This window comes from Nitrospirillum bahiense, assembly GCF_007828025.1.
Classification (GTDB): Bacteria; Pseudomonadota; Alphaproteobacteria; order Azospirillales; family Azospirillaceae; genus Nitrospirillum; species Nitrospirillum amazonense.
Genome location: NZ_VITO01000010.1, coordinates 1 through 57671, shown reverse-complemented (window position 1 = coordinate 57671; position 57671 = coordinate 1). Strand labels below are relative to the sequence as shown.

At 67.5% G+C, this 57671-nt stretch carries 43 protein-coding genes (1 of these 43 running past the window's edge); 19 read left to right on the top strand and 24 right to left on the bottom strand.

Annotated features, from left to right (window positions below; all coding sequences use genetic code 11):
- The 4 genes from FBZ88_RS15920 to FBZ88_RS15905 form a co-directional block, all read right to left on the bottom strand.
- Positions 1 to 733, bottom strand: partial view of a tetratricopeptide repeat protein gene (locus FBZ88_RS15920; protein WP_186464429.1) — the start only. 1214 nt of this gene lie to the left of the window's left edge; the window shows 733 of its 1947 coding nt (coding positions 1–733); its start codon is at positions 731 to 733; its stop codon lies off the left edge, out of view.
- A 160-nt stretch (positions 734 to 893) separates the two neighbouring features.
- Positions 894 to 1460 carry a hypothetical protein gene (locus FBZ88_RS15915; protein ID WP_145618211.1) on the bottom strand — a complete coding sequence of 189 codons (567 nt, stop codon included), beginning with the start codon at positions 1458 to 1460 and terminating at the stop codon, positions 894 to 896.
- Positions 1461 to 1808: 348 nt separating this feature from the next.
- The gene (locus FBZ88_RS15910; protein ID WP_145618210.1) at positions 1809 to 3896 is read right to left on the bottom strand and encodes a tetratricopeptide repeat protein; all 2088 of its coding nucleotides are present in this window, start codon (positions 3894 to 3896) and stop codon (positions 1809 to 1811) included.
- Between the two features lie 21 nt (positions 3897 to 3917).
- Entirely contained in the window at positions 3918 to 4634 is a 717-nt protein-coding gene (locus FBZ88_RS15905; protein WP_145618209.1) for an MBL fold metallo-hydrolase, read from the bottom strand.
- Positions 4635 to 4929: 295 nt separating this feature from the next.
- On the opposite strand from FBZ88_RS15905, the gene FBZ88_RS15900 reads away from it, so the two are divergent.
- The 3 genes from FBZ88_RS15900 to FBZ88_RS15890 all read left to right on the top strand — a co-directional run bounded on the left by FBZ88_RS15900 (position 4930) and on the right by FBZ88_RS15890 (position 7214).
- A complete protein-coding gene (locus FBZ88_RS15900) occupies positions 4930 to 5868 on the top strand; it encodes an HD-GYP domain-containing protein (protein WP_145618208.1) in 939 nt (312 codons plus the stop codon).
- Positions 5869 to 6571: 703 nt separating this feature from the next.
- Positions 6572 to 6793: a hypothetical protein gene (locus tag FBZ88_RS15895; protein WP_040842923.1), complete on the top strand. Its 222-nt coding sequence runs from the start codon at positions 6572 to 6574 to the stop codon at positions 6791 to 6793.
- The gene (locus FBZ88_RS15890) at positions 6783 to 7214 is read left to right on the top strand and encodes a helix-turn-helix domain-containing protein (RefSeq protein WP_145618207.1); all 432 of its coding nucleotides are present in this window, start codon (positions 6783 to 6785) and stop codon (positions 7212 to 7214) included. Before FBZ88_RS15895 ends, FBZ88_RS15890 begins: the two co-directional genes overlap by 11 nt.
- A gap of 60 nt (positions 7215 to 7274) precedes the next feature.
- Here FBZ88_RS15890 and FBZ88_RS15885 read toward each other — a convergent pair whose 3' ends face one another.
- Both FBZ88_RS15885 and FBZ88_RS15880 read right to left on the bottom strand, forming a co-directional pair.
- Positions 7275 to 8288, bottom strand: coding sequence for an NADP-dependent oxidoreductase (locus FBZ88_RS15885; protein WP_145618206.1), 1014 nt, complete (start codon positions 8286 to 8288; stop codon positions 7275 to 7277).
- Positions 8289 to 8488: 200 nt separating this feature from the next.
- Entirely contained in the window at positions 8489 to 11398 is a 2910-nt protein-coding gene (locus FBZ88_RS15880; protein WP_246138686.1) for a TonB-dependent receptor domain-containing protein, read from the bottom strand.
- Positions 11399 to 11871: 473 nt separating this feature from the next.
- On the opposite strand from FBZ88_RS15880, the gene FBZ88_RS15875 reads away from it, so the two are divergent.
- Positions 11872 to 13119, top strand: coding sequence for an aspartyl/asparaginyl beta-hydroxylase domain-containing protein (locus FBZ88_RS15875; RefSeq protein WP_211102684.1), 1248 nt, complete (start codon positions 11872 to 11874; stop codon positions 13117 to 13119).
- Positions 13120 to 13129: 10 nt separating this feature from the next.
- On the opposite strand, the gene FBZ88_RS15870 is transcribed toward FBZ88_RS15875, so the two are convergent.
- The gene (locus FBZ88_RS15870; protein ID WP_145618205.1) at positions 13130 to 13732 is read right to left on the bottom strand and encodes a TetR/AcrR family transcriptional regulator; all 603 of its coding nucleotides are present in this window, start codon (positions 13730 to 13732) and stop codon (positions 13130 to 13132) included.
- A 203-nt stretch (positions 13733 to 13935) separates the two neighbouring features.
- On the opposite strand from FBZ88_RS15870, the gene FBZ88_RS15865 reads away from it, so the two are divergent.
- From FBZ88_RS15865 to FBZ88_RS15855, 3 genes are read left to right on the top strand one after another with little or no spacing between them, the layout of a single operon-like run.
- Positions 13936 to 15429 (top strand): efflux transporter outer membrane subunit, encoded by a 1494-nt coding sequence (locus tag FBZ88_RS15865; protein WP_145618204.1) that lies wholly within the window; start codon positions 13936 to 13938, stop codon positions 15427 to 15429.
- A 27-nt stretch (positions 15430 to 15456) separates the two neighbouring features.
- Positions 15457 to 16644: an HlyD family secretion protein gene (locus FBZ88_RS15860; protein WP_145618203.1), complete on the top strand. Its 1188-nt coding sequence runs from the start codon at positions 15457 to 15459 to the stop codon at positions 16642 to 16644.
- An 11-nt stretch (positions 16645 to 16655) separates the two neighbouring features.
- Entirely contained in the window at positions 16656 to 18167 is a 1512-nt protein-coding gene (locus FBZ88_RS15855) for a DHA2 family efflux MFS transporter permease subunit (RefSeq protein ID WP_145618202.1), read from the top strand.
- Positions 18168 to 18294: 127 nt separating this feature from the next.
- Here FBZ88_RS15855 and FBZ88_RS15850 read toward each other — a convergent pair whose 3' ends face one another.
- The 4 genes from FBZ88_RS15850 to FBZ88_RS15830 all read right to left on the bottom strand — a co-directional run bounded on the left by FBZ88_RS15850 (position 18295) and on the right by FBZ88_RS15830 (position 27623).
- Complete coding sequence (locus FBZ88_RS15850) at positions 18295 to 20442, bottom strand: TonB-dependent receptor (RefSeq protein ID WP_186464428.1); 2148 nt, start codon at positions 20440 to 20442, stop codon at positions 18295 to 18297.
- Positions 20443 to 20960: 518 nt separating this feature from the next.
- Positions 20961 to 21503: a hypothetical protein gene (locus FBZ88_RS30305; RefSeq protein ID WP_186464427.1), complete on the bottom strand. Its 543-nt coding sequence runs from the start codon at positions 21501 to 21503 to the stop codon at positions 20961 to 20963.
- A gap of 180 nt (positions 21504 to 21683) precedes the next feature.
- The gene (locus tag FBZ88_RS15835; protein ID WP_246138685.1) at positions 21684 to 24617 is read right to left on the bottom strand and encodes a TonB-dependent receptor domain-containing protein; all 2934 of its coding nucleotides are present in this window, start codon (positions 24615 to 24617) and stop codon (positions 21684 to 21686) included.
- Positions 24618 to 25190: 573 nt separating this feature from the next.
- A complete protein-coding gene (locus FBZ88_RS15830; RefSeq protein WP_211102683.1) occupies positions 25191 to 27623 on the bottom strand; it encodes a TonB-dependent receptor in 2433 nt (810 codons plus the stop codon).
- A 602-nt stretch (positions 27624 to 28225) separates the two neighbouring features.
- On the opposite strand from FBZ88_RS15830, the gene FBZ88_RS15825 reads away from it, so the two are divergent.
- Positions 28226 to 31852, top strand: a complete 3627-nt coding sequence (locus FBZ88_RS15825) for an ATP-binding protein (protein ID WP_145618199.1) — start codon at positions 28226 to 28228, stop codon at positions 31850 to 31852.
- Positions 31853 to 31913: 61 nt separating this feature from the next.
- Here the strand turns inward: FBZ88_RS15825 and mbfA are convergent, their stop codons facing one another.
- Complete coding sequence (mbfA, locus tag FBZ88_RS15820) at positions 31914 to 32870, bottom strand: iron exporter MbfA (protein ID WP_145618198.1); 957 nt, start codon at positions 32868 to 32870, stop codon at positions 31914 to 31916.
- A gap of 240 nt (positions 32871 to 33110) precedes the next feature.
- Between mbfA and FBZ88_RS15815 the strand changes: the two genes are divergently transcribed.
- Both FBZ88_RS15815 and FBZ88_RS15810 read left to right on the top strand, forming a co-directional pair.
- Entirely contained in the window at positions 33111 to 33761 is a 651-nt protein-coding gene (locus tag FBZ88_RS15815) for a LysE family translocator (RefSeq protein WP_246138684.1), read from the top strand.
- 116 nt (positions 33762 to 33877) lie between these two features.
- Positions 33878 to 34936, top strand: a complete 1059-nt coding sequence (locus tag FBZ88_RS15810; RefSeq protein ID WP_145618197.1) for a tetratricopeptide repeat protein — start codon at positions 33878 to 33880, stop codon at positions 34934 to 34936.
- Between the two features lie 62 nt (positions 34937 to 34998).
- Here the strand turns inward: FBZ88_RS15810 and FBZ88_RS15805 are convergent, their stop codons facing one another.
- Positions 34999 to 36036 (bottom strand): hypothetical protein, encoded by a 1038-nt coding sequence (locus FBZ88_RS15805; RefSeq protein ID WP_211102682.1) that lies wholly within the window; start codon positions 36034 to 36036, stop codon positions 34999 to 35001.
- Between the two features lie 250 nt (positions 36037 to 36286).
- On the opposite strand from FBZ88_RS15805, the gene FBZ88_RS15800 reads away from it, so the two are divergent.
- On the top strand, positions 36287 to 37582 hold the full coding sequence (locus FBZ88_RS15800) for a hypothetical protein (RefSeq protein WP_145618196.1): 1296 nt from the start codon (positions 36287 to 36289) through the stop codon (positions 37580 to 37582).
- A gap of 120 nt (positions 37583 to 37702) precedes the next feature.
- Here the strand turns inward: FBZ88_RS15800 and aceB are convergent, their stop codons facing one another.
- Both aceB and aceA read right to left on the bottom strand, forming a co-directional pair.
- Positions 37703 to 39349, bottom strand: a complete 1647-nt coding sequence (gene aceB / locus FBZ88_RS15795; RefSeq protein ID WP_145618195.1) for a malate synthase A — start codon at positions 39347 to 39349, stop codon at positions 37703 to 37705.
- A 324-nt stretch (positions 39350 to 39673) separates the two neighbouring features.
- On the bottom strand, positions 39674 to 40963 hold the full coding sequence (gene aceA, locus FBZ88_RS15790) for an isocitrate lyase (RefSeq protein ID WP_145618194.1): 1290 nt from the start codon (positions 40961 to 40963) through the stop codon (positions 39674 to 39676).
- A 364-nt stretch (positions 40964 to 41327) separates the two neighbouring features.
- Here aceA and FBZ88_RS15785 point away from each other — a divergent pair, with 364 nt between their 5' ends.
- Positions 41328 to 42770 (top strand): helix-turn-helix domain-containing protein, encoded by a 1443-nt coding sequence (locus FBZ88_RS15785; RefSeq protein ID WP_145618193.1) that lies wholly within the window; start codon positions 41328 to 41330, stop codon positions 42768 to 42770.
- A 101-nt stretch (positions 42771 to 42871) separates the two neighbouring features.
- Positions 42872 to 43390 (top strand): hypothetical protein, encoded by a 519-nt coding sequence (locus FBZ88_RS15780; protein WP_145618192.1) that lies wholly within the window; start codon positions 42872 to 42874, stop codon positions 43388 to 43390.
- A gap of 16 nt (positions 43391 to 43406) precedes the next feature.
- Here FBZ88_RS15780 and FBZ88_RS30915 read toward each other — a convergent pair whose 3' ends face one another.
- Entirely contained in the window at positions 43407 to 44042 is a 636-nt protein-coding gene (locus FBZ88_RS30915; protein WP_145618191.1) for a hypothetical protein, read from the bottom strand.
- Positions 44043 to 44083: 41 nt separating this feature from the next.
- Complete coding sequence (locus FBZ88_RS15770) at positions 44084 to 44614, bottom strand: GNAT family N-acetyltransferase (RefSeq protein ID WP_145618190.1); 531 nt, start codon at positions 44612 to 44614, stop codon at positions 44084 to 44086.
- A gap of 189 nt (positions 44615 to 44803) precedes the next feature.
- On the opposite strand from FBZ88_RS15770, the gene FBZ88_RS15765 reads away from it, so the two are divergent.
- Together FBZ88_RS15765 and FBZ88_RS15760 are read left to right on the top strand one after the other, a co-directional pair.
- Entirely contained in the window at positions 44804 to 46120 is a 1317-nt protein-coding gene (locus FBZ88_RS15765; RefSeq protein ID WP_145618189.1) for a metal-dependent hydrolase family protein, read from the top strand.
- Between the two features lie 38 nt (positions 46121 to 46158).
- Complete coding sequence (locus tag FBZ88_RS15760) at positions 46159 to 47106, top strand: phytanoyl-CoA dioxygenase family protein (protein WP_145618188.1); 948 nt, start codon at positions 46159 to 46161, stop codon at positions 47104 to 47106.
- Between the two features lie 94 nt (positions 47107 to 47200).
- Here the strand turns inward: FBZ88_RS15760 and FBZ88_RS15755 are convergent, their stop codons facing one another.
- Complete coding sequence (locus FBZ88_RS15755; protein WP_145618187.1) at positions 47201 to 47563, bottom strand: VOC family protein; 363 nt, start codon at positions 47561 to 47563, stop codon at positions 47201 to 47203.
- Between the two features lie 138 nt (positions 47564 to 47701).
- Positions 47702 to 48181 carry a YchJ family protein gene (locus FBZ88_RS15750; protein WP_145618186.1) on the bottom strand — a complete coding sequence of 160 codons (480 nt, stop codon included), beginning with the start codon at positions 48179 to 48181 and terminating at the stop codon, positions 47702 to 47704.
- 315 nt (positions 48182 to 48496) lie between these two features.
- Here FBZ88_RS15750 and FBZ88_RS15745 point away from each other — a divergent pair, with 315 nt between their 5' ends.
- The 4 genes from FBZ88_RS15745 to FBZ88_RS15735 all read left to right on the top strand — a co-directional run bounded on the left by FBZ88_RS15745 (position 48497) and on the right by FBZ88_RS15735 (position 52614).
- Complete coding sequence (locus FBZ88_RS15745) at positions 48497 to 48886, top strand: hypothetical protein (protein ID WP_211102681.1); 390 nt, start codon at positions 48497 to 48499, stop codon at positions 48884 to 48886.
- Positions 48887 to 49134: 248 nt separating this feature from the next.
- A complete protein-coding gene (locus FBZ88_RS30290; protein ID WP_157999424.1) occupies positions 49135 to 49272 on the top strand; it encodes a hypothetical protein in 138 nt (45 codons plus the stop codon).
- 251 nt (positions 49273 to 49523) lie between these two features.
- Positions 49524 to 50804, top strand: coding sequence for a Bcr/CflA family multidrug efflux MFS transporter (locus FBZ88_RS15740; protein ID WP_246138683.1), 1281 nt, complete (start codon positions 49524 to 49526; stop codon positions 50802 to 50804).
- 256 nt (positions 50805 to 51060) lie between these two features.
- Positions 51061 to 52614: an efflux transporter outer membrane subunit gene (locus FBZ88_RS15735; RefSeq protein ID WP_186454546.1), complete on the top strand. Its 1554-nt coding sequence runs from the start codon at positions 51061 to 51063 to the stop codon at positions 52612 to 52614.
- Positions 52615 to 52678: 64 nt separating this feature from the next.
- On the opposite strand, the gene FBZ88_RS30555 is transcribed toward FBZ88_RS15735, so the two are convergent.
- From FBZ88_RS30555 to FBZ88_RS15710, 5 genes are all read right to left on the bottom strand, one after another.
- Positions 52679 to 53467, bottom strand: coding sequence for a MerR family transcriptional regulator (locus FBZ88_RS30555; RefSeq protein WP_211102680.1), 789 nt, complete (start codon positions 53465 to 53467; stop codon positions 52679 to 52681).
- Between the two features lie 141 nt (positions 53468 to 53608).
- Positions 53609 to 54394, bottom strand: a complete 786-nt coding sequence (locus FBZ88_RS15725; RefSeq protein ID WP_145618184.1) for an exodeoxyribonuclease III — start codon at positions 54392 to 54394, stop codon at positions 53609 to 53611.
- A 72-nt stretch (positions 54395 to 54466) separates the two neighbouring features.
- Entirely contained in the window at positions 54467 to 54667 is a 201-nt protein-coding gene (locus tag FBZ88_RS15720; RefSeq protein ID WP_040845606.1) for a YbdD/YjiX family protein, read from the bottom strand.
- The gene (locus tag FBZ88_RS15715; protein ID WP_145618183.1) at positions 54667 to 56736 is read right to left on the bottom strand and encodes a carbon starvation CstA family protein; all 2070 of its coding nucleotides are present in this window, start codon (positions 56734 to 56736) and stop codon (positions 54667 to 54669) included. Before FBZ88_RS15715 ends, FBZ88_RS15720 begins: the two co-directional genes overlap by 1 nt.
- 446 nt (positions 56737 to 57182) lie before the next feature.
- On the bottom strand, positions 57183 to 57671 hold a 489-nt coding region (locus FBZ88_RS15710; RefSeq protein ID WP_342780181.1), incomplete at its 5' end, for a spore coat protein U domain-containing protein.

Genomic DNA, 57671 nt, shown 5'->3' with positions numbered 1-57671 from the left:
CCTCGTAGGCGGCCAGGGCTTCGGCCGGCCGTTGCAGTTCGCCCAGCACGCTGCCCAGGTTGGTGTGCAACTCGGGTATCCGAGGGAACAGGGCCAGAGCCTGGCGGTAGCTGGCCACCGCCTCGTCCAGCCGCTTGGCCGCCTTCAGCGCGCCGCCCAGGTTGGACAGGGCCTCGCCGTATCGTGGATCCACCGCCACGGCCGCCTGGAAGGCGGAGATGGCTTCCGCGTTTCGCCCCGCCGCCAGCAAGCAGACGCCCAGACCATTCCATATTTCGGGACCCGGCGCCAAACCGCCGCCGTGCCGGGTGGCCACGGCCTGCTCGTAGAGGGGCAGCGCGTCGGTGGCATGCCCCTGTCCCAGCAGGGCGGCGGCGCGGCGCTCCTGCAATGTCGCCAGGGCATCGGCGGCCTGCGCATGGCCCGACTCCATCTCCAGCACGTGCCGATACAGCGCCTCAGCCGCCTCCGGTTGCCCCAGGACCTGGCGCACCGCGGCCAGCAGCAGGGCGATGGCGGGAATGTCCGGCGCCAGGTAATGGGCCCGTTCCAACCGCGCCAGCGCCACGTGGTCGTCGCCGCGATCGTGGGCCGCCTTGCCCCAGAGATACAGCGCCCGGGCATGGTCTGGCGCCACGGCCACCACGCGGCCATACAGCAGCTCCGCCTCCGCCAGGCGACCGGCCTCATGGTGGTCCAGCGCCAGCTTCAGCCTGTCTTCAACGGTAGCCATAGTGATCGTGCCGTCCCGGCCGGTGATCCACGCGATAGGTCCGCAGCATGGCCGCGAGCGGCATGCCGGTTCAAAACAAATCGCGGATGGGATCGGAAAAGCGGGCAGAACCACCATCTTCCAGATGGATCATGACCCTTCGATGTACGGGACGGAGTCGTCAGGCGACCACGTTGACGGCAGCAGCACCCAGGGTCACTGCCGCCACTGTGGGGCTGATCAAGGCACTGCCTGATCCGCCGCCCGTGCTGGTGGTCGACGCGCCGGTGGTGCCGCCGGAGGCGGCGGCGGTGCTGGTATTGGACGACGCGGTGGCGCCCGCTGCCGACTGGTCGTTGGAGGGGGCCGTCACTTCGGCCGGCAACAGCGGGTTGCCACCCTTGTAATGCGGGGCGCCGGTCGCGCGCAGGCGGTATTGCTCCACCACCTGGCGAGAGGGGATTTGGTAATCGACGGCACCGGTGGTGCTGTCGCGGAACTGGGTAATGGCGATGGCCGCCTGACTGTCATATGTGACGACCGGGCTGATGTAGGCGGGTGCCGACAGACGTGACGTCGTCTCCTCCCCCGCCGGGGAGGTTGCCCCGGAAGCGGCGACAGCCGTAGACGAACCGGCCGCGGTCGTCTCGGCCGAGGTGTCGTTGGTGGCATAGCCCAAGGTCGCCAAGGTCCCGTTGGGGATCTGGGGGTAGGCGGATCCAGTGCTTAACACGCCATCCAGGGCCATGGACTTCGGTCCTTGGTTAGGAGACAATCGGAAATATTCGACACGCCCCTCCGCAAGGGACGTGCACAGGCCAGGAAGACATCGGTTCGGACCCCTTATTCCACCTCTGGTTTCGGGGGGCTTTCCAGGGACGAGTCCTTTGGAAAAGACCGGCGAAAAGGTGGTCAGGGGTGGCGGATTTACGCCACAGTAAATTTTTCAACAATAACTTTAACAAAATTGACGCGGCCGCACAAATTTTTTTCGCAACTCTACCGTTAGGATAGGACTCGGCTTCGCCCCGCTTGCGATCAGAGATTGCGGCTAGGGGCGGGTTTTGATGTGCGATTAATCAAAAAGATAACATTTTCAGGGTGGTGGTTTCGCAACCAGGTCGAATGCCACCTGGCGCACCGTGGCTGACCAATCGCCCCAATTCTCTTGGCGATACAGGCGCAGGGTGGGGTACCAGGGGCTGTCGGCGCGACCGCGCAACCAGCGCCAGCACCCGTCGGCGCGGGACAGCACCCATACCGGCCGGCCCAAGGCCCCCGCCAGATGGGCGACCGCCGTATCCACGGTAATGACCAGATCCAGGCAGGCCACCAGCGCGGCGGTGTCGGCGAAGTCCCGCAACTCCTCCGTCCAGTCCAGCAGCGGAAAGGGCGCCGTGGCCGCCTGTGCGGCGGGGGCGCCTTTTTGCAGGCTGACGAAACGGACGTCATCCGCGGCGGCCAGGGGGGCCAGCGCCGCCAAGGGCACGCTGCGCCGCCGGTCGATCAAGGCCGATACGGGATCGTCCGGGCGGGGGTCGCCCCCCCACACCAGGCCCACGGCCCGCATGCCCGCCGGCACGGCCTGGGCCAGCCGCGCCCGCCAGCCCTCCACCGGCGGCGGCGTCAGATAGGGGCACTGGGCTGGAATGGTCTCCAGCGTGGTGCCCAGGCGATGCGGCAGGCTCATGAGCGGGACGCGGGCATCCCAATCGGCAGCGCTGACCGTGGCGCCGGATGGCACCACCGTCACGCCGGGTAGGCTCAAGGCCATCAGCCGCGCCAACGCCGGCTGCACCATGAGACCGACGCGGGCCAGGCCCAGCCGGTCGGCCGCCCCTTCCAGCAGGGCGGCGTAGCGCGCGAATTGCAGCGTATCGCCGTGTCCCTGCTCGGCATGCACCAGCAGGCGCGTGCCGGCCATCGCCGCCGGATCCGGTCCCCGCCATTCCGGCAGGACGGTCAAGCTGGGGTCCAGCGGCGGCATCTGGCCGGTCTGGTGGCGCCATTCATATTCCTGCCAACCCGTGGCCAGGTCACCCGCCAACAGGCGGGCCAGCGACCGCTGCCAGTGCACCGCCGGTTCCCCGGGCGCCAGGGCCAGCGCCTTGAGGTAAAGCGCTTCGGCCCCGTCATCGTCGCCCAGATCCTTCAAGACCGTGGCTAGATTGGTCAGCGGCCGGTGGTCGTCCGGTGCCGTGGCGGCCGCGCGGGCCAGGACATCCGCCGCCTCCGACAGCCGGCCCTGGGCGTGCAGCAATACGCCCCGGTGGTTCAGCACCTCCGCCCGGCCGGGGTCCTGCGCCTCGGCCTGGTCCAGCGTGGCGGCGGCGGCATCGAAGCGGCCCAGCCGGGTTTCCAGGAAGCCCAGGTTGATCAGGATTTCGGCGGTTTCGTCTTCCATGCCGGGCAGGGCCAGCGCCCGGCGCAGGGCATCGGCCGCCGGCTCCGGCTGGTTCAGGGCCATCAGGGCCAACCCCAAACGCGCCCAGCCCTCACGGCGGCCGGGATCCAGTTCCACCGCACGGCGGGCCAGGGCTGCGGCGATCGTGGCCCGGTGGCCGCTGGACCCGTGGGGAGCAGCCCCTTCGGAGATGGAGAGGTGCTCGCCGGCTTGGTTCAGCCAGAGGTTCGCCAGATTGCGCGTCGCGCCGGCGTGGCCGGGCTGCCGCCGCAGGACCTCGGCGAAGGCCGTCTCCGCCTGGTCCGTCAGGCCGGCTCGCGTCAGGGTCACCGCGAGGTCATCCAGGATGTCGATATCGTCCGGCGCCAGGGCGGCGGCGGCCTTCAAGGCCCGCACGGCGGCCGGCGCGTCCCCGGCGGCCGCCAGGGCGCGGCCCCGCCGCCGTTGCCAGCCAGCGGCCTGGGGCGCGGGCGGATTCAGGGCCAGGGCCTGCTCCAGGCAGTCCGCCTCCAGCGCTGGGCGGCCCAGTGCTGCGGCCGCGTCGGCACGGGTGACGTGGAAGGCGGCGGCCGCCGGGTTGACCCGCGTGGCCTGGCCGGCCAGGTCCAGGGCTTCCTCCGCCCGACCCGTCTGCAGGCACAGCACGGCCAAAAGGTTCAGCGCGTCGCCTTCCGCCGGTGCCACGGCCAGGATGCGGTGATAGATCACCTCGGCATGGCCCAGGGCGCCCTCGCGGTGATGGCGCAAGGCCTCGTTCAGGGCGTCGGTGATGCTGGCCATGGGATTTTCCAGAAGGGAAGCTCAGCCCCGCGCCACGGCGCGGTCGGACACGAAGGGGTTGCTGCGCCGCTCCTGGCCGAAGGTCGACGGCTCGCCATGGCCGGGCAGGAAGGTGATGTCGTCACCCAGGGGGAACAACTTCTCACGAATGGACCGGATCAGGGCGGCGTGATCGCCACGGGGGAAATCGGTACGGCCGATGGAGCCCTGGAAAATGACGTCGCCCACGACGGCCAGGCGAGAGGCCTGGTGGATGAAAACCACATGGCCGGGGGTATGGCCGGGGCAATGCAACACATCCAGCGTCAGTTCCCCCACCAGGACGGTGTCGCCGTCGTCCAGCCAGCGGGTGGGGGTGAAGGGCTTGGCGTACAGCATGCCATACTTGGCCCCGTCTTCCGGCAGGCGGTCGATCCAGAATTTGTCCTCCAGCTGCGGCCCCTCCACCGGCACGCCGGTCACGGCCGCCAGGTCCGCCACGGCGGCCGCATGGTCGACATGGCCATGGGTCACCAGGATGCGTTCCAGCGTCAGGCCTTGGCGTGCCAGGAATTCCTTGATCTGGGTGACGCCATCGCCAGGGTCCACCACCGCCGCCCGCTTGGTCGCCGTGCACCACAGGATGGAGCAGTTCTGCTGGAACGGTGTCACCGGTAGGATGGCCACCTTCAGGGGCGGCGTGCCCGGCGCGGGCTTTGCGGCGGCATCCGACGCGGGGGGGACGGTCTGGTCCGGCATGGCTGTCCTCGGGCGGTGGGGACGAAAGGGCGCTTCCCCGTCATACCCCGCCGGGCACCGGCAGGTCCAGGTTTAGGCGGACTCGCGAACCGCCAAGGCTGCCCACCCGGCGAGTGGCGCCACGGCCAGTGTGGCCCGTGACCAGGTGTGCCGGCGACTTCAGTCAGGGATGGGCTGGGACCCTAAGTGGTACTCCTTATGACATCGGCCAACCGGTCTATTACTTCGGGACCGGTAGCAAATCCTTAAGCACTTCCCGCCAAGACTGCCTTCGCGGGTAGAAGGAGCTGGGGTTATGGATATCGTCGTGATGCGTGCCGGGGCCCTGCTGGTGGCCGACGCCGCCCATCTGGCCGGATATTGGCCCGCCCTGCTGACCGTCACCCTGGCCGTGGCCGTGCGCGAGGTGTTGCGCCGCCGGGCGGCGGCCCGCGCCCGCCGGACGCCCGTGGCCCCGCCGCCCCCCGATCGCTTGACGGAAATGAGCCGCATCCTGGCGACGGAGGTGGCCCAGCGCCGCCGGTCGGAAGTCATGCTGGTCAGCGCCCGGGCCCAGCTGGGTGAAGCGCAATCGCAAATGATCAACCGCCTGCGGTCCGCCAGCGCCTTGCGGGATAACGAAACCGCCTCCCACACCGACAGGGTGGGGCAGATGGCCCGTCATCTGGCGCTACTCGCGGGATGCGATCCCGAATTCGCCGATCAGCTGGCACTGGCGGCCCCCCTCCATGATGTGGGCAAGATCGGCATCCCCGACGCCATCCTGCTGAAGCCCGGCCCCCTGGCCCCCGCGGAATGGGATGTGATGAAGACCCACACCACCATCGGGGCCGGCATCCTCATGGGCAGCGGCCTGCCGCTGCTGGACTTGGCGGCGGAGGTGGCCCTGTGCCATCACGAACGATGGAACGGCCAGGGCTATCCCCGGGCACTGAAAGGCCCCGCCATTCCCTTGTCCGGCCGCATCGTGGCCCTGGTGGACGTGTTCGACGCGCTCATGTCCGCCCGGCCCTACAAGGAACCGTGGCCCCTGTCCCGGGCCCTGGCCCACATCACCGGCGAGGCCGGCGCCCATTTCGACCCGAACCTGGTGCGTCTGTTCATGGACCAGATCCAGGATTTCGTCGCCATCCGGGAGCGGGACCGCGACGAGGAGGCGATGCTGGGCGCCGATCAAGCCCTGGATTGGGAGGAAATGGCGTCCGCCCAGGTGATTCCCCTGCCGATGCGCTGACCTTCCGTAATCCATTTATTGAAATACCCAGGAGCGGGGCCGCAACCTTCTGAAAAGGAATGGGCGCCCGCTTTTTTCATGTCTGGCCCATGTCGGCCGCGGGCGGTGACCGCATAGGCGGATTGGCGGATGGCGCGCGACGGGTACGGCCGCTACCGTGGGACCGACGAAAAGGATCCCGTCAGGGACGCCCGAACCGGTAAAGGTCGAATGCCCATTTCTTTTCAGATGGTCCGGCCCCGCCGCTCAGGGTGGCGCCGGGTGGCGTTCCAGGCTTTGTCCGGGCGTCCCCCGTGCCCCTCGCAAGAGGGCGGCAAAATCGGCGCCTTAATCGTTCCTGCAAGCGACAGCTTTTGACGGCTCGTCCGTATAACGACAAAAGCGCACCTAATTCGTGTCGCCCTGCGGAAGAGATGGCTGAAGTGCCAAGGGGCGGCCCCGGTGTCCGGGCGGTTTGGGACCGGGAACCAGGATTGGTTGCAGCGTTGCATCGGTGTGTTGGGCCCGAGCGATCGTGAGTGCCATTTCTGCAATGGCTCAGGTTGATTTCGCAACCACCAGGCGGATCCCGCGTCCGGCTGATGGCGGCGAGGATAGGCCGGGAGACAGCGGATCTGGCGGTTTCGGGCGGTTTCGTCCCGCGTTCCTGGAAGGGGCACGACCAGGGGGCGGGGGGGCGGGCCAAGGAAATGGATTTGCAGAAATGAAGATCAAAAGCGTCATCGTGATCGAGGTAGAGGCAGACGACTTCGTGGCGGCGGGTGACCATCAAGCGGCGATCCGCCGCCTGTTCGAGCCCATCATGGCCACCTACCCTCAGGCCAACCTCACATTCTCGCAAGTGAAGCAGCGCGCGGCTTCCCAGGTGCGGCCGTCCCTGCGCCTGGCCTCCAACACGGGGAACATGCACCATTATGACAGCTAATCAGAACGACCACCGCCATCGGCAGCGCAGCGCTCCCCTGGCGGCCCTGGAAGCCATGCGGGCGGTGGATGAGCAGTTCTCGCTGCAGGAGGCCTGCGGTTTCCTGTACATCTGCGAGAACGAAGGCATCAGCCTGCGAGAGCTGGGGATGTTGCTGCGGGCGCAGCCGCACACCGTGTCGCGCATCGTTGCCCGCCTTTCCACCGGTTTCGGCAATCGCGCCTCGGACCTGGTGGAGGCGCGTACGCTGCACCATGACAACCGCGTCCGCACCCTGCACCTGACGGAACGGGGCCGCACCTTGTGCCGCACCCTGAACAGCATCATCGTGCAGGCCGTACCCATCCTGGACGATGGGGAAGGCGCCCCGGCTGCCACCCGGTCCGCTGCCGGCGCCACCTGGGCGTCCGCCTCGGCCTGATATGAAGTCGCGATCCCCGGCGGCGGTTGGGCCGCCGGGGCGCGTCTTGTCCCGTCTTGCTCAGTCGGCGACCTTCAGGGCTAGCTTGCCGAAATTCTCACCCGTGAACAGCTTCAGCAGCGTGTCGGGGAAAGCGGCCACGCCACCCTCCACGATGTCCTCGCGCGACACCAGCCGGCCCTCCTTGATCCAGCCGGCGATATCCGCCACCGCCTGCGGATAGCGATCGGCATAGTCGAACACCACCATGCCCTCCATACGGGCGCGGTTGACCAGCAGCGATAGGTAATTGGCCGGTCCCTTCACCGCCGTGGTGTTGTTGTACTGCGAGATGGCGCCGCACACGACGATGCGGGCCTTGCGCGCCAGCTGCGCCAGCACCGCCTCCAGAATGTCGCCGCCGACATTGTCGAAATAGACGTCCACGCCGTTGGGGCAGTGGGTGCGCAAGTCCTTGCGGATGTCGCCGGCCTTGTAGTCGATGGCTGCGTCATAGCCCAGGGTCTCCACCGCGTAGCGGCACTTCTCCGGCCCGCCGGCGATGGCCACGGTGCGGCATCCCTTGATCTTGGCGATCTGGCCCACCACCGCGCCCACCGCACCCGTGCCGGCCGAGACCACCACCGTGTCGCCCGGCTTGGGCTGGCCCACGTCCAGCAGGCCGAAATAGGCGGTCATGCCGGGCATGCCCAGCGCGCTCAGGTGTACGGGCAGGGGCGACAGGGCGGGATCGACCTTGGTCAGTGCCTTGGCCGACAGGGTGGCGTATTCCTGGACGCCCAGCGCGCCGCTGACATGGTCGCCGACCGCGAAGGCGGGGGCGGCGCTGGCCACCACGCGGCCGATGCCGCCGGCGCGCATGACCTCACCCAGGCCCACGGGCGGGATGTAGGACTTGCCCTCGTTCATCCAGCCGCGCATGGCCGGATCCAGCGACAGGTACAGGGTCTGCACCAGCACCTCGCCTTCGGACGGCGGCCGCGCCGGCTCTTCCGTGCGCTGCCAGTCGCTGTCCTTGGGCAGGCCGACGGGCCGCGCCGCCAGGCGGATCTGGTGGTTGGTGGGGGTGCTCATTGGGCGATCTCTCCCGTGTCTTGAGGGCCGGTGTGCCCCGGCCTTGGCTGACGCGGGATGGAGCCTAACGCCAACCGGGGCGCAGCGGTATATCGAAAATCACCGATGCGATTTTATTTCACACAACATATTGGAGACATGGGAAAGAACGGCGGATCCCGGGATCCGCCGTTCCCGATGTACCTCAGGATTGATACCGATCAGAAATCGGCGGTGACGCCTAGGAAGAACGTCCGGCCCAGGGTGTCGTAGATGCCCGGGAAGGTGTTGCCGTTGCCGTAGTTCGAGGTGCCCGACACGCCATAGACGTTGCTGTCCAGGATGGGCGGGTCCTTGTCGAACAGGTTGTTGACGCCGAAGCGGACCGTGTAGTGATCGTACAGCGTGGCCGACAGGGCGATGTCGAAGTAGCTGTAGCTGTTGATGCGGCCGTCGGCCTTGTCGTAGTCGCCTGACAGCAGGGCGTTGCTGGTGTTCTGGTCCAGCTTCACGCCGCCGATGTACCGCCAGTTGCCCGACAGGTCGATGTTCCACGGCGTCTGCCAGGTGACGCGCATGGTATGGCGCCACATGGGCATGGGCTGGCCGCAGGTCACGCCGAACAGGCCGCGGCAGTTGTAGGCGCTTTCGCCCGGCTGCTGCTGCACCAGGTAGTTGGCCATCCAGGTCCCGTTGAAGTTGAACAGCACCGAACCGCGGTCCTTGATGTTCAGGTCTTCCAGGTCGACCAGGTAGTTCAGGCCGATGTCCACACCCTGCTCGTTCAGGTAGCCGGTGTTCAGCTCGGTATCGATGATGTAGCCGCCGGTCAGCGCCAGGCTGCCGTTGCTGGCGCGGTGCACCAGACTGCAGTAATAGCTGTCGCCGCTGTTCAGGCACTGGTTCAGCACGGACGAGGCCGACAGGGTGCTGATCAGGTCGGTCACCCGGATGTCGAAATAATCGACGGTGGCCGAGAAGTTACGCAGGAAGGTCGGGGTGATGACGGTGCCGATGGTCCAGGTGTCGGCCGTTTCCGGCTTCAGCGCGGTGTTGCCACCGGTCAGGACGTTGCACTGCGAGGACGTGCATTCCGCGATGGTGCCGTACTGGGCGGCGGTGACGCCGGTGCGGGCGCACTGGGCCAGCGTGGCCGACGGGCTGGAACCCGCGCACGGATCGGAGGCGGAGGTCAGGCCGACGGTCTGGGTGGAATACAGCTCAAGGATGCTGGGGGCGCGGACGGCGCGGTTGTAGCCGCCGCGGAAGCTGAGGTCTGACACGGGCGCGTAGGTCAGGCTGGCCTTCCAGCTGTCGACCACGCCGGACGAGCTGTAGTCCGACCAGCGGTAGCCGGTATCCAGCACCAGGGCCTTGGCCCACTCCCGCCCCTCGATCAGCGGCACGCGCAGTTCGCCGTAGATTTCCTTCACATCGTAGGAGCCGCTGGAGTTCTGGGTGGCGCCGCCGGAGCCGGCCAGGTCGCCCGAAGAATTCTCCTCGTCCACCTTCAGATTCAGGCCTTCCTTGCGGTACTCGGTGCCAAAGGCGATGGCGACCGGGTTGTTGGCCAGCGGGCTCTGCATCCCGAACCGGCCGAAGTCGCCGGTGATGGACCCCTGGACCACGTCCTGGGTGACGTTGCCTTCCTTGAAGGAGGTGGTCTTGATGTAGTTCCAGGCGTCGCTGCTGATGCCGTTCAGCGAGAAGATGTTCAGCGGCACGCAGTTCAGGTCGGTGCCATCGACGACGGACTGGCAGGTGGCCACCCCGTTCACGTTCACCACCTGCAGGGCCTTCTGGACCTTGGAGATGGAGACGTCGTTCTCATAGTGCTCGGTGTAGATCACCTCCGAGTGCTGGGCCGATACGTCATAGCTCCAGCCGCCGCCCAGGTCGCCCTTGGTGCCGATGACATAGCGGTAATCGGTGTGGCGGATGTCGTCGTAGCGTTCCATGCCCGAGCCGCTGAAGCGCAGGCCGATGGTGCCCGACCAGTTGGCGCTGGTGCCGGCATTGCTGCCGCACAGCGCCGTGGCTTCCGACGCCGACATCAGCGGGTTGTCGCAGTTGATGTTGTACAGGGCGGAATTGAAGATGGCCGACGGGGCGATCTGGGCCCGGGTGTGGTCGGTCATGAACATGAAGTCGGTGTAGACGTCGAACGCCGGGCTGATCTCATAGTGCGCGAAGGCGCCGCCCGTGTACCGCTCGTCCTGGCGCTGCAGGTAGTTGTAGGGCCCGTAGTTGTAGGACAGGGCGTTGCTGTAGGGCACGAAGGTGGACGAGCCGTCCGGGTTCAGCGACAGGCCGGTGCCCGACCCGTTGGTACGGAAACGGCCATAGGTGTTGTTGCTGGAGCCCTGGCAGACGTGGCTGTCGTTGTCGGCGCCCGAGACGGAGAGGGAGCAGGCGGACCAGTCGCGGCTGGACTGTTTCACCGGTTCCGTCCAGCGGTATGTCGCATAGGCCGTGACGTTGCCGCGGTTGTTGGGGGCGTTGGCGCCGATGATGAAGGAACTGTCGCGCACGAAGCCGTCGAACTGGCTGCCTGGAACGGACACGCCGAAGTTCTTCAGCGCCGTCTGCGCTTCCTTGTTGTCGTTGTCGTGCTGGGCGGCCGACAGCTGGTAGTCGACCTTCACACCCTCGAAATCGCGCTTCATCTTGAAGTTCACGACGCCGGCCACGGCGTCTGAGCCATAGACGGCCGAGGCGCCGCCGGTGACCACGTCCACGCTGTCCACCAGCGCCGCCGGGATGAAGTTCACGTCGGCGTAGGGATAGCTGGGATCGCCCCCGGCCATGCGGCGGCCGTCGATCAGCACCAGGGTGCGCGACGGGCCCAGGTTGCGCAGGTTGATGGTCGCCGTGCCGCTGGCGCCGTTGGACACGCCCTGCGTCTGGTCGGCGGTCACGCCGGGCAGGCGGTTCAGCATGGTCTCGACGTTGGTCGTGCCCTGCAGCTTCATTTCCTTGTCGGTGACCGTGGTCAGCGGGCTGTCGCTGCTGAGGTTCGCGGCCTGCTTGATGCGCGACCCGGTGACGACGATTTCCTGCAGCTCGTCCTCCGCGGCGGCGGCGGTGCCCGCCATCGCCAGCACGCATGCGGCCACGGAACCGGCCAGCATGGTTCCCATCAACGTCGTCGACGTGAGCAAACGTCCCCGGTTTGTCATTTTCTTCACTTGTCTGTTCTCCACCCAACCGCCTGTAACGGCGTCTTGACGGTCACGCCGGCAATCCCCGTGCTGAAAAGGGGCTGAGGCTGCCGGATCGCTTGGAGCAGAGTTTTTGAGGAGTGAAAAACGAGCGTCAACTAAACGCGATAATAACGGCTCATATGGCTAGCCTATGTCACGTTTCAGTGACACTTAATCTTAATAACGCACCGTGATTTTGGTAACTGCCTCGTAACTGGCATCATATTTATTTTGGTGATGCGATCAGTATTAGATGCAATGTCGTGCGGCCTGTCCTGGAAGATTGCACAACGGCAGTGCAATTAAGCGCATTTCCAAAAGGTTAGGGCTCACATCCCTGGCATTGCGGACAAAGTTGTGCTGCCATGGCGGTGTTAAGGCGCCTACAACGGGGAGCAACGATGCAGCCTGATGTCCCAGCCCAGCGGTCCAATGCGGCCGCCATGGCGGCCATGAAATCAGGCAATTACGCGGACGCGCACGCCATCCTGGAGGAGGCCTTGCGCCAGTCGCCTGGGGAACTGCCGCTGTGGCTGAACCTGGCGGCGGCCCGCCGCGCCATGGGCCGCCACGCCGATGCGCTGGCGGCGGTGGACCAGGTGCTGACGGTGGAGCCCCGGCTGTTCATGGCTCTGCTGATGCGGGCGTCGCTGCTGCAGGCCCTGGGCCGCAAGCGCGAGGCGGGCGAGGCCTACGGCGTGGCCGTGGCCCTGGGCGAAACGCAGCAGAATCTGGATCCGCCGACTCAGCGGGCGCTGGATCAGGCCCGCAAGGCCCACGCCGCCCATGTCCAGGAGATGGCCGATTTCCTGCGCCCGGTGGTGGACCAGGGCGCCGCACGGGGCACCAGCGCCGACGCCCGGCGCATGGCCTTCTTCACCGACCAGGTGCTGGGCCGGCGCAAGGTCTATACCCAGCAGCCGACGCACTATCACTATCCCGACATGCCGGCGATCGAGTTCTACGATCGCGAGGAATGCCCCTGGCTGCCCACGCTGGAGGCCGCCACCGCCGACATCCAGGCGGAATTGGCGGCCATTCTGGCGGAGGAGGCGCTGGCCGGCGCCTTTGTGCCCTACATCGACTATCGCGACGGCCTGCCCCTGGACCAATGGGCGGAACTGAACCGCTCCCCACGGTGGAGCGCCTTCCACCTGCTGCAACACGGCCTGCCGGTGCCCGGCAACGCCGACCGCGCGCCCAAGACCATGGCCGTGCTGGAGCAGATGCCGCAGCCGCGCATGATCCGCCGGTCGCCCGCCGCCATGTTCTCCATCCTGAAGCCACGCACCCGCATCCCGCCGCATACCGGTGTCGCCAATACCCGCCTGGTGGTGCACCTGCCCCTGGTGGTGCCGCCGGGCTGCGGCTTCCGTGTCGGCAACCAGACGCGGGAATGGAAGGTGGGGGTGGGCTGGGCCTTCGACGACACCATCGAGCACGAGGCTTGGAACGACAGCGACCAGGTGCGGGTGGTCATGATCTTCGATATCTGGAGCCCGCGCCTGTCGGCTGCCGAACGCGACTTCATCGCCCACATCATTGCGGCCATGGACGATTTCCAGGCGCAGCAGACGGAGGCCGCGGGCGGCTTCGGCGCCACGCCCCTGACGCCCAAGGCGGCGGGCGGCGGCTTCTCCAGCCTGTGACGCGGCCAGGTCAGTCGGCGGCGTAGGCGCGCAGGAACACGTCCACCGCCGAGTCCGCCGCCGCGTCGATGGCGGCGGGACCGGGCTTCTCCTTGGCGTCCAGCATGACCAGGTCCACATGCTCGGCCTCCACCAGGCCACGGAAGTGGGCGGCGGCGCGATCGGCGTCCGTTTGGCGCAAGCGGCCGCGGTTCATCAGAACGCTCAGATAGGCGGCGAACTTCGACCAGCCCACCTTGGGGCCGTTCTCATACAGCAGCCGCCCAACCTCGGACCGCGCCGCTTCCGACACCGCGATGCGGCGGATGGACATGGCCCAGGGCGACAGGACGAAGCGCAGATAGATGCGGCCCAGGCGGGTCAAGGTTTCCCGCACGTCGTCGTCGGGGTTCAGCGCCTCGAACGAGGCCTGCTTCATCTCCGCCGCCGCATGCGCCATGACGGCCACGAACAGTTCCTCCTTGGACCGGAAATAGCTGTACAGCGTGGCCTTCGACCCGCCGACCCGCGTCGCCAGCTCGGACATGGAGGCGGCGGCGAACCCGACCTCCTGGAACAGGGCGCCGGCGGCGTCCAGGATCGCTTGGCGGCGGGCTTCGGTCTTCACCTTCATGATGGCGCGCGTTTCCTAAAGGCCGGCCAGCTGGCTGGATTTGGTGGGCTGTGGTCGATGGCGGCGACCATGCCCGTACGGTCCCGCGACGGCAAGGCGTAACATTTCATAACTGAACCGTACGGTACGTTTATGGCTTGACCAGGATGCCGCGCAAGTCCATAAAACCAAACCGTACGGTTTATTTATGCCAGTAGGCCCTCATGCCCATCCCCGCTTCCCTTCCCAGCCGCCCGTTGCGGCGCCTGGGCGCTTCCCTGTGCTTATCGGCAGCACTCCTGGCCCTGTCCGGCTGTGCCTGGGTGCCGGATGTGGGCCCGGCGCCCGCGCCGCGCGCTGCTGCCGGCTTCGCCACACAGGCCAGCTTTGCCCCTTCTCCGGTCACCGCCGCCGTCGCCTGGCCGCAGGATCGGTGGTGGACCGCCTATGGCGACGCCCAACTGGATGCGTTGATCGAGGAGGGGCTGGCCGGTGCGCCGGACCTGGCGGCGGCGGCGGCGCGACTGCGCAAGGCCGAGGCGCTGGCCAATCAGGCGGATGCCGCCTTGCTGCCGCGCGTGACCGCCAACGCCCAGGTGACGGAGGACAAGCAGAGCTACCGCTACCTGTTCCCACCGGCCTTCGTGCCCAAGGGCTATCACGAGGTGCCGCGCGCCACCCTGGACCTCAGCTATGACTTCGATTTCTGGGGGAAGAACCGTGCCAGCCTGGCTGCCGCCACCTCGGATGCCGAGGCGGCGCGGGCGGAGGTGGCGCAGGCCCGCCTGACCCTGTCGGCCGGCATCGCCGCCGCCTATGCCGACCTGGCGCAGCAGGCAGCTGATCGCGATGCCGCGGCCGAGGCGGTGGACGTGCGGGTGCGCAGCACCAACCTGGTCCGCCAGCGGCGGGAGAATGGGCTGGAAACCCTGGGCGCCGTCCGCCAGGCGGAAGCGCGCGAGGCGGCGGCCCGCGGCGACCTGGCCGCCCAGGACGAGGCCATCGCCCTGACCCGCAACCGCCTGGCCGCCCTGATGGGCGCCGGCCCCGATCGTGGCCTGTCCATCCAGCCACCGGCCGGCGCCCGTCTGAAGGCATTCGGGCTGCCGGTCAACCTGGCGGCCGATCTGCTGGGCCGCCGTCCCGACGTGGTGGCCGCCCGCCTGACGGCGGAGGCCGCGGCCAAGCGCATCGCCGTGGCCAAGGCCGCCTTCTATCCCAACGTGAACCTGGCGGCCTATTTCGGGGTGCAGACCCTGGGCCTGAACGCCCTGACCAAGTCCGGCGCCACCATCGGCAGCGTCGGCCCGGCCGTTAGCCTGCCCCTGTTCGAGGGAGGGGCGCTTGCCGCCCAGTATCGGGGCGCCCGGGCCGACTATGACGCCGCCGTCGCCGATTACGACGGCACGGTGGCCAAGGCCCTGCAGGACGTGGCCGATGCCGCCGCCAGCGCCCGCGCGCTGGAAACGCGGCTGACTCACGCCCGCGACGCCCTGGCCGCCGCTACCGATGCCCATCGCATCGCCACCGCCCGATATGAGGGCAAGCTGTCCACGTACCTGGACGTGCTGACCGCGGAGGACACCCTCATCACCGACCGTCGCGCCCTGGCCGATTTGCAGGCCCGCGCCTTCACGCTGGACATCGCCCTCATCCGCGCACTGGGCGGCGGCTATCAGGCCGCGCCCGCCGCCCTCCAAACCGTCGCCGCCCGCTGACCCGCGGCACTCCCAAGGATCATCCCCATGTCCACCCCGTCCCGCACCCCCGCCGCCGAGGCGGACGAACCCTCCTCCGTCCATGTCCTGGCGCCGGCCGCCAAGAAGGCGTCGCCCCGGCGCCGCCTGTTCGCCGGCCTGGGCGCCGTCGTCCTGCTGGCGGGCCTGGGTTATGGCGGCTATCGCCTGGTGACGGGCGGTCGCTACGTTTCCACCGATAACGCCTACGTCAACGCAGACGCAGCACAGGTGACCTCCTCCGTCGATGGTACCGTCCGGGCCGTGCCGGTGGTGGACACGCAAAGCGTGAAGAAGGGCGACGTGCTGGTGCTCATCGACGACACCGACGCGCGCATCGCCCTGGCCCAGGCGCAGGCGCAGCTGGGCCAGGCGGAGCGCAGGGTGCGCGGCTACTTCGCCAATGATGGCGCCCTGGCCGCCCAGGTGGCGGCGCGGGACGCCGACGCCGCCCGGGCCGAGGCGCAGCTGACCTCCGCCCAGGCTGACTACGATCGCGCCCGGGTGGACCTGGACCGGCGTCGGGCGCTGGCCGCCTCCGGCGCCGTGTCGGGGGAGGAACTGACCAGCGCCCAGAACGCCTTCGCCACCGCCACCGCCAACCTGGCTGTGGCCAAGGCGGCCCGGGCCCAGGCCGCGGCCAACCGCGCCGCCGCCCAGGGCTCGCAAAAGGTGAACACCGTGTTGATCGCCGACAGCGACGTGGCCACCAATCCCGAGGTCATGGCCGCCCGCGCCCGGGTGGAGCAGGCCCAGGTGGATTTGGGCCGCACCACGGTGCGGGCCCCCTTCGACGGCGTCGTCGCCCGCCGCCAGGTGCAGGTGGGCCAGCGGGTCAAGGCCGACACCATGCTGATGAGCGTGGTGCCGGTGGGGGAGGCCTATGTCGACGCCAACTTCAAGGAGGTGCAGCTGGCCCATGTGCGTCCCGGCCAGCCGGTGGAACTGACGGCCGACCTTTATGGCGGGGGCGTCGTCTTCCATGGCCAGGTCGCCGGCCTGGCCGGTGGCACCGGCTCCGCCTTCGCCGTCATTCCGGCCCAGAACGCCACCGGCAACTGGATCAAGGTGGTGCAGCGCGTGCCCGTGCGCGTGGTGCTGGACCCCAGCGAACTGGTGGTCCATCCCCTGCGCGTCGGCCTGTCCATGAACGTCACCATCGATACGGCGCCGGCTGACGCCGCCGGCAAGCGCTGAGGGAACCGCCAATGAGCAGCGCCGTTTCTGACGCCGGGACGCCCAAGACCCTGGCCGGCGGGCAATTGGCCGTGGCGGCGCTGCTGCTGGCCGCCGCCAACTTCCTGGTGGTGCTGGACACCACCATCGCCAACGTCTCGGTGCCCAACATCGCCGGCGGCCTGGCCGTGTCCTCCAGCCAGGGCACCTTCGTCATCACCTCCTACTCGGTGGCGGAGGCGGTAACCGTGCCGCTGACGGGCTGGCTGGCCGGCCGCTTCGGCACTGTGCGCACCTTCGTCACCGCCATGCTGGGCTTCGGCATCTGCTCCGCCCTCTGCGGCTTCGCCCAGTCCCTGGGCATGCTGGTGCTGTTCCGGGTGTTGCAGGGCCTGGCCGGCGGGCCGCTGATGCCCCTGTCGCAGACCCTGTTGCTGCGTGTCTTCCCCAAGGAGAAGGCGCCCGCCGCCATGGGCATCTGGGCCATGACCACCCTGGTGGCGCCCATCCTGGGGCCCATCCTGGGCGGCACGCTGTGCGACAGCTGGGGCTGGCCCTTCATCTTCTACATCAACGTGCCCATCGCCATCCTGTGCGCCGCCGCCTGCTGGGGCCTGCTGAAGGTGTTCGAGACGCCGACCGTCCGCCCCCGCTTCGACTTGGTGGGCCTGATCCTGCTGATCGTCTGGGTGGGCGCCCTGCAGATCATGCTGGACGAGGGCAAGGACATGGACTGGTTCTCCTCCACCGGGATCGTGGCGCTGGCCATCGTCGCCGCCATCGGTCTGGCCGCCTTCCTCATCTGGGAACTGACGGAGGCGCATCCGGTCGTGGATCTGAAAGTCTTCCGGCATCGCGGCTTCGCCATGGCGGTGCTGACCATCAGCCTGGGTTTCGGCGCCTTCTTCGGGGCCACCGTGCTGACGCCGCTCTGGCTGCAGAGCAACATGGGCTACACCGCCACCTGGGCTGGCTACGCCACGGCGGCGACGGGCATCCTGGCGGTCATGGCGGCGCCCATGGTCGCCAGGATGTCGGCCAAGGTCGATCCCCGGCCGCTGGTGTTTTTCGGGCTGATGTGGCTGGCGGGCGTCACTTTGTACCGCAGCGGCTCTTCCACCGACATGACGTATGGCCAGATCGCCTTTCCCTTGCTGTTGCAAGGCCTGGGCATGCCCTTCTTCTTCGTGCCTCTCACCGGCCTGGCGCTGGCCAGCGTGAGGGTGGAGGAAACCGCCTCGGCGGCGGGCCTGATGAACTTCCTGCGCACGCTGTCGGGCGCCTTCGCTACCTCGCTCGTCAACACGCTGTGGGAGGATGGCGCCACCCGCAACCGGGCCGAACTGGTGGATTTGCTGCGCCCCGGCCTGGTGGGTCCCAACCTGCCCATCCAGCAGTTGGACCGCATCGTCCAGGGCCAGGGTGTCATGCTGGCCACCAACCAGATCTTCCTGGGCGTGGCCATCGCCTTCGGCCTGTCGGCCCTGGTCATCTGGCTGGCGCCCAAGCCCACGCGCGTGGCCGACACCACCGGGGTGCATTGAGGCGGGCCCCCAATCGCCGGCGCCCACAGCTTGGCCAAAGAAAAAGGCCCCGCCCGGTGTGCCGTCCGGGCGGGGTCCAGGTTCGGGGCCGTCAGTCATCGCCCCCGGGGAAAGTTGGCCTGGGGCCTTAAAATGTGTAGGTGGCCTTCAGCCCGAATTCGCTGCGGTCGTTGTTGCGGATGATCTCGGTGAAGCCGGCGAAGGCGTCATCCAGCCGGCCCACGTCGTAGCGTTTGTTGAAGATGTTCTCGCCATATACGGCCGCCGTCCAATGGCCCTGGGCCGGCGTGTAGGCGATGTTGAAACCGAACAGGCTGCGCGACTTGATCAGGTTGTAGCCGTCGTTGGCCGACTGCCCGTATTCCTTGCCGCGATAGGAATAGTCGATGCGGGCGTCGATGGTGCCGCTCTCCAGGAACAGGTGGTACTGCGGCGCCACCGACAGGGTCCACTGCGGGGTCAGCGCCGGGGTGAAGCCCACCTTGATGGCGGTGGCGTCGCCCGGCACCGCCGTGATCTGGGCGTCGATGAAGCCGACGGAGGTCTGGATGTCGAAGGCCTTGCTCAGCTTCAGCGTGCCCTCGACCTCGAAGCCCTTGGCCTCCGACTGGCCGGCACTCTCGATGCGGGTGTTGAAGCCGGTGGCCGATGGCTGCGACACCTCCAGCGGCAGGTCGGTGTACTCGGTGTAGAAGCCCGACACGTTCATCTGCAGCAGGTCGAAGAAGACGCCCTTGATGCCGGTCTCGTAGTTGGTGGCGAAGGTGGGGTTGAAGGCGGTGAAGTAGCTGGGCCCGTTGAAAGGCCGGGGCGGGAAGCCGCCGCTCTGGTACCCGCGGGAGATGGTGGCGTAGGCGGCCACGGACTTGGCGATGTCGTAGGTGGCCGACACGTCCCAGGTGGTGGCGCTCCACGACTGGCTGCGGTAGACGCGCGACGGGTCGGTCCAGCTGTCGAACTGGGCGCTGGCGTCCTTGTGGTCGTCGGAATAGCGGGCGCCGGCCGACAGCTTCAGATCGTCCAGGATCTTGTAGCCGGCGTGGGCGTAGACGGCGTAGCTGCTGGTCGTCTGCTTCAGGTCGAAATAGCCGCTGGGGCTGATGTAGACGGTGGGACCGGAATTGGTGTTGCCCTGCTCGTCACTGGCATAGGCGCCGATGACGAAATCCAGCTTGCCGTATTCGCCGTTCAGCTGCGGTTCCACCGAATATTGCCGGGCGAAGCCGCGTTCCGGATAGGATTCCAGGTCCAGGTAGGTCTGGTCGTCGTCCAGGCCGCCGGTGTAGCGGGTGTAGCGAAAGCCGCCCAGCACCTTGGCCGTCAGGTTGTCGTTCAGTTCCCAGTTGGCGGTCAGCGAGGCGCCGCGGTTCTGGATGGTCTGCTTGAACAGTTCCGCGTGGTTGGAATTGCTGTCGTCCGGGTTGGCGGGCAGCAGGCTTTCGCTCAGGCCCAGCGTGCCGGTGAAGAAGCCGTTGGGATTGTTCACCTCCATGGTGGTGGGCGTCTTGCCGTAGATGCCGTTCATGGCGTCCAGGGTCAGCAGCAGCGAGAAGGTTTCCGAGGCCTGCAGCTTGGCGGCGGCGCGGCCCGACACCTCGTTGATCTCGCCCACATCCTCAGGCGCGTTCACCTTCAGGGCCTGGCCGATGCCGTCGCGGCGGTTGACGGCGGCGGTGAAGGACACGGCCAGTTTGTCGGTGACCTTGGTGTTGGTGTAGACGTTGGCCTCCACCCGGGCGCGGCTGCCCACCTTCAGTTCCGCCTTGGTCACCTGTTCATCGCCCGGCTGGGCGGTGATGATGTTGACGGCGCCGCCGATGGTGTTCTTGCCATAGAGCGTGCCCTGCGGCCCGCGAAGCACCTCCACCCGCTCGATATTGGCCAGGGTCAGGTTGGACCCCATCTGCCGGCCCAGGTAGACGCCATCGACATAAACCCCCACGCCGGGGTCGGTGGTGATGATGTGGTCCTGCAGACCGATGCCGCGGATGAAGATGGCGGCATGGGCCGGGTTGCCCACGCCGAAGCGGTTGATCTCCAGGTTGGGGACGTACTTGCCCACGTCCGCCAGGTTTTCCATGTTGCGCTGCTGCAGATCCTCCGCCGTGAAGGCGGAGATGGCGGTGGGCGTCTCGGTCAGGCTTTCCGCCCGCTTGCGCGCCGTGACCACGATTTCCTGGAAGACCGAGTCGTCGGTGGCGGTGGCCGCCGTTTGCGCCAGGGCGCCGCCAGCCAGCAGGGTGGCCGTGCCACCCGCCAGAAACGACGTCAGCATGGCGCGCGTCTTCTTTTGATCTTTGCCCGTTATAGGAACTGCCCTGTTCGACATTGTTGTCCCCGTCTTTCGTGATTGGATTTGACGAAAGCAGGCTCGATGGATTCCGCCCGTTTTATTGTGAGGCCGTTTTATTGCGGGGCCCGTTTTGGCATGGTTGGGCGGGGCGATCGTTGACGAGCCCGGACCCTACCCGCCCCAAGTTCGCGGGCGGTTTGCCGCGCCTGTCGTTCCTGGGATGCCATCAGCATCGGCGCAGCCTGGGGTTGCAGCAACCATTTTCTGACCAGATGGTCAGGTTTGGCACAGCCAGGGGCTCGGCGCATTCAATTCGCGCCTGCCGATGCCCTTGTGTTCCGCGCCAGAGGTATGCCGGATGGTGTAGACGGGTTGATTCTGCCAGTTTTGGCCGGGCCTGGCGCTGAATGGCCATGCGCCCGAGTCGGCATGCGGAAAGGGCGGCCATGAGGGCCGCCCTTCGAAATACACGATGTAATGACTGTGGTGCTGATGGGCGGTCAGCTGACGCGCGTCGCCTTCGCCGGCCGGCTGCGGCCCACCACCATGGAGTAGCTGCCGAACAGGCCGTGCATGACGCGCACCTCGTCGCCCGGCTTCGGGTCGAAGGTCAGTGCCTCCTTGCTGACCCAAGTCTGGCCGTTGGCCAGGGTCACGGCGAACAGGCGATAGGGCAGGGCCACCGACGAGGCGACCGTGGAGTGCATCTCCTCATCCTGTTCGGCATCGTCCTTGGCCTGCTGCTCTTCCGTCCGCGGCAGCTTTTCCTTGCCGAACCGTGCCGTGGGATCCTCCGGTACGGCGGGGGTGGCCGGTGCGGCGTTGGCGGCGGCAGTGGCGGCGTTGGGGGGCGCGACGGCCGGGGCGTTGGCCGCGGCGGCGGCCAGGGCATCGTAGCAGGCCAGACGCTGGGTGGCGTCACCAATGGCCCGGCAGGAGGCCAGGCTCTCGGCGGCGCGGGCCGGCTGCGGGGCGGCGGGTGCCACGGCCAAGGCCAGCAACAGGGTGGCGGCCGTCAGCGACGGCATCTTCTTGAACGACATGGTCCGGGATTCCTAAGGCGTGATCCGTGGGCGGCAGTGTGCCACGGCTTTACACCGGGCGGAATAGCGACGGCTGTCGCCCAGGGTCAAGCAATCGTCGCCAACGCATTGAATGAAAAAAGAAAACGGCGGGCCCCGGGGGACCCGCCGTCTTTGGACTGAAGGCTATGCCGTGTTCGATTAGAACTTGGCGGAAGCCTGGAAGAAGAAGTAACGGCCCAGGCTGTCGTACACCTGAGAATAGGTGTTGCCGTTGATGAACGAGGAGTTGCCGTTCACCTGGGTCGTGACCAGCGGCGGATCCTTGTCGAAGACGTTGTTCACGCCGCCGCTCAGGGTCAGCCAATCGCTGACCTGGTAGGACGCCGAGAAGTCGAAGTAGTCGTAGCTGTCGATGTGAGCCAGGCCGGGGATGACGGAGCCGTTCAGCGTGGCGTTGCTGCTGGTCCGTTCCCAATCGGCGCTGCTGATGTGGCGCCAGTTGACCGACATGGTCGCATCCCACGGGGTTTCCCAGGTCATGCGGACCTTGTGACGCCACACCGGCAGCGGCGTGGAGCAGGTCGCGCCGTACAGGCCGGCGCAATCATAGCCGTCCGAGCCCGGCAGGGCCTGGGTGACGAAATCGATCAGATAGGTGCCGGTGAAGTTGAAGTTCAGGGCGCCCAGCTTCTCAATGCCGATATCGGCCAGGTCCAGACGGTAGTTGGTGTTGAAGTCGATACCCGACGTCTCTTCGCTACCGGTGTTCTGGTTGGTGTTGGTGACGTAACCCGTGGTGCCCAGCCACAGCGAACCGGTCGCCGAGCGCTTGATCAGCGGGCAGTAGAAGCTGGTGTTAACACCAGTCAAGCAGTTGGTCATGATCAGGTCGGCGCCGATGCCGTTGATCAGGCCGTCGATCTTGATGTTGAAGTAGTCGGCCGAGAAGGTCAGGTCCGGCAGGAAGGTCGGGGTCAGCACGGCGCCCACGGTCAGGGTGTCGGCCGATTCCGGCTGCAGGTTCGGGTTGCCACCTTCCAGGTCGTTGTACTGACCGGCGCTGTTGGCGACGATCTTGCCGTACTGGGCGGCGGTCACACCGGTGTTGGCGCACTGGGCGGCCGTGGCGGTCGGGGCCGCACCGGCGCAGGGGTCGTTGGACAGGCCCAGGGCCACGCCCGACGGCGTGAACAGCTCGACCACGTTCGGCGCGCGGACGGCGTGGTTGAAGCCGGCGCGGAAGCGGACGTCCGAGGTCGGGGCCCACTCACCACCCACCTTGTAGGTGTCGGTCTTGCCCGAGGTGCTGTAGTCGGAATAGCGGTAACCGCCTTCCAGGTTCAGGTCCTTGACGAAGGGCTTGTCCTGGACCAGCGGAATCTTGACTTCCATGAAGGCTTCACGGACGTCGTAGGCACCGGCCACACCGTGGGTCGGACCACCCTGGCCCGCCAGATCGCCGCTGTCGAACTCCTGGTCGACCTTCAGGGTCAGCTCTTCACGACGGTATTCCGTACCGAACGCGATGCCGACGCCATGGCTGGCCAGGGGGCTCTGGAAGCCGTAGCGGCCCAGATCGCCGCTGATGGAGACATCCACCACGTCCTGGACGGTCGAGCCTTCCTTGAAGCCCGGGGTCTGCAGGTAGCTCAGCGCGCCCGGATCGATGGCCGTGCTGCTGCTGAAGATGTTGTAGGGCACGCAGCCGGCGGCCACGGCGGCGGAGTTGGCGCAGACCAGCTTGCCGTTGGCATCGGTCGTGGCGTTGAACGCCTCGGCCGTGCGGGCCAGCGAGAAGTCGTTCTTGTAGGTTTCCGACAGGATGACGGTGCTGCGCTGGGCGTAGGCGTCATAGCTCCAGCCGTCCCACAGGTCGCCCTTCAGGCCGACCAGTTCGCGGTAGGAGGTGTGGCGCAGGTCGTCGATACGGCCGCCGCCTTCGACGTTACGGCGCAGGACGCTCACATCGGCCTGGCCAGAGGAGGTCAGGCCGTTGTTGGTGCAGAGGGTGGTGACTTCGCTGGCGGACAGCAGCGGGCTGTTACAACCGATGAGGAATTCCTGACCGAACACACCCGACGGCGCGATCTGGGCGACCGTGTGGTCGTCGTGGAACATGAACTCGGTGTAGACCTGGACATGCGGGTTGAATTCGTAGTGACCGAAGAAGCCCGCGGAGTAGCGCTGATCGGGGCGCTGGTAGTAGTTGTACGGCGCATAGTTGAACTGGTCGGCCGCAGTGAAGTCGCGCAGGCTGGTGCCGCTGACGACGTAGTCGCCACCACCGATGTTGTCGATGATCTGGGCCGGGGCCGTGGTGCCCGAGCCGCCGCAGGAGTAGGCACCGGTCTTGGAGACGCTGATGGCGCAGGCGCTGTAGTCACGCTTGTCCTGCGTCACCGCCATCGTCTTGCGATAGTCGGCGTAGACGGTGATGTTGCCCTTGCCGTCGGGGGTGTTCACACCCAGCACGCCGGAGTAGGTGCGGGTGAAGCCGTCGGTGACGTCGTCTTCAGGCAGGCCGAAGTTGCGCGCCTTGACGGCGTTCTGGAACTTCGTGGCGTCGTTGTTGTGCTGATAGAAGCTGTAGCTGATGTCAGCCTTGGCGCCTTCGAAATTGTCGTCCATCACGAAGTTGACGACGCCGGCGACGGCGTCGGCGCCGTACACGGCCGAGGCGCCGCCGGTCAGCACGTCAACGCGCTTCACCAGGGCTTCGGGGATTTCGTTCAAGTCGGCGGCCGGGTTCAGCGGCGAACCGGCGGGCATGCGGTGACCGTTGACCAGCACCAGGGTACGGGACGCACCCAGGTCGCGCAGGTTGACGGTGGCGGTACCGCTGGAACCGTTGGAAATCATGCTGCCCTGGCCGGCGAAGGCCTGGGGCAGGTTGTTGATCACGTCTTCGATGCGGGTGGCGCCCTGCAGCTTGATTTCCTCGCTGCCGACGCTGGTCACCGGGCTGATGCCGGCGGACGAATCCGTCTTAATACGCGAACCCGTGATGACGATTTCCTGCAGATCGTCGGCCGCCGCCGCGGCGTAGGCCGTCGTCGACATCGTGAGGGCGCACACGCCAAGGGCGGCGCCCGTCAGCAGCGACTGACGGATCCTGCTCTCAAATCCCTTCATGTAGTCCATCTCCATTTCGGATTGGTTGTTCCCCGTTCGGCGCCGCCTGGGCGTTTTTCCCGGCCTCCGGCGGCAGCTCCCCAGTCCGCCTCTGCCCAGCGTTCTGTTTGGCTTGGGAGGAAGTTTTCCGATCACGTTAGCAATGCGTCAACGACCCAAGGGGTGGGACGGCCGATTCCGTGCATGTCTGTAGCTTTTTGGTTACACTTAAGCGATAAACTTGCGCCAAAAATGTTGAAATTGGACAAAAATAACCAGGCGACAGAATGAGCTGTCGGACACACATCTGTTGCAAATTAAAAACCAAACGGTAACAGCGACAAATTGCATCGTTTCGCGGGCGGGGACAGGGCCCGCGCCGGGGCCGCTGCCGAATCAGTAGGCGTCGCCGACGATTGCCCAAAGAGTGGGCGATGGCACCCGTTAATCGGGCCGATTAAGAAGCAGTCGCAGCTTTGATAACCTGTTGCCCACACGTGAACGATGCGCGCAAACAAAAAAGGCGGCCCCAGCCGGGACCGCCTTTTTCGAGAAGAGACGCCCGCCCAGGTGGGACGGGCGCCGTCCTTGTCATCAGAACTGGGTGCGGATCGTGCCCATGAACGTCCGCGGCGAGCCGACCAGGTAGAACGGTGTTGAGCCAGCCAGGCCGGGGATGCCCAGGGCCGTGGTCTGCGAGGTGCTGATCACGTTCATGTAGCGGCGGTCGAACAGGTTGTTGACGTTGAACTGCAGGTAGGAACCGTGGAAGCCGCCCATGTCGGGCAGATCCAGGCGGGCCTGGAAGTCGGCGACGAAGAACGGGGTGGTCCATTCGTCGTTCACGTCGGTGGCCGCGCGGGTGCCGGTGAACTTGCCCTGCAGCGACATGGACAGGATGTCCAGCGGCTTGTACTCGACGCGGCCGCCGGCCATGAACTCAGGCGTGTCCACCAGTTCCTTGCCCTTGGTCGGGACGATCACGGCACCGGACAACACGTTGCCCTTGACCTCGGAATGGGTCCAGCTGGCCGACGCGTAGACGTTGACCTGATCCAGGACGGCGAAGCCGGCTTCGCCCGCCACGCCGTACAGATCCACGCGGCCCAGGCTGCGGTCCTGGAACAGGGTGGGGTCGTCGGGGCTGGGGGCCGAGACCACGCGGTTGATGTAGCGGGTGTACCAACCTTCCAGGGAGGTCATCAGCCAGGTGGTCTGGAATCGGTGACCCAGTTCGAAGTTGTAGGTCTTTTCCGGCTGCACCGCGCCGGCGTCACGGATCAGGTTGTACAGGTTGTCGGTACGCGGGGCCGAGAAGCCTTCCGAGAACTGGAAGTAGACCTGATGCTCCGGCGTCACCTGGTAGGACACGCCCAGGCTGGGCAGCGGTTCGCTGAAGTCCTTCGTGGTGCTGTACGGCGCCTTGTAGATGGTGTTGGCGGCGACCGTGCCGGTGGTGCAGGAGGTGCTGCCCGAGGTGAGCGTGTAGCAGTAGTTGTTCAGCTCACGATGGAAATAGGGCAGACGCAGGGCCGGGATGATGATCAGCTTCTGGTCCAGGGCCTTGTAGGTGTATTCCAGCGAGGCCTGGTTCAGCTCGGCGATGGAGTAGCGGTTGCGGCTGTCCAGGATGGCGCCGTCGGCGGTGTAGATCTGGCCGGAGTTCTTGCCACCGAACACGTCCAGCGGGGTGCCATCGGAACCGATCTGGGTATATTCGCCCGTCTGGCGATGACGGCCGTAGTCCAGGGTGTAGCCGACGCGGAAACGGTTATCCTCGTTGATGTCCCAGATGACCGACGACGTCACGCCCGTGCGGAAGGTGTTGGTGTTGCTGGGGGCGTACAGCAGGACGGTGTCCAGCAGGTCGCCGTCGCCGTTCAGGTCCACGCCCTTGGCCTTGCTGGCGCCGATCAGGCGGGGGTCGGTCTCCTTGACCGAGCTGTAGCCGCCGCCGTTGGCCAGCGTGTACTGGAAGTAGGGGTCGACCGTCAGCATGACGTCGTCGGCCAAGTGGAAACGAGACTGGCCACGGACGTTGCCCGTGTTGGACGGGTTCAGCCGCAGGCCGTAATAGCCCAGGAAGGCGCCGCCGCCATCGGTGGTGGCGGGGGTATCGGCCTTGCCGTTGACGGCCGTCTGCGGGATCCAGTTGGTGTAGTAGTCGGCGAAGTAGTTCTGGCCAATCTGCGCGCGAGAAGCGGTGAAGAGGAAATTATTCCGGTTCTCATTGTAATTACCGGCCACGGAAATGAAGTCGCCGCCACCCAGATCTTCATAGACGCGGAAGTTTAGCTGCTTCTTCTTCTCTTCGCCTTCGCCCTTGAACTTGTTGTAGTCCTGATAGGACGCAGCCAGGAAGGCCGAGGTGTGGTTGCCAGGGCCAAAGGTGCCCGTGTCCAGCACGCTAAAGACGCGCTTGTAATTGTAGCTGCCGAAGCTCAGCAGCGTGTCGACGTTCAGGGTGTCCAGCGGCTTGCGGGTCTGCACGTTGACGGTACCGCCAGTGGCCGAGGCGGTCGGGCTGTCGACGTCGGTGGTGCCGATGTTCACCGTGGCGCGGGTGATCAGCTCTTCGTCCAGCTGCTGGTTGGAATAGATGGCATAGTTGCCGGTATCGTTCAGCGGGATGCCGTCGAAGGTCAGCGACACGCGGTTTCCGTCGAAGCCACGGATACGGATGTTGCCGCCGGAAGAACCGTAGGCGTCGTTGTTCGTGAAGTTCACGCCCGGCAGCAGGTTGATGCTCTGCAGGATCGACTGACCGGCGGTCTGCGTGGACAGATATTCCGCCGTCACGCTGGACTTGGACTTCGGCGAGCTCTCAGCCTGCAGGAGACCAGAGATGGACGGCTGCTGGCGGTTGCCGGCGACAATGATCTCATCCATTTCCTGCGAGGCCGTGGACTGCGCCAGCGCCGGAGCGACCCAGGCGGTGGCGGTCGCCAGGGCGACCATGCCCGTGCCGAGCTTCAGGAAAGTGGCGTAGCGGCGCCCCGGCGCCTGCGCGCGATTAAGCTTCTTCATCGATTGCCCCCAGAATTTGGATCGTTCGTCGTTCGGTCAGCCACACACCCGTCCGCACCCGTTCGTTCAGCCAGGTGAGGCCGTGTCGGGCGCTTTATTCCCTTCTTCGTATTACAACACCATTACAGAGGCGCGGCCTTCTTGCCGGACCCCCACCAAAACGCGCCGATTTGCCCCCAACTGTGGCCGTCAAAGCACATATCATGCGGGCGGCGCGACAAAGTGCAGCGCAGCTTTTTTGTGCAAAAACGGGAATAAAATCGTTGTTTATCAAATAGATAAATATTGACGCACATGCGTGCGCCATCTGTGTCGGGGGAAGTGTTGCAGAATGATGAAATCTTGACCTGTTGATCAGGAATTCGGGCGAATCAGCGCCGTAGGCGGCGGCGCGGCCGGCGGCCCGACCGGCAGGCCCGGCATGTCCGGAACGGCATGGTGGAATAACAGGGTCCCGCCTACCACCCAATCGCCAGTCTCGCAGGGGGCACCGCTCTTGGCGGGGGCGGCGGCCGGCCCTAATATAGATATTGGTATGCCTTCCAGGGGCTTGCCGGCTGTAATCGGGGGCGGTGCATGCGGCGCGCGGACGGTGAGGGGTGATGCGGCTACCGGGACTGCGCAGCAGGCTGCTGTTGCTGCTGGTGGCCGTCATCGGCGCCATGGCGGCCCTGATGGTGGTGGAAGGCCAGTCCAGGCGCCAGGCGGCGGTCATGGCCGCCCGCGCCCACGTGCGCATCCTGACCCAGGTGGCGGAGGAGGAACACCGGGTGCTGGTGGAGCAGCTTGGTCACCTGGTGGAAACCGTCGCCCTGCAGGAGGTGGATCTGTCGGCCGGCGACTGCGCCGGCGACCTGGTCCGGCTGAAGGCGGCGGAGCCGTGGATCGCCAACGTCTTCCTCTCGCGGCCCGACGGCACCACGATCTGCGCCTCCACCGGCAACCCCCCGGCCGCCCTCAACGTCAGCGACCGCCCCTATTTCCAGGAGGCGGTGCGCACCGGCCGCGCCACGCTCAGCGACTATATGATAGGCCGCACCACGCGGGCCCCCATCCTGGCCATGGCCCGTCCCATCCTGGGACCGGACGGTCAGGTCAAGGCCGTGGCCCGGGCCAGCATGCGACTGAACTGGGCCGGCCGCCTGGCGGCCATGGCCGCCGACATGCCCAATGGCCTGTTCGCCATCGTCGATGCCAGGGGCGAGGTGCTGGTGCGCTTCCCCGGCCCGGCCCAGGCACCCGCTCTGGCGACACCCCTGCCAGCGGCACCCCAGGCGGATGGCCCGGCCGCCCCGCTGGGGGACACCCCGTCCGGCGCCGTCCTCACCGGCCAGCGGCTGGACGACGCCCTGGTGTCGCAGCTGTTCGCGCAGCCCACGGGCACGCTGCTGTCGGCGGGGCTGGATGGTGTGCCGCGCATCATCGGCTTCGGCACTCTGCAGGGCATCAATGCCCGCGTTGTGGTCAGCCTGCCCCGGGCCGAGGCGGTGGGCGAGGCGGACGAGGATTTCTGGCGCAGCATGATGGGCCTGGCGGCCGTGGCCGCCGCCGCCCTCCTGCTGGGGATCTTCGCGCTGGAAACCTCGGTCATGAGCCGCCTCGTCACCCTGACCCGGGTGGTGGAGCGCATCGGCCGGGGCGAGCGGGGCGTGCGCGCGCCCGAACGGGCGTCGGACGCGGAATTCGCCGTGCTGGCCCGGGCCATCAACACCATGGCCCATAACCTGGAACAGGGTGCTTCCGACCTGGCGGAGCGCGAGGTGCGCTTCCGGGACCTGATCGACGTGTCCACGGACTGGTACTGGGAGGCGGATCCCGACCGCCGGCTGACCTATGTGTCGCCCGGCGTGCGGTCCATCGGCCTCGATCCCCTGCGCATGGTGGGGCAGAAGCAGATCGGTGGCCTGACCCCCACGCCCGAGACGGCCGCCGCCCTGGCCGGCGGCGCCGACAAGCAGGAATTCCGCGACCTGCGCTATGTCGTCAGCCACCCCAGCGGCAGGCGCTATCACATCGTGCTGTCGGGGCGCCCGCTTTATGACGCCGACGGCGCCATCCGGGGCTGGCGCGGCGTCGGCCGCGACATCACCGCCCTGGTGGAGGCGCGCGACGCGCTTGAGGAGAGCGAGGCCCGCTTCCGCCTGCTGGCCGACCGCGCCAGCGACATCATCCTGTTGACACGGCCCGATGGCACCCGCCTCTACGTCTCCCCCTCGGTGGAACGCATCCTGGGTTACGGCGTGGCGGAATTCACGCGGCTGCCCCTGTCGGAGTTGCGCCATCCGGACGACCAGGCCATCGACGCCACCCTGGACGCGCTCTCGGCGGCGGCCTCGCGGGCCGGTTCCGGCGCAGCCGGGGCCATGGCCGAGGGCGACCTTGCCGGTGGCGTTTCCGCCCGCTTCCGCCTGCGCCACAAGGACGGCCGCTGGATCTGGCTTGAGACCATCATCTCCCTAACCCGGGGCGATGATGGGACGCCCCTGCTGATCTCCGCCGCCCGCGATGTCACCGAGCGAGTGCGGCAGGAGGAGGAATTGCGCGCCGCTCGCGACACCCTGACCGTCGCCGCTGCCGAGCTGGAGCAGGCGCGCCGCGTGGCGGAAGACGCCAACGCCGCCAAGTCCGCCTTCCTGACCGCCACCAGCCATGAAATCCGCACCCCGTTGAACGGCATCATCGGGGCCGTGCAGCTGCTGGCGGCGGAGCCGCTGGCGCCCCTGCAGCGCGACCTGGCCGTGATCATCCGCGACAGCGCGCAGACCCTGTTGCTGCTGGTGGACGATCTGCTGGACCTCTCGAAGCTGGAGGCCGGGCGGGTGGACCTGGTGGCGACGGACTTCCAGCTGGCCGCGGTGGTGACGGAGGCCGCGCGCCTGATGGAAGGCCAGGCCCGGGCCAAGGGCCTGGCGCTCAGCACGCGCATCGCACCCGAGGCGGCAGCCACCTTCCGCGGCGACGCCCGCCGTCTGCGCCAGCTGCTGCTGAACCTGCTGGGCAACGCCGTGAAGTTCACCGACAAGGGGCAGGTCCAGCTGACGGCCGAGGTGGTCGAGGGCGCGCCGGCGGTGGAAATGGGCGTCCTGCGCGATGTGCGCGTGGTGCTGACGGTGCGTGACACCGGCATCGGCATGACGGCGGATCAGCAGGCGCGGCTGTTCAACCGCTTCGTCCAGGGTGATGACGGCATCGCCCAGCGCTATGGCGGCAGTGGCCTGGGCCTGTCCATCTGCCGCGAACTGGTGACCCTGATGGGCGGCACCATCACCCTGGACAGCGCACCCGGCCAGGGCAGCACCTTCACCATCGACCTCACCTTGCCGCGCCTGCCTGGCCAGGCTGCGGCCGCGGCCGAAGCGGCACCGTCCCCCGCCGCCCCGCCCACCAACCCGGCCCCTGCCGCCCTGCCCAAGCGCGGCGCTGGCCGCCGCGTGCTGGTGGTGGAGGACAACAGCATCAACGCCCGCCTGACAGAGATGATGCTGCGCACCGAAGGCTATGCCGTTGAATTGGCCAGCGACGGGGCCGCAGGCGCCGCCATGGCCCTGGGCCAGCCGCCGGTGGATCTGGTGCTGATGGATATCCAGATGGCCGGCCTGGACGGTCTGGAGGCGACGCGCCGCATCCGCGCGGGCGAGCCGCCGGGCCGCCGCGTGCCGGTCATCGCCATGACCGCCAACGCCATGGTGGGCATGCGTGAGGAATACCTGGCCGCCGGCATGGACGACTATGTGTCAAAGCCCTTCGACCAGGGCCGCTTCCTCGACCTGGTGGCCCGCTGGACCGGCGGGGTTGCAGCACCGGCGCACTCTGGCACGACGGAAGGGCCGCGGCCCATGGCCGGCCCCAGCGACGGCTTTCCCATGGCCGACCAGCCCCTGTTCGACGGCGAGCCGCTGGCCAAATTGGTCGATTTGGCGGGGCGCGACGGCACGGTGGACATGGTGCGGGAGTTCGTCAGCTTCGGGCAGGCGCGCATCGTCCGCACCGCCGGCCTGGTCACCGCCGGCAACCTGCCCGAGGCGCGGCGCGAGGCGCACAGCCTGATCTCCACCGTAGGCAATCTGGGCCTGCGCCGCCTGCAGTACCTGGCGCAGTCGCTGGAGCAGGCGTGCATCCAAGGCGACGCCGAAGAGGCGCGCCTGCTGGTCGCCGCCATCGTCGGCGTGGCGCCGGCATCCTGGGCCGCCCTGGCCCGCGACTATCCTGTGCCCATCGCCGCGGCGTAGTTGTTAGCCCCCTTAGATGCCGGCGTCCCATCCGGGGGCGCCGGTGTTTGAGAAGCGCGCATCACGCGCTTCCGATCAGAATCCCCGTCGCGAACACCAGCAAGCCGCCGATGATGACCTGGAAGGCGGCGGCCAGGAAGGTCGTGTCCATGTAGCGATTGCGGATCCAGGAGATGACGCCCAGCTCCACCACCACAACGGCGGCGGCGGCGGCCGTGGCCGTCCAGAACTGGGGGATGAGATAGGGCAGGGTGTGGCCCAGGCCGCCCACCGCGGTCATGACGCCGCAGACCAGGCCCCGCAGCCAGGGGCTACCCCGGCCGGTCAGGCTGCCGTCGTCGGACAGCGCCTCGGCGAAGCCCATGCTGATGCCGGCGCCCACGGCCGAGGCGATGCCCACCAGGAAGGTTTGCCAGGTGTCGTGGGTGGCGAAGGCGGCGGCGAACAGCGGCGCCAGGGTGGAGACGGAACCGTCCATCAGCCCCGCCAGGCCCGGCTGCACCACCTGCAGCACGAACAGGCGGCGTTCCGACGCGTGCTCCTCCTCCCGCACCTGGGGCGTCACCAGGCGGGACTCCAGCTGCTCCGCCCGTGCCTCGTGGCGGCGCTCCTCATCCGCCAGGTCGCCCAGCAACTGGCGGATGGCGGCGTCGGTGGAGCGGCGGGCCGCCCGGGTGTAGAAGCGCTTGGTCTCCGCCTCCATCAATTCGGCCTGCTGGCGCACCGTCTCCAACGACAGCGGGCGGATTAGCCAAACCGGCTTGCGCTGCACGAAACCGCGCACGTCCTGGCGGCGGATCAGGGGGATATGCTCGCCGAAGCGCTGGCGGTACAGCTCGATCAGGCGGTGGCGATGGCCGTTCTCTTCGGCTGCCAGGGCGTTGAAGACCTTGGCGCTTTCCGGAAAGTTCTCGCGCAGGCCGGTGGCGAACTCGTCGTAGATGCGCGCGTCCTCCTCCTCCAGCGACACGGCCAGCGCCAGCAGCTCCTGTTCGGTGAGGTCGGAGAAGTCCTTCATGGGGATGGCCTTGCGCAGGAACGGGGAATGCCGGGAAGACTAGCCAAGTCAGGCCGCCCGTCAACCCGCCGCATGCGCGAGGGATGCGGAATTCCCAAGTAATAATAATGAGTTGCGCTCGCTGCGCCGGAGCGGGGCCATGGCGTGGGGGCATGGGCTCCCTGCGCGCGATCCCCCTCATCAGCCGGGGGCTTCCGCGTTAAACTCCCGCCCCACTCCATCCTTCGAGGACGCCTGGGCATGTTGAGCTGGCAGACCCTATCGGCCTTCGCCGTCACCTGCTTCTTCCTGTCGGCCACGCCCGGCCCCAACATGCTGTTCGCCATGGGCATCGGCCTGCGCCACGGCGTGCGCGCGGCGGCCTGGGCGGGGGCGGGCATGTGCCTGGCGCTGGGCGCCATGGCCGGCCTGTCGGCGGTGGGCATGGCGGCGCTGCTGCAGGCCTCTTCCACGGCCTTCATGGTGGTGAAGGTGCTGGGCGTGGCCTATCTGCTGTACCTGGGCATCCAGGCCTGGCGGGCGGATCCGAAGGAGACGCTGCACGCCGAGGCCGATGCGGAACAGCGGGGAGAGGCTGTGCGCCCCGCCGACGCCAGCGCTCACCGGCTGTTGCTGCGCGGCCTGCTGGTCTGCGGTTCCAATCCCAAGGCGCTGATCTTCATGGCCGCCTTCTTCCCCCAGTTCATCGACGCCGGCCAGCCGCTGACGGCGCAGCTGGTCCTGCTGACCGTGCTGATGGTGGTGATCGAGTTCGGCTGGATCCTGACCTACGCCGTCGGCGGGCAAACCCTGGCCAGCCGCCTGCAGACGCCCAAGGCGGCCCGCCAGCTGAACCGCCTCACCGGCGGCTTGCTGATCGGGGCCGGCGGCGTCCTGGCGCTGATGCGCTGACTGGCGGGTATCGCGCCCGTGTAAAGCCGGGTCGCTTGCGGATCCGCGTCCATGGCCTACAGTGGGCGCAAGACCGGCTTGCGGTTTGTCCTGGGTATCATCCATGTCGGGGTGTCATGCGTTCGCGTCGTCTTTCCGCTTCCGTCGTCGCCGCCGGCTTGGCCGCGTCCCTGCTGTCCGGCTGCGCCTTTTTCGAGGGTGACGACGATACCGCCCCCGCCAAGCCCGGCGACGGCCTGCTGTCCCGGTTGGCCCAGGGCCCTGAGGCCCCACCCGCGCAGGCGCCCGTCCAGCCTGCGGGTTCCGCCCAACCGGTGACGCAGGCGCCCGCCGCCCCGCCGGCCGCCCCGATCAATGTTCCCGTCCTGCCGGCGCCGGCGGTGCAGGCGCCTCCCGCGCAGGCCGAGCCCGTGCAGACGCCCGACACCATCATGCCAGGCGCCCAGGGCCGGGCGGGTCAGATGGCCGTGTCCACCCTGCCGCTGGACGGCCACATCAATCCCCCCGTCGATCCGCCGGACGCGCAGCGGCTGGTGGCCCAGGCCGACGCGCAGATGGAGGACAAGAACGGCAAGGGCCCGTCGTCGCAGGACATGGCCTCCGCCCTGGCGCTGTTCGACCAGGCCATGGCCCGCGGCAGCCTCAAGGCGCGCGAGGCGCTGGCGGTCTATTATTACTACGGCCGGGGCACGGCCCGCGATCCGCAGAAGGCGGCGCAGGTGGTGAAGCCCGCCGCCCAGGCCGGCCTGGGCATGGCCGCCCTGATCTACGGCCAGTTGTACAACAACGGCAGCATCCCCGGCGGCGGCGCCGGCGAGGCGCAGTACTGGTACAACATCGCCCGCCGCGCCGGCTGCGCCCCTTGCATATCCAGCCACCAGGAATTCCTGAACAGCATCGAGGCCAAGCTGAACCTGCCGGCCAGCAAGGGGCAGGGCGACCTGGCCAGCGACCCCATCGTGCTGGCCGGCATCACCGACAGCGCCGCCGGCACCAAGCGCGAATACACCACGCTGGGCATCCTCTATCCCGGCTGGAAGCAGGTGGAACAGCGCCAACTGACGGAAAACGGCCGCACGCTGGACCAGTTCACCCTGGAAAACGCCCAGCAGCGCCGGGTGCGCGTCTATTTCGACGCCACCGGCTGGGGTAAGCCGGCACCCAAGGCCAAGTAGGAAGCCGGCCCAGCGGATGCAGGCGCCCGGAACCACGAAATCCGCCTGAACACCAGGCCCGACTATTGATTCCAGGCGCGGCGCAGGGCCTGGCCGCAGGCCATGCTGGCCAGATAGGCCTTCGGCGCCATGACCTCACGCGCGATCAGGCCATAGGTGCGGCGGTCGGCGCTGATCCAGGGATAGAAGCCCATCATGCCCGGGCTGCTGAAGGCGCCGTCGCCGCCGGGGCCATCCTCCACCCAATGGTTCAGGCTGTAATGCCAGGGCTGGGGCAAGTCCGGCGCTTGCACGGCCGCGCAGTCCGGTCCCTGGGTACAGACGGGGTGGCTGCCCAGCAGGTCATGGATGCGCAGATGGCCGGACACCACCTTCCGCAGGAAGGCGCCATAGGCGGCCGGGCTGGCCTTCAGCCCGCCGGACACGCGGGGGGCGGCATAGTCCAGGTGCAGATCCGGGCCCAACACCCGCCGCACCTCCGCCGCCAGGCCGTAGCGATCCAGATCGCCCAGGCCCAGGGTGGTTGCCAGATACTGGTCGTGGCCGCCGTTATAGCTGAACCGGCCCTGGTGCTCGGCATTCCGCAAGCCGTTGCCGCGCCGGTCCAGGCAGGCGGCCACGGTGTGGGCGGCGAAACAGGCCAGCGGGTTGAAGTTGTCATAGCCGGACCGCATCTCCAGCGCGTCCAGCTGATCCGGCGTCAACTGGCCGCCCACCCGCTCCACCACATAGGCGGCGAAGACCAGCTTGCTGGCGCTGGCCACCTGCAAGGGCTTGTTGGCGCTGTAGCGGCTGCCTCGGCTGCCGCTGGCCAGGGTCCCGCTGCCGTCGCCGATCTCCCAGTAAAAATCGCCCATTTCCCGGCAGGCGGCGTCGGTGCCGGCCGCCGCCGCCACGGCCGCGCGGCGGCGGGCCAGGCCATGATGGGGATCGGCCTTCTGGTACGCCTGGGTCTGCAGGGTATCCATAGGGATGGCATGGGCGACCTCCGGCGAGGCCGGTGACGGGGCCGGCGATTGGGCGTGGGCGCCGGCAGCGGCCATCAAGGCGGCACCCGACAGGCCTGCCGCCAGGGCGGCCGCCCGCCATCTCACCGTCATTTCCAACACCCGCCGTTGCACACGCACGTCCGCCGACCACACCCATTGCCCAGAGCGCCGCCATGATATCAGCCGCCCCCGATGGCGGGTATGGACGGGGCCGGTACTGTCGTCTTTGTCGCAGGCGGTCTATCCGGGCGATATGCATCTCATGCGCGCATTGAATGAAAAATACATACGTATTAATTGTAGCGTTGCTTTCAATCGGGACGCTCTCCAGGGTGTCCCGCAATCAGCGGGGGTAAATGGGATGGCGACGACCTATGATGCGTGGCAGACCACTTTCTTCTTCAACAACATCGCCAATGACGCCGGCGGGCAGGACGTGACGGTGGACTTGGATAAGTCCCTGCCGAAAAGCGCCGCCCTGCAGGCGGGCGCCACGGCGGCGGCGGCGCAGCTGACGGCCATCCTGACGACCGGCGTCGACAAGGCGATCAAGGCCGCCGGGCCGCAACTGGGCGCCGACGACTGGACCGTGGTGTGGGGCCCCCAGGTCCTCTGCATCGATCCGGTCGCATTAAGCGTCCGTTGGGAGGCGTCGCCGCCCACCGCCCGCTTCAACGCCGCCAACGCCCTGTTCGTGGTCTACAGCCCCACGCTGGCCCGCTATGTCGTGGCCATCGCCGCCACCAACTTCAAATCCTTCTACGACTGGCTGAAGGAGGATTTCGCCGTGGCCACCGTGGTGGCGTGGGAGGGGGCCTTGCAGGTGTGGAACGGCGGCACCAACGACACCCAGCCCAGTGACCAGATCCCCTGCATCTCCATGGCGACCTACACCGGCATCACCAACCTGCTCGGCATCGTCGACACCCAGATCACCCAGCAGACCTTGGTGAGCTTCCTTAAGGGATTGACCCCGCCGTCCGGCACCACGCTGACTTTCACCGGCCATTCGCTGGCGGGCGCCCTGTCGCCGACGCTGGCCATGGCCTGTTTCGATCCCACCGCCGGCCTGCTGCGGGACGGTTCGTGGGCGGCCGGCGATGCCATGATCTACGCCACCGCCGGCGCCACCCCGGGCAACGCCCCCTTCGCGGCGCTGGTCAACGGCACCGGCTGGGCGGGCGCAGACCAGACAGGCAGCCAGCCCTGGCAGATCTGGAACCACGACATGTACAACAACGTGGATGTGGTGCCCCACGCCTGGGGGTCCGCCATGCTGGACGCCATTCCCGGCTATTACGGCACCTATTACGGCGCGCTGACCACCGACCTCATCACCCACCTCATCTCGCACGCCCGCGCCTATGCCAAGAAGGGTGAGGCCGTGGCCGGCCCCTACACCCCCATCAACAACCAGGCGCTGAATCCCGAGGGCCAGTCCGCCGCCTTCGACGAATTCGTCTCCAGCTACAAGGTGGCGGAGGGCGGCGGCGAGGTGATCGAATACCTGACCCCGGCCCAGGCCGCGGCGGTGTCGCCCCCGCCCACGGACAAGACGCAGGTGTCCTGGACCGAGCAGGTGCTGTTCCAACACACCACGGCCTATGGCCAGTTGATCCTGCAGAACACGCCGCAACCGGTGAAGTTGCCGTCTTAAGGCCAAGGGGACCAAACAAGGAAAGCTGACAAACAAGGAAGGCCGGCGTCCATCCGGGCGCCGGCCTTCCCCCGCGGTCTTCGCCCTTTTGCTTGGGCGTTCCTCCCTCTCCCCAGGAACTCAGGAACCCGCCTCCATCAGCCGGTCATAGGCCGGCAGGGTCAGGAATTCGGCGAAGCGGTGCTGAAACACCAGGTCGGAGAACAGGCGGGCCGCCTCCTCATGGCGGCTGTGGGCCAGGGCCACTTCCCCCACCCGGCCGATCCAGGCGGCCAGTTCCTCCTCGATGATGCGCTCCACCAGGGCATGGTCGACGGTGCGGCCGTCGTCCAGCTTGGCGCCATGGCGCAGCCACTGCCAGACCTGGGCGCGGCTGATCTCCGCCGTGGCGGCGTCCTCCATCAGGTTGAACAGGGGCACGCAACCCTGGCCGCGCAGCCAGGCCTCGATATAGCCGATGCCCACCGCCACGTTCTGGCGCAGGCCGGCCTCGGTGCGCGGGCCTTGGGGGATGGTCAGCAGATCCTCCGCCGTCACCCGCACGTCATGGCAGGTGGCGTGGATCTGGTTGGGGGTGCGCATCAGGTCGTCGAACACCTCGCGCGCCACCGGCACCAGCGCCGGGTGGGCCACCCAGGTGCCGTCATGGCCGTTGCGGGCCTCCCGCTCCTTGTCCGCCCGCACTTGGGCGAAGGCGCGGTCGTTGGCGACCGGGTCATCTTTCACCGGGATGTAGGCCGCCATGCCGCCAATGGCCGGGGCGCCGCGGCGGTGGCAGGTCTTCACTGCCAGGCGGGAGTAGGCGTTCAGGAAGGCCTTGTCCATGGTGACAGCCGCCCGGTCGGGCAGCAGGGCGTCGGGGTCGTTCCGGAACTTCTTGATGAAGCTGAAGATGTAGTCCCAGCGGCCGCAGTTCAGGCCGGCGGAATGGCAGCGCAGCTCGTACAGGATCTCGTCCATCTCGAAGGCCGCCAGGATGCTTTCGATCAGCACCGTGGCCTTGATGGTGCCGGGGGGCAGATCCAGGCATTCCTGGGCGTGCAGGAAGACGTCATTCCACAGCCGCGCCTCGGCCCGGCCTTCGATCTTGGGCAGGTAGAAATAGGGGCCGCTGCCCCGAGCCAGCAGTTCGCGGGCGTTGTGGAAGAAATAAAGGCCGAAGTCGAACAGGGCGGCCGAAACGGGCCGGCCGTCGATCAGCACGTGCTTTTCCTCCAGGTGCCAGCCGCGGGGGCGGACCATCAGCACGGCGACCTTGTCGTTCAGGGCGTAGTTCTTGCCCGACACGGGGTCGGTATGGGTGATGGTGCGGCGAATGGCGTCGCGCAGGTTGACCTGGCCGTCCATCACGTTGGCCCAGGTCGGGGCGTTGCTGTCCTCGAAATCGGCCATGAACACCTGCGCGCCAGAATTCAACGCGTTGATGATCATCTTGCGCTCGACGGGGCCGGTGATCTCCACCCGGCGGTCGCGCAGGTCGGCCGGCTGCGGTTCGACCGTCCACTCTTCATGCCGGGCATAGCCGCAGGCGGGGTTGAAGGCCGGCTTCTCGCCAGCGTCCAGACGGGCCTGACGCTCCACCCGCTTTTCCAGCAGATAGCGCCGGCGCCAGCCGAAGCGGCGTTCCAGGTCGGCCACGAAGGCCAGGGCGGCGGGGGTCAGGAGGACATCATAGCCGGGCTTGGACGCGGCGCGGATCTCGATACGGCCTACCGGGGCATCCGGGGACAGGCGGGGGGCCGAGGGGGCGAGCAGAGCGTCAGGCATGATACCTCTCCCTTCAGATCAGGGGGCCCGTCGCGGATAGGCTCAGGCCCTCGGAGGCGATGATTTAGGGGGCAGGGGTGCGGCGGCGGGACGCTCCAGCGTCGTTCAAACCCCGTCGCCGCACCCCTGCCAGGGCAGGGGATGGAATGGGCCATCCCTGCCGATCTCGTGGACGCGTTGGAATTTGGTGAAATCCGGAGGGGAAACCGGGCGGCGGCGGGACGCTCCAGCGTCGTTTATTCCCGCCGCCGCCCGAAGGGTGCTTCCAGGCGAACGGTGCGTCGGCCTTCCCTGGAAGTCACCCCGTTCCGGGGACGGAGACGATCAGTGGAACTGGTCGGTCTCGGTCGAGTCCTTCATGGCGGTGGTGCTGCTGGTGCCGCCGGTGATGGCCATGGACACGGCGTCGAAGTAGCCGGTGCCCACCTCGCGCTGGTGCTTCACCGCGGTGAAACCGTGCTCCACGGCGGCGAATTCCTTCTGCTGCAGCTCGGAGAAGGCAGCCATGCCGCGCTCCTTATAGCCGCGCGCCAGCTCGAAGGTGGCGTAGTTCAGCGAGTGGAAGCCCGCCAGGGTGATGAACTGGAACTTGTAGCCCATGGCGCCCAGCTCCTGCTGGAAGCGGGCGATGGTCGCCTCATCCAGGTTGGCGCGCCAGTTGAAGCTGGGCGAGCAGTTGTAGGCCAGCAGCTTGCCCGGGAACTGCTTGTGCACGGCCTCGGCGAAGCGCCGGGCGTCATCCAGGTTGGGCTTGGACGTTTCCCACCACAGCAGGTCGGCATAGGGGGCGTAGGCCAGGCCGCGGGCGATGCAGTAATCGACGCCCATGCCCTTGCGGATGCGGAAAAAGCCTTCCGGCGTACGGTCGTTGCGATCGATGAAGGGATGGTCGCGCTCATCCACGTCGGACGTGATCAGCTGCGCGCTTTCCGCGTCGGTGCGGGCCACCACCAGGGTGCTGGTGCCGGAGACGTCGGCGCCCAGGCGGGCGGCGTTCAGGATGCGGATGAACTGCTGGATGGGGATCAGCACCTTGCCGCCCAGATGGCCGCACTTCTTTTCCGACGCCAGCTGGTCCTCGAAATGGACGGCGGCGGCGCCGGCCTCGATCATGGACTTCATCAGCTCATGGGCGTTCAGCGGACCGCCGAAGCCGGCCTCGGCGTCGGCGACGATGGGCACCATCCAGTTGATGTCGTCCTTGCCCTCGGAATGGGAAATCTGGTCGGCGCGCAGTAGGGCGTTGTTGATGCGCTTCACGACGCTGGGGACCGAGTTGGCCGGGTATAGGCTCTGGTCCGGGTACATCTGGCCCGCCAGGTTGGCATCGGCCGCGACCTGCCAGCCGGACAGGTAGATCGCCTCCAGGCCGGCCTTGGCCATCTGCACCGCCTGATTGCCGGTGAAGGCGCCCAGGCTGTGGACGTAGGGGCGGGTGTGCAGCAGTTCCCACAGGCGGCGGGCGCCCAGCTCGGCCAGGGTGTATTCGATCTTCACCGTGCCGGACAGGCGCTTCACGTCCTCCATGGTGTAGTCGCGCTTCACACCGTCGAAGCGGCGGGCATGCAGCGCCTTCAGGTCGGTGGGGGTGGGGCCTTGATCCAGCGGAGCCATGATCGCCTAATTCCTTTCATTCAAGACGTCGGACGGCCTTTTGAGCGAGGTTGGAACCATGATGGTTCCGGCCGACCTGATGATGTTCCCGTGACCGCCGGCGTTCGCCTGTTTCGCACTGCGTCCGTCGCGTTCACTGCACTGCATTAGACTTGGCGATTTGGTAAACCGGATCAATAAGTCTTTGATTGAAAAGTGGTAACGATGTAATCTCTTGTAATGTCGGTAAGTGAAAACTTGTAAAGTTTGTAAATTCACTTACCCTTCCGGCGCAGTGCGGAAGGGGTGGGAACCAAGCGGCGGCGGGGCTAAGACCCCGTGAAAACAGGCCGCCGGGGGACCGGATGGGAGGGAGTGGCGCGCGATGGCGGCGGAAAAGAAGGCGATGCTGGGCCACAAGGTGCGCCGCCTGCGTCGCGACCTGCACCTGACCCAGGCCCAGATGGCGGAGATGCTGGCCATCTCCCCCTCCTATCTGAACCTGATCGAGGGAAATCAGCGGCCGCTGACCGTGGCGCTGCTGCTGAAGATCGGCCAGACCTTCGACGTGGACCTCGCCACCTTCGCCGAGGATGACGAGGTGCGGCTGGTGGCGGGCCTGCGCGAGGTGTTCGCCGACCCGCTGTTCGACCATAGCGACATCAAGAACCAGGACATGAAGGAACTGGCGGCGGTGGCCCCCGGCCTGGGCCAGGCGGTGGTCACCCTTTATCGCGCCTATCTGGAGGCGCGGGAGGACATCCAGGCGCTGGCGGAAAAGGTGGACGACCGCGACCGCCAGCACCCCCAGGCGGCCGGCCAGCAGTTCGCCCAGGATGAGGTGGGGGAGTTCTTCCAGGATCAGAACAACCATTTCCCCGAGCTGGAGCTGGCGGCGGAAACGCTGTGGTTCGACGGGGACCTGGACTCGGCCGACCTCTATGGTTCCCTCGCCCGTTTCGTGCAGAAGGCCCACGGCCTGACGGTCAAGCTGATGCCGGTGGAGGTGATGGGCGAGACGGTGCGCCGCTACGACCGCCATTCCCGCCGCGTGCTGATCTCGGAAATGCTGCCGCCGGCGGGGCGCACCTTCCAGCTGGCGGTGCAGGTGGCCCTGATGCGGCACCGCGACCTGCTGTCGGCCACGGTGGAAAAGGCCACCATGGCCAGCGAAGATTCGCGTCAGCTGGCCCGCATCGTCCTGGCCGGCTACTTCGCCGCCGCCGTCATGATGCCCTATGGCCGCTTCCTGGAGGCGGCCAAGTCCGCCCGCTATGACATCGAGGTGCTGATGCACCGCTTCGTCGCCAGCTTCGAACAGGTCTGCCACCGGCTGACGACCTTGCAGCGGCCGGGGGCCAAGGGCGTCCCCTTCTTCCTGGTGCGGGTGGATCCGGCGGGCAACATCTCCAAGCGGTTCAGCGCCGTGCCCGGCTTCCACATGGCGCGCTTCGGCGGCGGCTGTCCGCGCTGGACCGTGCACCAGGCCTTCCGCAACCCGGGCCAGATCCTGACCCAGCTGATGCGCATGCCGGACGGCACCAGCTATTTCGCCATTGCCCGCACCCTCAGCAAGGCCGGCGGGTGGAAAAGCGTGCCGCGCCAGTTCGCTCTCAGCCTGGGCTGCGAGGCGACGCAGGCGCATCAGCTGATCTATGCCGACGGCATCGACCTGGCCGGCGCCCAGGCGACGCCCGTCGGCACCAACTGCCGCCTGTGCCCGCGCCTGGACTGCACGCAGCGGGCCTTCCCGCCCTTGAACCACCGCCTGGTGGTGGATGAGAACATCCGCGGCCTGTCCAGCTATATCGGGCCGCCCACCGGCTGATGGTCATATTAACGGCGGGCATCCATCCCATCCCCTTGCGTCCTTGCCGCCTAACGCCGTAGGCGCCAGGGTGGCGCCGGATCGTCGTGGGGGAATGCATCATGCGCAGGTTGGCGGTGGGTATGGCCTTGGGCGCCATCGCGGGCGTATCGATGGCCGCGTTCGCCGACCCGGCGCCGGGCCTGAAGCCCATGGCCTTCCTGGCCGGCCATTGCTGGAAGGGTGAATTTCCCAGCGGCCAGCGCACCGACACCCACTGTTTCGCCTGGCTATATGAAGGCAAGGCCCTGCGCGACACCCACACGGTGCGCACGCCCGGCCAGCCGGACTATGTGGGCGAGACGACTTACTATTGGGATCCGGCGGCCAAGCGGGTGGAATACCTCTACATCGAGAACCAGGGCGGCATCAGCCACGGCACGGTGACGGCCGAGGACGGCGCCCTGGTCTTTCCCGCCACCCAGTATGTGGCGGAGGGCGAAGCCATGACCTACCGCGTGCGCTGGACCCCGCAAGGGACCGGCGATGGTGAGCCCGCATCGTATGAAGCGTGGAGCGAGGCCCAGACCAAGGACGGCTGGTCCACCATGTTCAAGCTGGCGCTGAAGCGGCAGCCCTGACTTTGCCGCTGCCGGATCAGTGGCCCTTGGGGGTTTCCAGCGCGCGGTCGGCGGCCGCCAGGGCGCCCTTGCCGGCCAGGGCCAGGACAATGACGTAGTTTTGATAGTGGCGCAGCCGTTCGATCAGGGTCTGGCGCTGGGCGGGGCTCATCTGGGCGGGATCGTTGCCGAACAGGCGCATGTCCTGCCATTCCGCCAGCTGCGCCTTCTCCTGCTCCGTGAACAGGCGGAAGCCGGCATAGGCTTCGGCGTAGCGGCGCACCTCGTCGTAGGGCAGTTCACCCAGGGCCTGGGTCGCGATGGCGGCATCCCAGCTTGCGCTGGACATCAGGTCCAGGCGGATGCCGGGGTACTTAAGCTCGGTGCCTGCGGCCCCCTTGCCCTGCTGCCAGGCGGTCAGCAGGGCGATGTCCTCCTCCGCCCGGCTGTTGTGTCCGTCGATCTCGGCCATGACCTCCTGCACCGCCTTGCGATTCTCCGCCAGCTCGGCATGGAAGCTTTCCACCGCCTGCCGTGCCAGTTCATGGCGATGATAGGCCTCCACCGCCTGTTCCAGGCCCAGCGCGATCAGGATGCCGACGGTGACCACGCCGATATGGATGGCGAAGTCCTTCAGGGATTGGATGGGGCTTTCCGGGGCGTGGATTTCCATGGGCGTGTGTCGCGTCTGGTCAGGATGGGAATGGAAAAGGATCAGTTCAGGATTTTCTGCAGGAACACCAAATCCAGCCAGCGATCGAATTTGCGCCCCACTTGGGGCAGGCGCCCGGTCTCGCTGAAGCCATAGCGCTGGTGCAGGCGAATGCTGGTCAGGTTGCTGGCCTCTATCCCCGCGATCATGACATGCAGGCCGGCGGCCGTCGCCCGCGCCAGCAGGGCGGACAACAGGGCGGTACCGATGCCCCGGCCCCGCGCCGCCTCATCCACGTACAGCGAATTCTCCACCGTGTGCTGATAGCCGCTGCGGGCGCGGAATTCACCATATGTGGCGAAACCCAGCACCTCGCCCGGCGGCGCGTCGGGGCCGGGTGTGGCCACCAGCACAGGCTGTCCCTTGGCCTGGCGGTCGGCCAGCCAGGCGGCACGCTCCGCCACCGAGGTCGGCTCCAGGCTCCATATCGCGGTGGTATGAACGATGGCCTCGTTCAGGATGGCCACGATTCGCGGCAGGTCGGCGGCGTTGGCGTCGCGGATGTGGACGAAGGGGGACTGCGCGGCGGACATGGGCGTCGGACGGACCTCGGGTTCTTGCTTTGGTGGCACCGGTAAAACACATGAACACGGCCCCTTTGGCAATGGCCGTTGCCGGACCGGGGCCGGGCCGGATACCGTTGCGCCCAAGGGCCGCCGCCGGAACGGGCGGCCCCACAAAGACGCGCGACAGGCAGAAAGGGCATGGGGATGAGGGGCTTGATGGGGACGTGCGCCGCGGTGGCGGCGCTGCTGGCGTCCACGGCGATGATGGTGGGCGCGCGGGCGGCCGAGGCGCCGCACGACACCGTGGTCTATGCCGGGGCGCTGATCGACGGCGTCACCTTCACCCCCCGCCGCCAGGTCACCATCATGGTGCATGAGGGCAAGGTGGCGGCGGTGGAGGCAGGCTATGTCGCCCATCCCGGCGCAACGGTCATCGACCTGAAGGACCAGACGGTGCTGCCGGGCCTGATCGACTGTCACGTCCACATCTCGTCCAAGCTGCCCAGCCAGGCCAACGCGGTGGAGGACATGATGACCCACACCGCCGTGGACGCGGTGCTGGACGGCGCCATCTTCGCCCGTGCCATGCTGCTGCAGGGCTTCACCAGCGCGCGCGACGTGGGCGGCGGGGACGACACGGTGTCGCTGCGCAACGCTATCAACGAGGGCAAGGTGCCGGGCCCGCGCCTGTGGGTGTCGCTGGAACCGCTGGGGCCCACCGGCGGCCATGGCGACCCATCCAACGGCTTTGATTCCCGCCTGCACCATCCCGATTGGCAGAACGGCATCGTCGACACGCCGGACATGGCCCGCCTGCGGGTGCGGGAGCATCACAAGCGCGGCGCTGACGTCATCAAGATCATGCCGTCGGGCGGCATCGCCAGCACCGGCGACGACCCCCGCGCCCAGCTGATGACGAATGAGGAGATCAAGGCCGCCATCGACACGGCCCACGCGTTGGGCATGAAGGTGGCGGCCCACACCTACCCGGCCCAGGCCATCATCAACACGGTGAACGCCGGTGTCGATTCCATCGAGCACGGTTCCTTCGCGGATGCCGACGCGGTGAAGGCCATGAAGGCCCACGGCACCTACCTGGTGCCGACGCTGACCGTCTACGACGTGTTCATGAAGGCGGCACAGGAACATCCCGAGCTGCTGCCCCCCGGCACGGCGGAAAAGGAACTGGCGAACGACGCCATACCGAAACGCAACCTGCCCCTGGCCTACAAGGCGGGGGTGAAGATCGCCTACGGCACCGACATCGGCGAGGGCGACCACGCCCGCGAGTTCGCCCTGCTGGCCGAGGCGGGCGTGACCCCGGCCGACGCCCTGGCCTTCGCCACCCGCAACGCCGCCGACCTGATCGGTGCCACCGACCGCATCGGCACGGTGCAGCCGGGCCGCTTTGCCGACCTGATCGCCGTGGCCGGTGACCCGCTGAGCCATCTGGAGTTGATGGAACAGGTGCGGTTTGTCATGAAGGGGGGCGTGGTCTACAAGGCCGACGGCCACCCCGTCCTGCTGCCCTGAGCGCGGGCGGAACCAGACGGCGAAGGGAGGAACAAGCGTTGACGGGACCTCGGGAGGGTGACATCAGCCTGGTGGAGCGCTGGCGCACCCGCATCCCCTCCTGGCGCGTCTTCCTGGAACGGGTGCAAATCGACCGGCGGCTGGCCATTTATGACCTGCTGCCCATGATCTGGACGCCTCGGGCGCGTGATGTCGCCGCCGCCGTCGTCGCCTTCTTCCAGCCCAAGTCGCCATGGCCTCGGCCCACGAACCAGGCCCGGTCCTGGGCGCGCGACCTGGCCTGGCAGGGCCTGGTGCCCCTGCCGGCCCTGGATGGCGAAGTGGCGGCCGAGATCCGCGCCTATTTCCAGGGCGTGCGGTGCAGCGACCCTTTCCGGCCCCACCTGGGGGCCTTCCCCTGGGACCAGCCGGCCAGCGATGAGACCAACATGGGCTATTACGCGGTGCAGGACATCCTGGCCGCCCCCCATGTGCTGACGCTGCTGAACGATCCCACCATCCTGGACGTGGCGGAACTGTACCTGGGCTGCAAGCCGGTGCTGGACAACATCGGCTGCTGGTGGTCCTACGGCGACCGTCCGGCGGCCAAAGGCACCCAGCGCTATCACCGCGACTGGGACTCGCTGAAGGGCTTCAAGCTGTTCTTCTACCTGACCGACGTGGGGGAGGAGGACGGCCCCCATGTCTTCGTGCGCGGCAGCCACCGCGACCCCCGCCTGGCGGTGGGCAAGGCCCTGTCGGACGAGGTGGTGCACCGTGTCTTCGGTGCCGACAAGGTGGCGACGGTGACCGGGCCGGCCGGCACCCGCTTCCTGGCCGATACCTTCGGCTTTCACAAGGGGCAATTGCCCCGCGCCGGCCGCCGCCTGATCCTGACGGCCCAGTACAACGTCCACTCCTCCCCCCACACCCCACGGCAGCCCTGGCTGCCCCGCGACAGCCATTTCGACCCGGACGTGAACCGGCGGGTGATGAAGCGGCGCTAGAGTCGGTTGCGTAAAACCAGACGCAGCCGGCTCGCTGAGCATGTCTGCGAGCAGCTTCACGCCCAAAGGTGATTCCACCTTTGGGCGATCTGCTCTAGCGTTGCTGGAAGATGAAGGTGTTGCCGCTGGGATCGTCGATATAGACCTCGCGCGTGCCCCAGGTCTGGTCCAGTGGTCCCTCATGCACGGGCGAATTCGCTCTCGTCGGTGCCACCAGGCCACGCGCCGTGAAGGATGCGAACAGCCCGTCGACATCGTCGCACAGGACGATGATCGACGCGCGCCCGTATCGCCCGTCCGGGGTGAGGTTGATGTGCAATTCGTCCGTGCCCCTGTTGAGAAGGGCGTAGAATGGCGCTTCCGCCGGAAAGCTCCGGACCAGGTCGAAGTCGAGCACCTGGGTGAGGAACGTCAGCGCTTCCGCCATGTCCCGCACAATAAGCACAGGGATAAGCATGGGCCCATCTCCTCGCCTGATTTCACCTCAGGCGAGCCTCGCACGGACAGTGGATGCGCGGCAAGCGTGGGGCCCCCACCCACTTGGGCGGGGGAACCGTGTGCTAGGCGGGACGGGGAGACCGGACGGCGGGTGGGCTTACGCCCCGTGGCACTTCTTGTATTTCTTGCCGCTGCCGCAGGGGCAGGGGTCGTTGCGGCCGACCTTCTCCGCCGTGCGCGGGCGTGGGCCCATGGCGCCGTCGACATAGTACCAGCGGCCGTCGCGCTTCTCGAAGCGGCTGGTCTCGTGGTGCAGGTAGTCCTTGCCCTCGAAGTTGAAGCGGGCGACGAACTCCACCTTGCCGGCATCGTCCTCGGGGCCGCCGGCCTCGGTCCACCGCACTTCCAGGCCCTGCCACGTGCTGTCGCGGGCCCACTGCTCGGTCTCTTCGCGATTGAAGTCCTCCGCCGTCTCCGGCAGCAGGGTGCTCTGCAGGTAGTCGATGTTGTGCACGATGAAGGCGGAATAGCGCGAGCGCATCAGCGCCTCGGCCGTGGGCGGCAGGGCGGTGCCCGCGTGATAGGGGCCGCAGCAATCTTCATAGGCGCGGGCGCTGCCGCAATGGCACTGGCTCATCGTCGTGATGTCTCAAGGCTGAAAGAAGGGGTATCTGTGCTGCCAGATACCGCAAACCGCCGCCGGACACCAGTGCGCAGGCCGCGCCACCGCTTTTCCGCCGCCGCCCTGCCGTCACCACGGGCCGGAACCCGGCGCGCATGGGCGGCACGCCAGCTTTGCGGCGCCGGGGCCTTGCGGCGGCGGGGCCGAGCGCTCATTTGCTTGATGTAACAGGATGTGTGCCCGGGTCGCATGCCGGGGCCGACCACCGCCGATCCCAAGGCCGACCCCATCCTCGCCCGTCGCACGATCCCTTCAGGGAGTGCACGAACCATGTCCTTGCCTGACAAGACCGCGCTGACGACGGGGCCATCCACGGCCCCGAAACGCCGCTGGCCCTTCCTGGCGTTGAAAGGCCTGGCGGCGGGCGCGGCGCTTTTGGCCCTGTCGAGCTGCGTGGCCGACGGCTACTACGCCACGCCGGCCTATTCGGGCCCCTACGCCTATTCCACCTACCCTTACTATGACGGCTACGGCTACTACGGCGCCTATCCTTATTACGTCGGCATCGGCGGCTATTACCCGTATTACGGCTGGGGCCATGGTTATTGGCATGGCCACTATGGGGGCTGGTCCGGTGGTCACTGGGGCGGCCACTGGGGAGGCGGCCACTGGGGCGGTGGTCATTGGGGCGGACACGGCGGTGGGTTCGTCCATCACTGAACCCGTCCCCAGGCGGGAAGCATCGGCATGAGGCATTTGCGGGCTTGCCAGGCGCCCGGTCCAGCAGTGGGCCGGGCGTTTTGCTGCGCCCTCCGCGGCGGTTTTCCTGCGTCAGCGTGCCACGGCATGAACCCGATCATGCCCAGCAGCCGCCGTCTTGTTGTCGCATTTGGCTGCCAGATTTTTCCCATGCCGATAGCCCAACGGGACACGCCCGGGGGCGCGGCCCGATAGTCCGGAGATACATCATGTCTGATCGATCCCGTTCCATTCTGACCCGGCTGGTCCTGGCCGGGATGGTGTTGGCCGGACTGTCCGGCTGCGTGATTGAGGAACGTCCTTATCACCACCACTATTGGCATCACGATTACTACGACCACTATTAAGCCATCCGGGCGCCGACGTCGGGCGCCGGAGGCGATCGCGACAGGCCGGAGGCGCCCGGGGGACCGGGGCTTCCGGCCTTTATTTTGGGAAATGGCTATTTTGGGAAATGGCGGTGACGCCGCCGTCCATCGTCCGGCGCGGGGCTGATCCGCACAAAGGCCGGATTGGTTGGCGGCCCGGCTGTGGCCATCATTGTTGCACATGCTCAATGGCGTGATTGGGGGCGGGCGCACCGCTCAAGGAGTTTAAGGTGGCGGTGGAACAGGTGGCCTCGGGATCGGTGATCGCCGGCGGCGCGTCGATGGGGGTCTCCGCGGTAGCGGGGGCTGTGGATGCGGGCAGGCGCCGGGGCGCCGGGCTGCTGACCCAGCGTGGCGTGGGCTTTGTCGCCATGCTGGCCATGCTGATGTCCTTCGGCTCCATGTCGGTCGACATGTACCTGCCGGCCATGCCGCAGATCGCCCGGGACCTGGGGGTCACGCAGGCCGGGGTTGAATCGTCGCTGACCGCCTTCTTCCTGGCCTTCGGCCTGTGCCAGCTGTTCTGGGGGCCTATGGGCGACCGCTTCGGCCGCCGCGGGCCCATCCTGGTGGGGATCCTGCTGTACCTGGCGGGCAGCGCCGGCTGCGCCGCCGCGCAGAACATCACCACCCTCAGCCTGTGCCGCGCCATCCAGGCAGCGGGCGCCGGCGCCGCGCCGGTTCTGGCCCGCGCCATGGTGCGCGACGTGTTCGACCGCGACCGCGCCGCCAGCGTCTTCTCCATGATGATGCTGGTCATGGGCATCGCCCCCATGGCCGCCCCACTGCTGGGCGGCCAGGTGCTGGCCTACCTGGACTGGCGCGCCATCTTCTGGGTGCAGGCGGGCTTTGGCCTGGTGGCCATGGTGGGCCTGATCAGCCAGCATGAGACCCTGAACCCGGCCTTGCGCGCGCGGTCCAACGGGCTGGCCCAGCTGCGCAGCTATGGCCAGCTGATGATCAGCGGCCGTTTCCTGGGTTACGCCCTGACGTCCGCGATGATCTATGGCGGCATGTTCGCCTACATCGCCGGCACGCCCTTCGTGTACATCGACTATTTCCAGGTGCCCGCCCGCCTGTACGGCCTGCTGTTCGGCCTCAACATCGTCGGCATGATCATCGTCAACATGATCAACAGCCGACTGGTGTTGCGCCTGGGCACGGATCGCCTGCTGGCTTGGGGATCGGCCTGCATCGCCCTGTTCGGCATCGGTCTCGCCATCGCCGGCCACACCGGCGCGGGCGGCTTGTGGGGCATCGTCGCGGGCCTGTTCCTGTTCATGGCCTTCACCGGCCTGATCGGCGCCAACGCCACGGCGGGCGCCTTGGCCTCCTACCCCCACATGGCGGGCACGGCCTCGGCCCTCATGGGCTCAACCCAGTTCGTCACCGGCGCCGTGGTCGGCACCCTGGTGGGCTGGCTGGCTGACGGCACGCCCTGGCCCATGGCCGCCATCATCGGCGGCGTGGGTGTGCTGGGTTTCGTCTTCAACCGCCTGCTGATCCGCTGATTGCAACAGTGGCATGCGCCACTATTGTGCGCCCGCGTTAATCCATGTGCGCCGCGTCACTGAGACGCGACCGGGGTTTGCCTTAAACAACGGCACGATTGCACCGGATCGGGTGCGCGGGGCAGGGGCGGGGGGCCAACCCGATCGGCCTGGCGCACGCCGCTTCCCTCTGACACGCGTCCTGTCTGCCCAGCCCCTGCGCCGTTTTCGCGCGCGAGGGGCACGAAACCGTTTTGCCGGATCGAAGGTTTCCACGATGTCCACGTCGCGTACCCTTGCTTCCACCTCCTGGTTCCGCCGCCTCGCCACCCGCCGCCTGGCCGTCGCCTTCCTGCCGCTGATGCTGGCCGCCTGCGCGCTGGACGGGGAAACCCCCGCCGACCCGGCCAAGTCCCTGGTGATGCCGTCCCACTGGGATGCCACCTCCACCCAGGGCGGTGCGAAGGACGGCACCACCCAGACGGTGGCCGTCACCACCGATGCCGCCGCCTGGCCGACGACCGATTGGTGGTCGGGCTTCAACTCGCCGGAACTGACCCAGCTGCTGGCACAGGCCCGCGCCGACAATCCCGACCTGGGCGCCGCCGCCGCCCGCATCGCCCAGGCCGAGGCCCAGGCGGAAATCTCCGGCGCCTCGCTGTGGCCCAGCGTGCAGCTGGGGCTGAGCAGCACCCGCTCCGGCAGCCGCAACATCAAGGGCTCGGCCGCCGCCGGCCTGAACGGCGCCGTGCCGCTGAGCGACTATGCCGGCAACGTGCACCAGGCCTCGCTGTCCGCCAGCTATGAGATCGACTTCTGGGGCAAGAACCGCGCCACCCGCGACAGCGCCCAGTTCAGCCTGGACGCCAGCCGCTTCGACAGCGAGACGGTGGCCTTGTCGCTCAGCAGCAACGTGGCTGCGACCTACTTCCAGATCCTGGCGATCCGCGACCGCCTGGCGGTGGCGCGCGGCAACCTGGAAAACGCCGAGCATGTGCTGTCCCTGATCGATGCCCGCGTGCAGGCCGGCGCCGACAGCCAGTTGGACCTGGTGCAGCAGCGCTCCATCGTCGCCACCCAGCGCGCCGCCGTCCCGGCCCTGGAGCAGCAGGAACGCACCCAGCTGAACGCCCTGGCCATCCTGCTGGGCCGCGCGCCCGAGGGCTTCACTGTGCAGGCCAAGGGCTTGGCCGACGTGCAGCCGCCGGCGCTGGGCACCGGCGTGCCGGCCGAACTGCTGACCCGCCGCCCCGACATCCGTTTTGCCGAGGCGCAGCTGGCCGCCGCCGGTGCCGACATCAAGGTGGCGCGCACCCAGATGCTGCCGTCCGTCACCCTGAACGCCAGCACGGGCGTCGAGGCGGCGACCCTGGCCCACCTGGTGAACGCCCCCACCCTGCTGTTCAGCCTGGGCGGCGAGATCGCGCAGAGCCTGTTCTCCGGCGGCCGCCTGGAGGGCCAGGTGCACCAGGCCGAGGGCCGGCACCGGGAGCTGGCGGAGGATTACCGCAAGGCCGCGCTGTCCGCGCTGTCCGACGTGGAAAGCGCCGTCTACTCCATCGACCGCTACCAGGACCAGTACGGCCTGCAGAAGGACGCCGTGGCCCAGAGCCAGCGGGCCTTCGAACTGGCCGAGGATCGCTATCGCGGCGGCCTGACCGACCTGCAGACCCTGCTGGACACCCAGCGCACCCTGCTGTCCACCCAGGACACCCTGGCCCAGGTGAAGCTGTCGCGGGTGCAGGCCAGCGTCAGCCTGTTCAAGGCGCTGGGCGGCGGCTGGCAGGATGACGGCAGCAGCTTCCTGTCGCAGGCAAAGGCCGCGCGCTGATCCCAGCCCGCTTGATATGAAGGAAAACCCGCCCCGGCGCCGGCCAGGGCGGGTTTTCTATTACCTACGCCTGGCTTCCTTTCATGGCGGCGCCGACGTAGTCCCACAGGCCTTGATCGAAGGGCAGGCCCTGGCCTTGCGGGTCGCGGTCCAGCGCCTTCTGCCACAGGCCGGCGGTGCGCTGCGCCACCGCCCCGTCGCCCTGGGTGAAGGCGGTGACCAGGCCTTGCCAGCGCCGGGCGGCCTCTTGCGCGCGGGCGTCGCTGGCCGGCACGCCGGCTTGGCGCAAGGCCTGCATGTCGGCGATCAATTGCGTCCAGGCGCGGGCACCCTCGGCCGCCGCCGCCTCACCGCCCCGGGGCGTCATCAGGGTGGCGCGTTCCTCGGCCGTATAGTCCTCGGCCAGGACGGTGCGCAGGGTTTCAGGCATCGTGTTCATGTCCAATCTCCGGATCAAGGTGCACAGGTCATCGACGGAGATCGGGGTGGTGCCGGGGCGGGACATGTCCGTGCGGGCCAGGGCCTGTTCCACCAGATCCAGGCCGGCTTGCGCCGCCGCCAGCCGCCCGCGCCAGAAGGCGGCCTGCACCTCCAGCACGCGCCGCAGGGACGGGGTGTCGCCGGCCAGGACCCGGGCGATTTCGGTTAGCGACAGGCCCACGGACTTCAGCGCCTGGATGATGCCCAGGCGCTGGAACTCCCGCGGGCCGTACAGCCGCCAGCCCTTGTCAGTGCGTGGCGGGTCCAGCAGACCGCGCGCCTCATAGACCCGCAGCGCCCGGACGGTCAGCCCAGTGCGCGCGGCCGCTTCCGCCGCCGTCAGCACCGGCTCCGCCATCCGCTTCCTGGCCATGCCGTCCACCCTCGTCCGCACCGGCTTGTCCCCCATCATCGTCGATAAGGGACGGTGCGGGTATGACCCAGGGTCCGGCTCAAGAGGTTTTTTTCGTCCCATCAAGGGCGCGCAAGCGCCTGCCGGCGTTTGAGGAAAAACTTAAAGGTAATCCACGGTCAGCGGCGCATGGTCGCTGAAGCGCTGGTCCTTGTAGATGGTGGCCCGTTGGGCGGTGGCGGCGACGCCCGGGGTGGCGATCTGGTAGTCGATGCGCCATCCCACGTTCTTGGCCCAGGCCTGGCCCCGGTTGGACCACCACGTGTAGCCTTCCTCGCCCACCTCGGGGTACAGGCGGCGATAGACATCGACCCAACCCTGTTCGTCGAACAGGCGGGACAGCCAGGCGCGCTCCTCCGGCAGGAAGCCGGAGTTCTTCAGGTTTCCCTTCCAGTTCTTCAGGTCGATCTCCTTGTGGGCGATGTTCCAGTCGCCGCAGAGGATGACCTGGCGGCCGGCCTGGGCCAGGGCCGCCATATGGGGCAGGAAGCGGTCCATGAAGGCGAACTTGGCGGCTTGCCGATGCTCCCCGCTGGAACCTGAGGGCAGGTAGACCGAGACGACCGACAGGTCGCCGAACACCGCCTCGACATAGCGGCCCTCGGCGTCGATGTCGTCATGCCCCAGGCCCACGATCATCTGGTCGGGCGCCTTGCGGCTGTAGACGCCGACGCCGCTGTAGCCTTTCTTCTCCGCGTACTGGAAATAGCCGTGATAGGCGGCGCCGGCGGCGTCGCTGGGCGCCAACATCAGGGGCGTCATGTCCTCGGCCTGGGCCTTCAGCTCCTGCACGCACACGACGTCGGCGTCCTGGGCCGCCATCCATTCGAAGAAGCCCTTGGTGGTGGCGGAGCGGATGCCGTTCAGGTTGGCGGAGATGATGCGCATGCTGGGGCTTTCGTCAGGCAAAGAAAGAGGGGGCCGGTCAGGGCCCCCTCTCGGTAAACAAATCCGGCAGGTTCAGCAACAGCGGCCGACCTTGCCGCTGTAGCGCGCCTCCTGCCGTTCGCGGAAGAATTCCTCCCGCGACATGATCGGCTGGTCCGGATGGTTGAGGCGCCGGTGTTCGACATAGCTGTCGTAATCCGGCAATCCCACCATCAGGTTGGCCATGCGGGCCACCAGCTTGGCGAAGGGAAGGGCTTGCGCTTGCGCCGACATCAGTCGTCCCCGGCGGCGACGGCGGCCCCACCGATCCCGACCTCGTGCGCCGTGGCGCGCGGGTTGGCCAGGGCCTTGCGGATGTTCAGGATGCCGAACACCAGCATGGACACGACCACGGCCATGAACAGGCCGCACAGGGTGGCGTCGACATAATCATTGGTGATGACCCGGGCCATGGCCTCCGCCGTCTTGGCCGGGGCCAGCACCTTGCCGTCGGCCAGCGCGGTGGAGAACTTCTTGGCGTGCGCCAGGAAGCCCACGGCCGGGTTGTCATCGAACAGCTTCTGCCAGCCGGCGGTCAGCGTGCAGATGGCCAGCCACACCGTGGGCAGGATGGTGACCCAGGCGAACTTCTCCCGTTTCATCTTGAACAGGATGACGGTGCCCAGCATCAGGGCGATGGCCGCCAGCATCTGGTTGGAGATGCCGAACAGGGGCCACAGCGTGTTGATGCCGCCCAGCGGATCGACCACGCCCTGGTACAGGAAATAGCCCCAGCCGGCGACGGCGATGGCCGTGGCCAGCAGGTTGGCGCCCCAGCTCTGGGTCACGCGCAGGGCCGGCACCGCCGTGCCCAGCAGGTCCTGGATCATGAATCGGGCGACGCGGGTGCCGGCGTCGACCGTGGTCAGGATGAACAGGGCCTCGAACAGGATGGCGAAATGGTACCAGAAGGCGGTCATGGACTGGCCGCCCACCAGGCTGGACAGGATGGTCGACATGCCCACGGCCAGGGTGGGGGCGCCGCCCGCGCGGCTGAGGATGGTCGTCTCGCCCACGTTCTTGGCCACCTGGGCCAGTTCGTCCGGGGTGATGGCGAAGCCCCAGCTGCCCACCACCTGGGCCGCCTGGTCCACCGTGGTGCCGATGACGCCGGCCGGCGTGTTCATGGCGAAATAGACGCCGGGGTGCAGCACGCAGGCCGAGATCAGGGCCATGATGGCGACGAAGCTTTCGGCCAGCATGGCGCCGTAGCCGATCATGCGGGCCTGGGCCTCCGTCTCCAGCATCTTGGGCGTGGTGCCCGAGGAGATCAGGGCGTGGAAGCCCGAGACCGAACCGCAGGCGATGGTGATGAACAGGAAGGGGAACAACTGGCCGGAGAAGACCGGGCCGCTGCCGTCGACGAAGCGGCTGACCGCCGGCATGTGCAGCTCGGGCATGACGATCAGGATGCCGACCGCCAGCGCGATGATGGTGCCGATCTTGAGGAAGGTCGACAGGTAGTCGCGCGGTGCCAGCAGCAGCCACACCGGCAGGACCGAGGCGATGAAGCCGTAGGCGATCAGCATCAGGGCCAGCGTCTCACCCTTGAAGGTGAAGGCGGCGGCCCAGGCGGGATCCTCCGCCACCCACTGGCCGCCCATGATGCCCAGCAGCAGCAGGACCAGGCCGATGGCCGACATCTCGCCCACCCGGCCGGGACGGATGAAGCGACCGTAGATGCCCATCAGCACGGCGATGGGCATGGTGGCGAAGACGGTGAAGGTGCCCCAAGGGCTGCCGGCCAGGGCCTTGACCACGATCAGCGCCAGCACGGCCAGCAGGATGATCATGATGAGCAGCACGCCGAACAGGGCGATGACGCCCGGCACGGTGCCCATCTCGGACTTGATCATGTCGCCCAGCGAGCGGCCGTCGCGGCGGGTGGAGGCGAACAGGATGATGAAGTCCTGAACGGCGCCGGCGAACACCACGCCGACCAGGATCCACAACGTGCCGGGCAGGTAGCCCATCTGCGCCGCCAGCACGGGCCCAACCAGCGGGCCGGCGCCGGCGATGGCGGCGAAGTGGTGGCCGAACAGCACCCATTTGTCCGTGGGCACGTAATCCAGGCCGTCATTGTGGCGCATGGCCGGGGTCAGGCGCCCGCCGTCCAGCTTCAGGGCGGTGTTGGCGATGTACAGACTGTAGAAGCGATAGGCGATGGTGTAGGTGCACAAGGCCGCCACAACCACCCACAGCGCATTGACGGTTTCGCCGCGCGACAGCGCGACGACACCCAGCGATGCGGCGCCGACGAGCGCCACAATCAGCCAGACGAGCCGTCCGGCGGTTCCGTTCATTCCGTTTCCTCCCAAGAAATCCCGCACCCCAGTCCCGGCCGCAGGGGGTACCTCGAATTCTCTTCACCCTTGGGCCATCCGCCGGGTCTACGGCGACGGTCCAGGGCTGGCCTTGTCATTGCCGCGCCAGGGCTGATCGCCTTGATATTACAGGATCGTTTGCCGCTTGGACAGAGGGGCGCCCGTTCCCGCGAGGGCCGCCGCCAAGGGTGCGGTGTGCGGTGCGGTAAAGGAATTATTCATAGTTCGGTGCGATAACAGGGGTGCAACTTGGTTGCGTTTTCCTCCCTTCTGAAAACTCAGCCCCGGCGCCTTCTGGCAGCCGGGGTTTTTTATTGCCCGCACCGCAGTATCTTTTTGCTGCGACCGCAAAAACGGCGACGGCCCCGCCTGGGTGATCCAGGCGGGGCCGTTTTGGTCAGCCGAACCGGTGTGGTTGTAGACGATCAGCGGCCCTGGATGGTGATGGTCAGGGTGTCGGTGTAGCTGCCGGCGATGGCCTGGGCGTTGGCGGGGACGGTGACGGCGACGGTGGCGGTCTTGTTGAACTGGGCGGAAGAGCGGACGACGTTGACGCTGCTGCCGCTGGACTGGCCGTCGTAGATGGGGGTGTAGCTGACGGGCTGGGCGCCGGTGGCGGATGACTTGAGGTTGCCGCCGTTGGCGGAGGAGACGCTGATCTGGTAGCCGGCGCCGTCGTTGCAGGTTTCGACGACGCTGCCGACGGTGACGGCGTTGGAGCCGGCCAGGATGTTCAGCTGGGCGCCGGCATCGGTGACGCTGACGGTGCAGGTCTGGGCGACGGTGCTGTTCAGCTGGATGGTGCCGGAGGCGGCGGCCGTGGCGGCGAAGGCGGGGGCGGCAGCGGCGGCCAGGGAGACGGCGGCGATCAGGGCGGCGGCGGCGAAGCGGATCATGGCGAAGGTTCCTATCGG

Excerpts from the sequence above, each read along its gene's own strand:
- FBZ88_RS15915 (WP_145618211.1), bottom strand. The coding sequence starts at position 1,460 with ATGGCCCTGGATGGCGTGTTAAGCACTGGATCCGCCTACCCCCAGATC.
- FBZ88_RS15910 (WP_145618210.1), bottom strand. The coding sequence starts at position 3,896 with ATGGCCAGCATCACCGACGCCCTGAACGAGGCCTTGCGCCATCACCGC.
- FBZ88_RS15905 (WP_145618209.1), bottom strand. The coding sequence starts at position 4,634 with ATGCCGGACCAGACCGTCCCCCCCGCGTCGGATGCCGCCGCAAAGCCC.
- FBZ88_RS15900 (WP_145618208.1), top strand. The coding sequence starts at position 4,930 with ATGGATATCGTCGTGATGCGTGCCGGGGCCCTGCTGGTGGCCGACGCC.
- FBZ88_RS15895 (WP_040842923.1), top strand. The coding sequence starts at position 6,572 with ATGAAGATCAAAAGCGTCATCGTGATCGAGGTAGAGGCAGACGACTTC.
- FBZ88_RS15890 (WP_145618207.1), top strand. The coding sequence starts at position 6,783 with ATGACAGCTAATCAGAACGACCACCGCCATCGGCAGCGCAGCGCTCCC.
- FBZ88_RS15885 (WP_145618206.1), bottom strand. The coding sequence starts at position 8,288 with ATGAGCACCCCCACCAACCACCAGATCCGCCTGGCGGCGCGGCCCGTC.
- FBZ88_RS15880 (WP_246138686.1), bottom strand. The coding sequence starts at position 11,398 with ATGCTGGCCGGTTCCGTGGCCGCATGCGTGCTGGCGATGGCGGGCACC.
- FBZ88_RS15875 (WP_211102684.1), top strand. The coding sequence starts at position 11,872 with ATGCAGCCTGATGTCCCAGCCCAGCGGTCCAATGCGGCCGCCATGGCG.
- FBZ88_RS15870 (WP_145618205.1), bottom strand. The coding sequence starts at position 13,732 with ATGAAGGTGAAGACCGAAGCCCGCCGCCAAGCGATCCTGGACGCCGCC.
- FBZ88_RS15865 (WP_145618204.1), top strand. The coding sequence starts at position 13,936 with ATGCCCATCCCCGCTTCCCTTCCCAGCCGCCCGTTGCGGCGCCTGGGC.
- FBZ88_RS15860 (WP_145618203.1), top strand. The coding sequence starts at position 15,457 with ATGTCCACCCCGTCCCGCACCCCCGCCGCCGAGGCGGACGAACCCTCC.
- FBZ88_RS15855 (WP_145618202.1), top strand. The coding sequence starts at position 16,656 with ATGAGCAGCGCCGTTTCTGACGCCGGGACGCCCAAGACCCTGGCCGGC.
- FBZ88_RS15850 (WP_186464428.1), bottom strand. The coding sequence starts at position 20,442 with ATGCTGACGTCGTTTCTGGCGGGTGGCACGGCCACCCTGCTGGCTGGC.
- FBZ88_RS30305 (WP_186464427.1), bottom strand. The coding sequence starts at position 21,503 with ATGTCGTTCAAGAAGATGCCGTCGCTGACGGCCGCCACCCTGTTGCTG.
- FBZ88_RS15835 (WP_246138685.1), bottom strand. The coding sequence starts at position 24,617 with ATGAAGGGATTTGAGAGCAGGATCCGTCAGTCGCTGCTGACGGGCGCC.
- FBZ88_RS15830 (WP_211102683.1), bottom strand. The coding sequence starts at position 27,623 with ATGAAGAAGCTTAATCGCGCGCAGGCGCCGGGGCGCCGCTACGCCACT.
- FBZ88_RS15825 (WP_145618199.1), top strand. The coding sequence starts at position 28,226 with ATGCGGCTACCGGGACTGCGCAGCAGGCTGCTGTTGCTGCTGGTGGCC.
- mbfA (WP_145618198.1), bottom strand. The coding sequence starts at position 32,870 with ATGAAGGACTTCTCCGACCTCACCGAACAGGAGCTGCTGGCGCTGGCC.
- FBZ88_RS15815 (WP_246138684.1), top strand. The coding sequence starts at position 33,111 with ATGTTGAGCTGGCAGACCCTATCGGCCTTCGCCGTCACCTGCTTCTTC.
- FBZ88_RS15810 (WP_145618197.1), top strand. The coding sequence starts at position 33,878 with ATGCGTTCGCGTCGTCTTTCCGCTTCCGTCGTCGCCGCCGGCTTGGCC.
- FBZ88_RS15805 (WP_211102682.1), bottom strand. The coding sequence starts at position 36,036 with ATGACGGTGAGATGGCGGGCGGCCGCCCTGGCGGCAGGCCTGTCGGGT.
- FBZ88_RS15800 (WP_145618196.1), top strand. The coding sequence starts at position 36,287 with ATGGCGACGACCTATGATGCGTGGCAGACCACTTTCTTCTTCAACAAC.
- aceB (WP_145618195.1), bottom strand. The coding sequence starts at position 39,349 with ATGCCTGACGCTCTGCTCGCCCCCTCGGCCCCCCGCCTGTCCCCGGAT.
- aceA (WP_145618194.1), bottom strand. The coding sequence starts at position 40,963 with ATGGCTCCGCTGGATCAAGGCCCCACCCCCACCGACCTGAAGGCGCTG.
- FBZ88_RS15785 (WP_145618193.1), top strand. The coding sequence starts at position 41,328 with ATGGCGGCGGAAAAGAAGGCGATGCTGGGCCACAAGGTGCGCCGCCTG.
- FBZ88_RS15780 (WP_145618192.1), top strand. The coding sequence starts at position 42,872 with ATGCGCAGGTTGGCGGTGGGTATGGCCTTGGGCGCCATCGCGGGCGTA.
- FBZ88_RS30915 (WP_145618191.1), bottom strand. The coding sequence starts at position 44,042 with ATGGAAATCCACGCCCCGGAAAGCCCCATCCAATCCCTGAAGGACTTC.
- FBZ88_RS15770 (WP_145618190.1), bottom strand. The coding sequence starts at position 44,614 with ATGTCCGCCGCGCAGTCCCCCTTCGTCCACATCCGCGACGCCAACGCC.
- FBZ88_RS15765 (WP_145618189.1), top strand. The coding sequence starts at position 44,804 with ATGGGGACGTGCGCCGCGGTGGCGGCGCTGCTGGCGTCCACGGCGATG.
- FBZ88_RS15755 (WP_145618187.1), bottom strand. The coding sequence starts at position 47,563 with ATGCTTATCCCTGTGCTTATTGTGCGGGACATGGCGGAAGCGCTGACG.
- FBZ88_RS15750 (WP_145618186.1), bottom strand. The coding sequence starts at position 48,181 with ATGAGCCAGTGCCATTGCGGCAGCGCCCGCGCCTATGAAGATTGCTGC.
- FBZ88_RS15745 (WP_211102681.1), top strand. The coding sequence starts at position 48,497 with ATGTCCTTGCCTGACAAGACCGCGCTGACGACGGGGCCATCCACGGCC.
- FBZ88_RS30290 (WP_157999424.1), top strand. The coding sequence starts at position 49,135 with ATGTCTGATCGATCCCGTTCCATTCTGACCCGGCTGGTCCTGGCCGGG.
- FBZ88_RS15735 (WP_186454546.1), top strand. The coding sequence starts at position 51,061 with ATGTCCACGTCGCGTACCCTTGCTTCCACCTCCTGGTTCCGCCGCCTC.
- FBZ88_RS30555 (WP_211102680.1), bottom strand. The coding sequence starts at position 53,467 with ATGGCCAGGAAGCGGATGGCGGAGCCGGTGCTGACGGCGGCGGAAGCG.
- FBZ88_RS15725 (WP_145618184.1), bottom strand. The coding sequence starts at position 54,394 with ATGCGCATCATCTCCGCCAACCTGAACGGCATCCGCTCCGCCACCACC.
- FBZ88_RS15720 (WP_040845606.1), bottom strand. The coding sequence starts at position 54,667 with ATGTCGGCGCAAGCGCAAGCCCTTCCCTTCGCCAAGCTGGTGGCCCGC.
- FBZ88_RS15715 (WP_145618183.1), bottom strand. The coding sequence starts at position 56,736 with ATGAACGGAACCGCCGGACGGCTCGTCTGGCTGATTGTGGCGCTCGTC.